We start from the raw sequence: 54,992 nt of genomic DNA, 5'->3' as shown, positions 1-54,992 counted from the left end.
AAGGGCTGTGGAACATGCTGCCGGCTGCCGGCTTTCTGTGGGCCGCTTTGCCGGCATTGGTGCTGGGTTCCGGCCGCTTCGGGCTCGACTATTTGCTGACGAAACCGGCGGTGCCGCGCCTCCGGCCTGGCTTGGTTGCGCTGGCCGTGGCGGCACTGTTGCTGCCCGGCTGCGTGCAGCCAGCCCACGACAAAACCGTGGTGTACCTGCTCGACGTGAGCGGCCACCCCAACGTGCAGCAAGTGGGCCTGCGCGGCCGCGACAAGCCCCTGAGCTGGGATTCCGACCTGCTGCTGACGCCCATCCGGAAAGACAGCCTCTACCGCGCTGTCGTCACCACGCACACCGGCTACAAGGTGACGGAGGTAAAATTCACCCTCAACGGCGACTTTGAGCTGAAAGAGAAAGCCAACCGCCGTATCCTTTTCGGCCCCGCCGATACCACCGTGTACCGGGCGCGGTTTGATGTGGTGCCCCGGTAAGAAAGCGCGTCAGCCCGGTTGGGCGGGGGTGTTGTTCAATCGGCCGAATCCCGCTTCACAAACGCCAGCCAGTTCGACTGCCGGGCCGTGTCGGTGCGGCGGTGGCCCAGCTTCACCACCTGGGGGCCGGTTTTGTACCAGCCTTCGTCCCAGCCGCCCATGTCCAGGTACAGGGTGTTGCGGGCGCCCAGCTCCAGCAGGTCGTCGGCAAACTGCTGCATGGTCATCGCATCCGAAGTACTTTCCACCACCACAAACCGGCGGCCCGCCAGCTCCACCAGGGCCCGACGCTGGAAAACGGCCCCGCCGGCGGCACGCAGGTTCCGGCCCTCAAATACCAGCAGCTCCTGTAGCAGCACCGTGCCCCGGTGGCTGCCCACGCGCTCCAGCTCCGCCAGGGGCGGCGACTGGCCCATGGGAATTCGGGCAATGGTGAGCGAGTCGCCGAGCAGGGTGAGCACGCCATCCAGAAAGCCCACCTGGGCCCGGGCCTGGCGCAGGCGGCCGTTGCTCACCAGCAGGTCGAGGGGCTGGCCGGTGTCCAAATCGGTGTAGGCGGCGGCCACGCTGAGCTGGTAGCGGCCGTCGGCCACGTCCGGCCGCACGGTCATCACCCGCACGGCCAGGCCCTGGGGATAAAACAGGGTGTATTGGTGACCATCGGCGGTGGTTTTGCCTTCCACCCGCACTTCCGAAGTAGCGTTTGGGGAGCAGGCGCCGAGGCCGGCCAGCAGCCAGCCCAGCACCGTATTGCGCAGCGTGTTCATCCGCATGATTACCGGAAGCAGAGGAGGTGAAAGGGGGAGGGCGCGGGCCGCGCACCGACAGGGGCTCGGACTACGAACCGGCCGCCGGCTCAATGCCCTGGCGGCTCTTTTTGAGCACCGGCTGCCGGGCTTTCCCCTTGGGGCGGCCTTTTTTGAACGTGATGCTCCAGATGCTGTCGTAGTCATCGTCGGGCCACTGCTGGGGTTCTTCGATGCCCAGGGCCTCGGCTATTTTCACAATGTTGTGGTGCTCCCACACCAGCAGCACGGTGCCGCGGAGGCGCCGCAGCTCTTTCGCGAGGCCCTTGATTTCGTCGGGTGCGTAGTCGCTGTTGATGGTCAGGTTGTGCTGCACGGCGTAGGGCAGCACGGTTTGCATCATCCGCACGCGGGTGGTTTCCTCTTTGTCGGTGCCGATGCACGGCACGTAGGTGAAATCCGGGGGCCGGGGCAGCAGCTCATTAAGCACGTCGGGCAGGGCCAGCGCCCGGGCCAGCCCTTCGGCCGAAAGGTTGTCGCCCTCGGTGGGCTTTTCGCCGTGCCGGATAATGACCACCCGCAGCAACGGCCCCTTGGGTACCGGCGGCGCTTTGGGATGCACGGGGTTCAGATGGTACAGCAGAAACAGCTTGGTCCTATCTAATTCGGTGAAATGGTCAATCATAAAGCAATGGCCGTGATAAGAGGCTGGAATCAGGCAAAGCACGCCCAACCCGGCAACGAGTTAGCTGCGGCATACTAGCCCGGCCGGCGCAGGGTTACAGCCGGGCTTTGGGAAAGCGCTTCTTACGCTCCTAAAGCATCCCACCGCTGCCGCAGCGGGCCGCGGCGTCGCGCAAAATTCCTGCCCCCACGCCAGGTCATGCATTGCCGCATAATCAGCTCATTCGAACCACGACTTTGCCCTTGGCCCGTCCGGTTTCAAGGTATTCCAACGCTTCTTTGGTGGCTTCAAACGGGAACACCCGGTCAACCACCGGGCGTACGATGCCGGCGTCCAGGAGCGCTCCAAGCTCGCGCAGCTGCGCGCCGCTCGGGTGCATCAGCAGGAAGGAATAACTGGCCTGGTTCTTTTTCGCGAGCCGGCGGACGCGGAAGCTGAGCAGCCGTATCACCTGCTGCAAAAACCAATTCATGCCCTGTTCTTTGGCAAACTGCGGGTCGGGCGGCCCGGCCACGGAAACGACTTTGCCGCCGGCTTTCAACACCTGGAAAGACTTATCCAGCGCTTCGCCGCCCAGCGTGTCCAACACGAGGTCGTACCCCGCCAGTACGTTTTCAAACGCCTCTTTTTTGTAGTCGATGACCAGGTCGGCCCCCAGCTTTTGCACCCACTCCACATTGGCCGTGCTCGTGGTAGTGGCCACAAAGGCCCCCCAGTGTTTCGCCAGCTGAATGGCCACCGTGCCCACACCGCCCGAACCGGCGTGAATGAACACCCGTTGCCCGGGTTGCAGCTTGCCCACGTCGCGCAGCGTTTGCCAAGCCGTGAGGGCCACTAGCGGCATGGCAGCGGCCTCTTCCATAGTGCTGCTCGTTGGTTTGGGGGCCACGGCCGCTTCGTTCACCGCCACATATTCGGCAAAAGCCCCCATTCGGTCCACGTCGACCCGGGCATATACCTCGTCGCCGGGCTTAAACTGCGTCACATTCGCCCCAATCCGTGCCACCACGCCGGCCGCATCGTTGCCCAAAATATGCGGGAAGCGCAGTGGCAACACCTGTTTGAGTTGCCCGTCCCTGATTTTGAAATCCACCGGATTGACGCTGGCCGCTTTCACCTGAATCAACACATCATCCGCTTTTACCAGCGGCTCCGGCATCTCGGCGGCCTGTATCTCTTTGTTGCTGCCATAACGCGTTAGTACAAATGCCTTCATGTTGCGAGGTGTTGAGGTAGTGCGCTCATCCAGCGGACGCGAGATGTAGCCCTCACAAGGTAGGATAAATGCCCCGCGTCCCCAAAGCCGCTGCCGAAGCGGGCCGCGTCGCGCCGCCGCGCCCGGCTCCAAGTGGTGAGTGATACGATTTGATACGATTCAAGACGATGTTGATACGATAGACCTGCCCGGCCCCAAACGCCCGCTCCCGTGCCCTTGGCGCCGCTTAGAGCCGCTTGGCAAGCTGGGCGTGTCTGGGAAGCTAAGTACAGTGAAACGAGAGAATGCCATTCCGTCTAATCGAAGTAGCTTTGCCGCACTGTGCGGTAGTCTCCCGCCAACCACGGTGCTCCATTTGGCTTCGGCTGAAACGAGCGAAGCCCGTGGTCGGCAAACCACGGGCTTCGAGAAGTGGGTGATTTGTCCCTCCCATTACATTGAAGACGATGGAGAACAAACCAAACAGCGACGGTGATTACGTGGTAATCGTCGTCAGGCTCCCGGTGAAGCTGCTTGCGCAGTTTGGCCGGTGGCTGGTGTTAGCCGCTGCCACTTACGTGGTGCTGCAACACTAACCGTAGCCAGCAGGAGGGACGCAAGTCCTTCCTGCCTTGGGCTGTAACTGCGCTCAGCCGCCGGAAGTTGCGCAAAGATGCAAAGATTCCGGGAAAACTGCCGCCGCTGCCGAAGCTTCGCGTACCTCCTGCGCGTGCCCCCGGCGCCGCTTAATTCCGCTGGGGAAGCGGTAAAACCGGTACCTAGAGTTAGTATTTTATTGAAAACTCCAGGTGCCCGCCCAGTCCATCGGCAATAATGCGCTGCAAGGTTGACAGCCGCACATCCTTCAAATCATTCTCCAACTTGGAGATATAGGCCTTATCCGTGCCGGAGCGCTCGGCCAGCTGCGCTTGCGTCAGCCCTTTAGCCTGACGCGCCTGTTGCAAAAGCACACCTAGCTTGAACGTTTCATAGCCGGCCTCAAATTCTTCGCGTTGCTTCGTGCCAATAGCGCCGTGTTCCTGCTCAATGAATTGGTCCAGGCTAGTAAGATTTTCGTTGACTTTCATGATATTCGGCTTTGACTTTGTGGGCTTTGTCCAACTCTGCTTGCGGCGTTTTCTGCGTTTTCTTGGCGAAGCCGTGGCCCACGACCACCAGATTGCCCGCATCGAAGAAGCAGAAGATGCGAAAGATGTCGCTTCCGACCTGCACCCTGATTTCATACAGGCCATCGGTGCCAGTCAGGTGCTTGAAGTACAGTTCAGGAATCTGGTCCAGGTCTTCCACCACCCGCAGCGTCCATAGAATCTTCTTCTTGACTTTCTCGCTCTGGCTGGCATAGAAGTCGCGGAAATAGTTTTTGAAGAAGAACAGTTCGCGCTTTTTGGCCATCGGGCAAAAGTAAGTCCGGTTGTCCAATCAGACAACCGGGCCGCTTTGTTGTTTGTTCCCACCGCCGCCCGCCCCCAGCGCCCGCCCGCCGTGCCCTTGGCGTCTCTCGAAGCCGCTGAAGAAGCTGGGACTGTCTCTGGGAATTGCGCTGGATAGGGGCGAGAGGTTGCCGTTTCAGCCAATCGAAGTAGCTTTGCCGCACTGTGCGGTAGTCTCCCGCCAACCACGGTGCTCCATTTGGCTTCGGCTAAAACGAGCGAAGCCCGTGGTCGGCAAACCACGGGCTTCGAGAAGTGGGTGATTTGTCCCTCCCATTACATTGAAGACGATGGAGAACAAACCAAACAGCGACGGTGATTACGTGGTAATCGTCGTCAGGCTCCCGGTGAAGCTGCTTGCGCAGTTTGGCCGGTGGCTGGTGTTAGCCGCTGCCACTTATGTGGTGCTGCAACACTAACCGTAGCCAGCAGGAGGGACGCAAGTCCTTCCTGCCTTGGACTGTAACTATGCCCAGCCGCCGGAAGTTGCGCAAAGATGCAAAGATTCCGGGAAATAGGCCATCCGCTGCCGAAGCTTGAGGTGCCCCCGCCCGGCCCAAACGCCCGCCCCCGTGCCCTGGGTGCCTCTCGACGCCGCTGAGGAAGCTTGAAGTGTCTGGGAACTGCCCGCTCCCAGCGCCCCCGCCGCCTCTTGAGTGGCTGAGGAGGCTGAAGAAGTGGCCATTGACGCGCGGAACATTGCGGAGCAGTTGGGCCGGTAAGTGTAGGAATTGTCCCGTTAAGTCAATACGGCTAGGATGAAAAGACAGGACGTTAAGTAGATGAATTACCGATAAGTAAATCAAATATGCTCATATAAATCGAGAAACTGGTAGAAGAAATCAATTCTCTTCGGCTTTGATAGAGTCGAAGCGCGCTAAAATTCTATTGGAATCTTCGAGCGGTAATTCATTTAATAACTGCGCTATTAATTTGTCAAGAAATTTACCACTTTCAATATGAAGCTGTTGTGGTATGACATTGCTGTAGTCAAAATCACGGACAAAAAATCCAGATTTAACAATAAAAGTATAGTTGGCTGAATCGTCCTCAATGGCAAAGGTCGTCTCTTTCCAAAAAGGTTTCCATACGAACGTTACGTTGTAAATTCTTTTGTCAGGGCATTTTGAATAAAGTGTTTTCAAGAATTTAACCATATAAGTACATCGAATAATTGTGTATTCCCAATTAATCCGTGTTTCAGGTGCGACAAATTTTACTTCAAGTACATTCTTATAATTACGTTTCCAATACGATATCATACTTTCTAAAGATTCGTATGATAATACCGCCCGATTTTTAGGCTGATAAATTTGTGGCGCTCCAAATGAGTTTAAATTTGTAAAATCCATACTGCTCTACTTTAGAAAAAAATATGCGTTTTTAAGGCTCACAGATGTTGATAATTTAGTAGAAGTTATTAACATCTGTGAGATAGTGAATTTCAGATTTGGTAACCCTACATATTCCGCCGGTACTGGCCGCCGACCTCAAACAGCGCGTTCGTAATCTGGCCGAGTGAGCAGAATTTCACTGTTTCCATCAGCTCCTCGAACAGGTTTTCGTTGCGCACGGCCACTTGTTGCAGGCGCTTGAGGCGGGTGTCGGTCTGGTCGGCGTTGCGGGCGTGCAGGATGTTGAGCATCTCGATTTGGTACTGCTTTTCCTCCTCCGTGGCCCGGATGACTTCGGCCGGCACCACCGTGGGCGAGCCCTTCGACGAAAGGAAGGTATTCACCCCGATGATGGGGTACTCGCCCGTGTGCTTCAGCATCTCGTAGTGCATGCTTTCCTCCTGGATTTTGCCGCGCTGGTACATGGTTTCCATGGCCCCGAGCACGCCGCCGCGCTCCGTGATGCGGTCAAATTCGAGCAGCACCGCCTCTTCCACCAGGTCGGTCAGCTCCTCGATGATGAAGGAGCCTTGCAGCGGGTTTTCGTTTTTGGCCAGGCCCAGCTCGCGGTTGATGATGAGCTGAATGGCCATGGCCCGGCGCACCGATTCCTCGGTGGGCGTGGTGATGGCCTCGTCGTAGGCATTGGTGTGCAGGGAGTTGCAGTTGTCGTAGATGGCATACAGCGCCTGCAACGTGGTGCGGATGTCGTTGAAGTCGATTTCCTGGGCGTGCAGGCTGCGGCCCGAGGTCTGGATGTGGTACTTCAGCATCTGGCTGCGGGCGTCGGCGCCGTACTTCAGCTTCATGGCCTTGGCCCAGATGCGGCGCGCCACCCGCCCAATCACGGCGTACTCCGGGTCGATGCCGTTGGAAAAGAAGAAGCTCAGGTTCGGCGCGAAGTCGTTCACGCTCATGCCCCGGCTCACGTAGTACTCCACGAACGTGAAGCCGTTGCTCAGCGTCAGGGCCAGCTGCGTAATGGGGTTGGCGCCCGCCTCGGCAATGTGGTAGCCCGAAATCGACACCGAGTAGAAATTCCGCACCGCGTGCCGGATGAAGTATTCCTGCACGTCGCCCATCAGGCGCAGCGCAAACTCGGTGCTGAAAATGCAGGTGTTCTGGGCCTGGTCTTCCTTCAGAATGTCGGCCTGCACGGTGCCGCGCACCTGCGTCAGCGTCTTGGCCTTGATGGCGGCGTACACGTCGGCGGGCAGCACGTCCTCGCCCGTCACGCCGAGCAGGAGCAGGCCGAGGCCGTCGTTGCCGGCCGGCAGCTCACCCTGGTAGCGGGGCCGGGGCTGACCCTTAGCCGCAAACAGCGCGTCGATTTTGGCATTGACTTCGTCCGTCAACTCATGCTCCTTAATGTACAGCTCGCACTGCTGGTCGATGGCCGCATTCATAAAAAATGCCGCCAGCGTAGCCGCCGGGCCGTTTATCGTCATCGAAACCGAGGTGCTGGGGTTGGCCAGGTTGAAGCCCGAGTAGAGCTTTTTGGCATCGTCGAGGCAGGCGATGCTCACGCCCGCGTTGCCAATTTTGCCGTAGATGTCGGGCCGCAAATCGGGGTCTTCGCCGTAAAGCGTCACCGAGTCGAAGGCCGTGCTCAGGCGCTTGGCGGGCAGGCCCATGCTCACGTAGTGGAAGCGGCGGTTGGTGCGCTCCGGTCCGCCCTCACCGGCAAACATGCGGGTCGGGTCCTCGCCTTCGCGCTTGAAGGGGAACACGCCGGCCGTGTAGGGGAATTCGCCGGGGAAATTCTCCTGCATGGCCCAGCGCAGGCGGTCGCCCCAGCCCGTGTAGCGCGGCACCGAAACCTTCGGAATCATATTTCCCGACAGCGACTTGGTGTGCGTCTGCACCCGGATTTCCTTGCCCCGCACCGAGTACACGTACTCCGGGTTGCGGTAGTTCTGCAAGGTGTTTTCCCAGTTTTCCAGAATAGCCTGGCTGTCGGCGTCGAGGCGGCGCAACTGGGTTTGCTTGTTCTTCTCGAACTCGCCCACCATACTGTCGCTGCTCTTTTTCTCGTCGCGGTAGTGCTGCTCCAGCTTCGCAAACGCTCCGGCTACCTCGGCAATATTTGCCTGCTCCTTCACGCGCTGGTCGTAAGCGCGGTTGCTCTCGGCAATCTCCGAGAGGTAGCGCGTGCGGTGCGGCGGGATGATGTAAATCTTCTCCGAATCCTCGGCGCTGGTTTCCAGGTGGGAGGCGAAGGTGGCCCCGGTTTTGGTTTCCAGCATCTTGAGCACCGCCCGGTACAGCCGGTTCATGCCCGGGTCGTTGAACTGGGATGCAATCGTACCGAACACCGGCATCTGGTCTGTGGGCGTGTCCCAGAGGCCGTGGTTGCGCTGGTACTGCTTGCGCACGTCGCGCAGCGCATCCAGGGCCCCGCGCTTGTCGAACTTGTTCAGCGCAATCACGTCGGCAAAATCGAGCATGTCGATTTTCTCCAGCTGCGTGGCCGCGCCGTACTCCGGCGTCATCACGTAGAGGCTGGCGTCGGAGTGCTCGATGATTTCGGTGTCGGACTGGCCGATGCCGGATGTTTCGAGGATAATCAAATTATAGTTGGCGGCGCGCACCACGTCCACGGCGTCCTGCACGTAGCGCGAGAGCGCGAGGTTGCTCTGGCGCGTGGCCAGGCTGCGCATGTACACCCTGGGCGAGTTGATGGCATTCATTCGAATCCGGTCGCCGAGCAGCGCCCCGCCGGTCTTGCGCTTGCTGGGGTCCACGGAAATAATGGCAATGGTCTTGTCCGGAAAGTCCATCAGAAACCGCCGCACCAGCTCATCCACCAAGCTTGATTTGCCTGCGCCGCCCGTACCTGTGATACCGAGAATAGGAGCGGAGGACTTGGAAGCCAGCATCTGGTTCTGGTCGGCCTCGTTCTCTTGGAAGTCGGCCACCAGCTGGCCTTTCACCCGCTCAAACTCCTCCGGGAAATTCTCCGCCGCCGAAATTAGACGGCCGATGCTGCGGGCATCCTTCTCTTTCACGTGGCCCGCCTCGCCGTTCAGGTTCTCACCCGTCGGGAAATCCGCACTTTCCAGCAAGTCGTTAATCATGCCCTGCAGGCCCATGGCCCGACCATCGTCTGGCGAGTAGATGCGGGTGATGCCGTAGCCCATCAACTCGGCAATCTCGGTGGGCAGAATCACGCCGCCGCCGCCGCCGAAGATTTTGATGTGGCCCGCGCCGCGCTCCTTCAGCAGGTCGTGCATGTACTTGAAGTACTCGTTGTGCCCGCCCTGGTAGCTGGTAATGGCAATGGCCTGCGCATCCTCCTGAATGGCGCAGTCCACGATTTCCTGCACCGAGCGGTTGTGCCCGAGGTGAATCACCTCCGCGCCGCTGCTCTGAATAATGCGGCGCATGATGTTGATAGCCGCGTCGTGGCCGTCGAACAGTGCGGCGGCGGTGACGATGCGAACGTGGTTTTGGGGCTTATAGGGCGCGGTGGGAGCGGGGTGCATAGTTGGGGAGTAGCGCGAACTTTCAGTCCGCATCCGTGAGGGTGGAAAACGTACACGAAGGTACGAAAAACGCCCCGGCGGGGTCGGCCGGGGCTTAGTGGCTATTGCTCCTTGAGCATCTGTAGCAGTAAACTGAGCTTGTCGCTTACCGGTTTAGGAATGTGCTTCGGTGACCGTATCAATTCCTTTACAAAAACATACTTGGTTGCTGGAATTTGTAACCGATTTGCTACTTGCTCAAGAAGGAGAAAGTATTGTTCGGTTATTTCTATTTCAAATTCATGCAACTGTACGACAATAATGTCAAAGCCAAGTTGGTACTCATCATAATCTAACATTTCCTGCGCGTTCTGAATATCTCTTTGGGGCAAACCCAAAGTAGCGGCTCCAGCTAGCACCATTTGTAGCAGTTCCTCACGACGTGGGACAGTCTTTTTCTCAAAGACTGTATTCAGCCAATTCCTAAGCCCATCAGTAAGATTCACAGTGAAGTCTATTAGGCAATAGGGCTAAGAAAAATTACCGCAGTTTCCGCAAATCCAGCCCAAACCCCACCAGTACGTCCTCGCCCGACAACTCCCGCTCAAACCCTTCCAGTGTCTCATAGCCTGGTTCTTCAGCCCGGAAAATATAGGCCGTTTCGTCGTCGCAGGACAGCAGCCAGCTCAGCGCGGTGCCGTTCTCGCGGTACTCTTCCATCTTGGCCAGCAGCACGCGTAGCGAGTCGGTTTTGGACCGCAACTCCACCACAAACGCCGGGCACACGTGCGCGAATTTCTCCTGCTGCTCCAAGCTCAGCGCGTTCCACTGTGCGGCCGGCACCCACGAGGCATCGGGCGAGCGCACCGCGCCGTTGGGCAGCGTGAAGCCGGCGTTAGAATCGAAGATTTCGCCGGTTTCGGGATGTTGGTTCCACCACATACCAAGTTGACCGATAAGGTGGGCGCCACGCCGGCTCCTGAGCAAGCCAACAGAAGCCGCGACTAGAATTTCTTGCTGGGCGTTGCGCTCGATGCGCCACTTGCGGTGCTGCTGGCAGAAGTCGAAAAACTCGGCCTCACTCATGCGGCTCATGTAGGGGTCGTCCAGCACCAGGGGTTCGTCGGCAAAGAGCGGGTTCATAGCGAATCGGATAATGGCGGGTTACTAAGGTACGAAAAACGCCCCGGCAAGATTGCTGGGGCGTTTCGAGAGCGAGTAATCGTTTCTACATAATTATGTCATATGGAATGCAGGAATCACCCAAACATTACCGGGGGGCTCAGCACCACACGCCAAACCAGCGCCACCACCACAGCCAAGACCACCAAGCCCCAAACAACGTGGGTGGCCTGCGCCCGCCTTACCGTCGATTCAAACGTTTCGTTGAGGCAGCCCAGCGCCAGGGGAATTAGCAATAAAACCATCATGAGCATGTGCAAGCCCTCCTGGACGGTTAAATAAGTCCCCTTCGTTGCGCTAATGAAAAGGCTGCCCACTACCCAAGGCGCTACCAGCGTACTCAACACCATCCATTGGCGGTTGGAGTAGCGCATCACCGTTTTTGAGTCATGCGCTTGCAGAAAGGCAACGGCGGCAAAGTAGCCCAGCGCCAGCTGCGTCATGCCGGCCAGTAGCGCGAGGATTACATCCACAGCATTTCCAAGGTTTATCAGCCAGTCGGGCACGTACCAGAAGCCGGAATGGGTAAACGTGTCGGCCAGCAGCGCCCCAAATACCGCGTTGCAAGCGTGCAGAGCAATCCAGAGGAGAAATAATTTAAACTGCCCGCGGCGGGCCCGTTCCTTTTTCCAATACCACCAAAAAGCCACTAGGCCGGCCGCCAAGCACACGGCCGGGCCCATGCCATACACGGCCACCACGGCGGTGCGCCACCATTCGTTATCCGCTATGGTGTAAGTAATCCGGCTGGGGTCCCACTTGCCCCGCAAATGATAAAAACTGGAAATGCCAAACTTCGCCGCCTCGTGCAGGCCCCACACCAGGTAATACGCCAGCACATACAGCCCTGTGCCGTTGAGGGCCGAAATGAGAAACTTACGCTTGTCGTTGAGTCGCGAGTCAATGGTTGTTGCAGTGGCTTCCGGTTGCATGGACAGGTTTAAGTACTCGTTCGAAATAGGGGAATCGACAAAACTAAGCAGCTATACCCATATTGTAGTTCTCGTTTGCCAACCGACGTCCTTTCCCTTCGTCTCTGGCTTTTGCGCCCGGTGGTTCGTACCTTCGCCCTCTGAAAAACCGCCCTCTGTGAAGAATATCCGCAACTTTTGCATCATTGCCCACATCGACCACGGCAAGAGTACCTTGGCCGACCGCCTGCTGGAGTTTACCAGCACCGTGGCCAAGCGCGACATGCAGGCCCAGCTGCTCGACAACATGGACCTGGAGCGCGAGCGCGGCATCACCATCAAGAGCCACGCCATCCAGATGCAGTACCCCTACAAAGGGGAAATCTACACGCTGAACCTGATTGACACCCCCGGCCACGTCGATTTTAGCTACGAAGTGAGCCGCAGCATCGCGGCCTGCGAAGGCGCCCTGCTCATCGTCGACGCCTCACAAGGCATCGAAGCCCAGACGATTTCCAACCTCTACCTCGCCATCGGGGCCGATTTGGAAATCATTCCCGTGCTCAACAAAATCGACCTCCCGCACGCCATGCCGGAGGAGGTGACCGACGAAATCGTGGACCTGATTGGGTGTAAACCCGAAGACATCATCCACGCTTCGGGCAAGGCCGGCATCGGCATCGAGGCCATCCTGAACGCTATCTGCGAGCGGGTGCCCGCTCCCTCCGGCGACCCGGAAGCCCCGCTGCAGGCTTTGATTTTCGACTCGGTCTTCAACTCCTACCGCGGCATTGAAGTCCTGTTCCGCATCAAGAACGGCGTGATGAAGAAGGGCGACAAGCTCCGCTTCATGGCCACCGGCAAGGAATACGGCGCCGACGAAATCGGCATTCTGGGTTTGAACCAGGAGCCGCGCCAGGTGATGGAGGCCGGCAACGTGGGCTACCTCATCTCGGGCATCAAGGAAGCCCGCGAGGTGAAGGTAGGCGACACCATCACCCACGTCAACCGCCCCACGCCCGAAGCCATCCAGGGCTTCGCCGATGTGAAACCGATGGTTTTCGCCGGCATTTACCCCGTCGATACCACCGAGTACGAAGAGCTGCGCTCCAGCATGGAAAAGCTGCAGCTCAACGACGCCTCGCTTGTCTGGGAGCCCGAAACGTCGGTGGCCCTGGGCTTCGGCTTCCGCTGCGGCTTCCTGGGCATGCTGCACATGGAAATCGTGCAGGAGCGCTTGGAGCGTGAGTTCAACATGACGGTCATCACCACGGTGCCCAGCGTGCAGTTTCACGCCACCGGCACCAAGGACCAGCTGCTGACCATCAACGCGCCGAGCGAAATGCCCGAGCCGAACCTGATTAAGTACATCGAGGAGCCGTACATCAAGGCCCAGATTATCACGGCTTCGGAGTACGTCGGCCCCATCATCACGCTGTGCATGGAAAAGCGCGGCATTATCAAAGGCCAGAGCTACCTGACGTCGGAGCGGGTGGAAATGAGCTTTGAGTTGCCGCTGTCCGAAATCGTGTTTGACTTTTTCGACAAGCTCAAATCCATCAGTCGCGGCTACGCCTCGCTCGACTACGAGCTGATTGGCTTCCGCGAATCCGACATGGTGAAGCTCGACGTGATGCTGAACGGGGAGAAAGTGGATGCCCTTTCGGCCATCGTGCACCGCTCCAAGAGCTACGAGTGGGGCAAGCGCCTCTGCGAGAAGCTGCGCGAACTGCTGCCCCGCCAGATGTTCGACATCGCCATTCAGGCGTCCATCGGCCAGAAAATCATCGCCCGCGAAACCGTGAAAGCCCTGCGCAAAAACGTAATTGCCAAGTGCTACGGCGGCGACATTAGCCGCAAGCGCAAACTGCTCGAAAAGCAGAAAGAAGGCAAGAAGCGGATGCGCTCGGTGGGCTCGGTCGAAATCCCGCAGGAAGCCTTCCTGGCGGTGCTTAAAATTGATTGATTTGATAAAGGCGGCTTTCGGGCCGCCTTTTTTATTTTGTCATCCTGAGCGCAGCGAAGGACCTTATCACGGCTGCATTCTCGGGATTCCATTTGATTGAGCGGCGCGGACGTGATAAGGTCCTTCGCTGCGCTCAGGATGACAAGTAAACAATGAACTCAACCACCACCACATCCAACCTCATCGACGGCAAACAAACCGCCGAAGACATCAAAGCCGAAATCGCCACCGAAGTAGCGGCCCTGAAAGCCGCTGGCCAAAAGGTGCCCCACCTCGCCGCCATTCTGGTGGGCCACGACGGCGGCTCCGAAACCTATGTGCGCAACAAGGTGCTGGCCTGCGAGCGGGTGGGCTTTGCCTCCACGCTGCTGCGCTACGAGGACGACATCACCGAGGCCGAGCTGCTGGCCAAAGTCGATGAGTTGAACCACAACCCCGAAATCGACGGCTTCATCGTGCAGCTGCCGCTGCCGAAGCACATCGACCCCGAAAAGGTCATCGAAGCCATCCGGCCCGAGAAAGACGTGGACGGCTTTCACCCCATGAACATCGGCCGGATGGTGGCTGGCCTGCCCGCCCTGCTGCCTGCCACGCCCTCAGGAATCGTTGAGCTGCTGGCTCGCCAGGGCATCAAAACCAGCGGCAAGCATGCCGTGGTCATTGGCCGCTCCAATATTGTTGGAACACCAGTTAGTATATTGCTGGCCAAAAACTTGGATACGGCTAATTGCACCGTTACTTTGTGCCATTCCCGCACCCAGAACCTGGCTGAAATCTGCCGTACGGCCGATATCGTGGTGGCGGCCATCGGTCGGCCCGAGTTCGTGACGGCCGATATGATACGGCCCGGCGCGGTGGTCATCGACGTGGGCACCACCCGCGTGGCCGATGCCAGCAAAAAAAGCGGCTACACGCTGAAAGGCGATGTGAACTTTACGGAGGTAGCGCCGCTGGCCTCAGCTATTACGCCGGTGCCCGGCGGTGTGGGCCCCATGACCATTGCCATGCTTTTGCTGAATACTTTACGGGCCGCCAAGGGCGAAATCTACCCGAAAGCGGCAAACTGATTTTTAGCAATATTTGGTTAAGCTGGGAGTTAGCTGTACTTTTAAAGTCCGGCCTTGGGAACGGTATGTCTCCTGGCTGGCGTTCAGGTTGCTTCGCTTTCTGACGCCTTTTAGTTATGATTTCCGTGACGTTACTTTCCCCCGACTTAATTGCACCTTCTCAGGAAAGTGCCCCTTCCGCTACCGGCGTGCAATTGCCCGTGATGGAGCAGTTTTACACCATTCAGGGCGAAGGCTATAATACGGGACGGGCGGCCTACTTTATCCGGCTGGGCGGCTGCGACGTGGGCTGCGTATGGTGCGACGTGAAAGAGTCGTGGGATGCCGATGCGCACCCCCGCCAAACGGTAGCGCAGCTGGTAGAAGCGGTGCTGGCCCACCCCGGCCGCGACGTGGTCGTGACTGGCGGCGAGCCGCTCATGCACAACCTGGGCCCCCTCACCGAGGCCCTGCACGCTGCTGGCTGCCGCACCTGGCTCGAAACCTCGGGCGCGCACCCGCTGTCGGGCACTTGGGACTGGGTGTGTTTGTCGCCTAAAAAATTCAAGGCCCCGTTGCCCGAAGTGCTGGCAGCAGCGCACGAGCTCAAGGTTGTCGTCTTCAACAGCCACGATTTTGCCTGGGCGGAGGAGCACGCGGCCTTGGTGCCCGCCACCACTCGCCTATACTTGCAGCCCGAATGGAGCCGCGCCGCCCGCATGACCCCCGAACTGGTGGAATACGTGAAGCAGCACCCCCGCTGGCAGGTATCGCTCCAGACTCACAAATACCTCGACATCCCGTAACCTCGTCTATGCGTCGCATTTCAGTGTTGGGGGCCGTGCGCCTCGGAATGGTGTGGCTGCTTGCGCTGGCCTCAGCCGAAACGGGCTGGGCCCAGCTTCCGCCCAAAGTGCAGACGCCCGCCAACACCAAGGCCCGCAGCCTGCTGGAAAAAGCCCAGCAGCAAACCAAGGACCGGGACTTCAGCAAAGCCGTTGAAACACTTACCCAACTCAACCAGAAGTTTCCGTCGTTCGGGGAGGCATTTCTGCTAAAGGGCTCCTTGCTCAAAGCCATGGGCGACAATAAGGGCGCGCTGGCTGCCTACCGCGACGGCCTGGCCAAAGTGCCTGCCGACCCCGTGCACGCCTCTGAATATCAGCTCTTGGGCGACCTGGCGTTGAGCTACGGCGAATACCAAACTGCGCTCGACGCCTATCGGCAACTGATGAAAGTGGCGCCCAAGACGCAGAAGAACATGACTAAGTCGCAGCGGAATCTGCTCACCTGCGAGTTTGCGCTCGATGCCATGAAACACCCCGTGGGCGACGCGCCGGTGCCGCTGCCGGCGCCGCTCAATGCCTTTAAGTTTCAGTATTTTCCGGCGCTAACGGCCGACAACCGCTTTCTGCTGTTTACCGGGCGCCCGGCGGCCAGCAGCGGCGAAGACCTGTATGTGAGCCGCCAAAACAAAGACGGCAGCCTGGGCGAACCCGTGCCCATTTCACCTGCCATCAACTCCAGCTACAACGAGGGGGCCGGCACGATTTCCGGCGATGGCAAAACGCTGGTGTTTGCCTCCTGCGACCGGCCCAAGGCCATCGGCAACTGCGACCTGTACATTTCGCGCCGCACCGGCAACAACTGGAGCCCGCCCATGAACCTGGGCCTGAACGTGAACTCTACGGAGTGGGACTCGCAGCCCTCGCTCTCGGCCGATGGCCGCACGCTGTACTTCACCTCCACCCGCCGCGGCGGACAGGGCCAGGAAGATATTTACGTAACCACGCTGCAGCCCGACGGCAACTGGAGCCCCGCCCAGAACCTGGGCACCCCCGTGAACACGCCCGGCAAGGACATGGCCCCGTTCATTCACGCCAGCGGCACCACCCTTTACTACGTCACCGATGGGTTGGTCGGCATGGGCGGCCTGGATGTGTTTCGTTGCGAGCGAAACCCGGCCGGCAACTGGAGCGAGCCGCGCAACCTCGGCTACCCGCTCAATACCTTCGAGAACGAGGCTTCCCTTTTCGTGACTTCCGATAACCAAAAAGGCTTTTGCTCGCGCAGCCGCGCCTCCGATGAGCCCGCCGCCGGCTACCGCCTGGCCCGGGAGCGGCCCGTTGAGTTATTTGGCTTCGCAGTGCCCCCGCCCGTGAAGGCCCGCGAAACCAGTACTTACACCCAAGGGCGTGTGTTTGATGCCACGACCAAAAAGCCGCTCAAGGCTGCGGTCAAGCTCTACGACCTCGACACCGATGCCCTCACGCAGTTCGTAACCTCCGACCCCGAGTATGGCGACTACATCGTGGTGCTCAACGAAGGCCACCACTATGCCATGTACGCCTCGGCCGACAAATACCTGCTCAAAAGCCTTAGCTTCGACTACACCAACCAGCACGCTTTCAACCCCACGGCGTTGGATATCTACCTAGAGCCGGTGCGCTCCGGCCGGAGCGTGGTGCTCAACAACCTGTTTTTCGATACCAATAAATACGACTTGAAGCCGCAGTCCCGCACCGAGCTCAACCGCCTGATTGAGTTCCTGCAGCAGTACCGCGACGTGCAGATTGAGGTATCTGGCTACACCGACAACGTGGGAACCCCCGAATCCAACATCCAGCTTTCGCAGCGCCGGGCCCAGTCGGTGGTCGAATACCTGTCTACCCACGGCATAGCGGTCAGTCGCCTGCGTTCAAAAGGCTACGGCGAAGGCCATCCCCTCGCTGCGAACGACACTGAGGCGCACCGCCAACTGAACCGGCGCATCGAATTGCACATTCTTTAACTTGGCTGGCGAGTGAGTGCAGCTTACCAGGATTAGAGTTTACCTAAAGCTATACTTTAGGTAAGTGAAAATTTAATAGCATTTGTGGGGTAAAAAAATATGGCTCGCCCGTTGGCGGGCTTTTTTTTTACCTCATGACAAGATTTTTTGTTAAATAGCAACACGTTATTAATGAGGATTTTATCGTATGGGAGAAGAATGTTCTAATTAAAAAAGTGCCATAAAAATGTTTTTTCATCCAATAAATATTTGTGACTACGTTTGAAATGACCAATGACAGCAGCGTTGGCCTTCAAGACATCATTTTTAACCATTATCCCTAAATTCCATGAAAAATCTCTTTCTGGCCATTTGCATTGCTTCGGGAGTAGGTGCGGCACCAGTAGCGGCCGCAGGTCCCGGCGAAGGCGCTTATTCGGCGGCCATGATAACCCGGGCCACGACGCTCACCCGGGCCTTGGCGCAATGCATCCACTTCAACGAGGCCCAGTACCTGGCCGTGAAGCAACTACACCTGCAGATGCTGACCGAGCGCCGCGACCTGGAAATTCTGCTCAACGGGGCAGGCGCAGAAGAGCGGGACACCCAGCTCGCCATTGCCCAGCAGCGCTACGAAAACGAGTTGGCCAACCTGCTACAGCCCCAGCAACTGGTCGCTTATCAAGCCCTTCGCAGCAATTTTACCGCGCACCGCATCAAATAGGGGAGGTGCTCCCCGGCCGGACACGAAAAAGCCCGCTTCGAAGAGCGGGCTTTTTGTTTTGCCATTCTAGTTGTTAGTTGCTCGTTGTCAGTTGTTAGCTTCTAATGACAATACCAGCACGAGCTAACAACTGACAACGAGCAACTAAAACGCTAGCGGGCACCGATTTCGGTGTAGTCGCGCTCCAGCTCGCCGGTGTAAATCTGGCGCGGGCGGCCGATGGGCTCTTTGTTTTCGCGCATCTCTTTCCACTGGGCAATCCAGCCGGGGAGGCGGCCCAGGGCGAACATGACCGTGAACATCTCGGTGGGGATGCCCAGGGCTTTGTAGATGATGCCCGAGTAAAAGTCCACGTTCGGGTACAGCTTGCGGTCGATGAAGTACTGGTCCGTCAGGGCGGCTTGCTCCAGCTCCTGCGCGATTTTCAGCAGGGGGCTGTCCTGCATGCCGAGGGCTTGCAGCACTTCGTCGGCAGCCTTTTTGATAATTTTGGCGCGCGGGTCGAAGTTCTTGTATACGCGGTGGCCGAAGCCCATGAGGCGGAACGAGTCGTTCTTGTCCTTAGCTTTGGCGATGAACTTGCTGGTGTCGCCGCCATCAGCCTCAATGGCTTCCAGCATTTCAATCACTTCCTGGTTGGCACCGCCGTGCAGCGGGCCCCACAAGGCGTTGATGCCGGCCGAAACCGAGCCATACAGGCTGGCGTTGGCTGAGCCCACGAGGCGTACGGTGCTGGTAGAGCAGTTTTGCTCGTGGTCGGCGTGCAGAATCAGGAGCTTGTTGAGGGCACTTACCACTACCGGGTTGATTTCGTACTTCTCGGTGGGGAAGCTGAACATCATGTAGAGGAAGTTCGCGCAATAGTCCATGTCGTTGCGCGGGTAGTTCAACGGATGGCCCATGTTGTTTTTATAGGTCCAGGCCGCAATGGTCGGCATTTTCGCCATCAGGCGAATCACGTTCAGGTCCAGTTCCTCGGGGCTGAGGTCGGGCGACACGCTCTGCGGATAGAAGCCGGTGAGGGCGCAGATGAGCGACGACAGGATGGCCATGGGGTGCGTGGCCGAGGGGAAGCCGTCGAAAATCTTGCGCATGTCCTCGTGCACCAGCGTGTGCTTGGTGATTTGGCCGCTAAAGTTATCCAACTCGGCAGTGGTCGGCAGGGCGCCGTAAATCAGCAGGTAAGCTACTTCCAGGAAGCTCGACTTTTCGGCCAGCTGCTCAATGGGATAGCCACGGTAGCGCAGGATGCCTTCTTCGCCGTCGAGGAAGGTGATAGCGCTTTTGGTGGCGCCGGTGTTTTTGTAGCCCGAATCGAGGGTAACGTAACCGGTTTGGTCGCGCAGCTTGCCGATGTCAAACGCTTTTTCGTGTTCGGTGCCTTCAATAACGGGCAAGGTGATGGACTTGCCGTCGAGGATGAGTTCAGCAGTTTCTGCCATGGGCGGGAGGAGTATTAGGGGAATAGAGTGCGAAACTAACGCATACACTGTAAGCCGGGAAATTTTCTTAGATTAAGGGCCACATTCAGGATAAAAGAGGCGGCAGGCGGTGGGGGTAAATAGGCTCATATACAAGGAGTGAGCTTGCTTGGCAACGTTTGCGTCGATTGTGAGCAGAGGCAGGCAAATGCTTGTCCAGCTACGCTCACTTGCCAATGCAAAACTGTGTGAATATGCTGGTGAGCAAATCTTCAGAAGATATCTCGCCCGTGATTTCGCCCAAAGCCGCCAGAGCGTGGCGCAGGTCGGCCGCCAGCAGCTCCGTGCCTCGTCCGGTATCGAGGCCCGCCTGGACGGCGGCGAGGTGACTGGCGGCCATTTCCAACGCCCTGGCGTGGCGTACGTTGGTGACGATGGTGGCAGAGGCCGTGTTTTCCAGCGCCGCGCCGCGCACCTGGGCCACCAGGGTCGTTTGCAGCGCCTCCAAGCCCTGGTTTTGGCCGGCGGCTACCAACACCACGGGCACAGTTAGCGGCGAGCCCGTTGGGGTATCCGTGTCAAAGGAAGCCAGGGTGTCTGGCGTGGCCAGGTCGGTTTTGTTGCCGATGGCTAAAACCGGCAAGTCCAGGCCGGTGGTAAGCTCATTGATTTCGGCTTGCACCTCGGCGGGCGTCATTTCGGTCAAATCGAACAGATACAGCAGCAAGGCCGCCTGCCGCACCCGCTGGCGCGTGCGCTGCACGCCAATGGCTTCCACTTCATCGGCCGGGTTGTCGCGCAGGCCGGCCGTGTCCACAAAGCGGAAACGCAGGCCGTCGAGACTCACTTCGTCTTCAATAAAGTCGCGGGTGGTGCCCGGAATGGCCGACACAATGGCGCGTTCCTCGCGCAGCAAAGCATTGAGCAGGGTCGACTTGCCGGCGTTGGGCCGCCCGGCAATGACGGCGGTAATGCCGTTTTTGATGACGTTGCCAAGCTCAAAAGAGCGCAGCAGGCCCAGCACCACGCCACGCACCTCGGCCAGCAGTTGGGCCAGGCCGCTGCGGTCGGCAAATTCGACGTCTTCTTCGCCGAAATCCAACTCCAGCTCCAGCAGCGCCGCAAACTTGATGAGCCGGGCCCGCAGCTCGCGCAATTCCTGCGAGAAGCCGCCCCGCAATTGGTTAAGCGCCACGCGGTGGCTGAGTGCAGAGTCGGCGGCGATGAGGTCGGCGACGGCTTCGGCCTGCGCCAGGTCCAAGGCACCGTTGAGGAAGGCGCGCTTCGTGAACTCGCCGGCTTCGGCCAGCCGGGCACCCTGGCGCAGGAGCAGGGCCAACACCTGCCGCACCACGTAGTCGGAGCCGTGGCAGCTGATTTCAATCACGTCTTCGCGAGTAAAAGAGCGGGGGGCTCGAAACAGACTCATCACTACTTCGTCGAGGGTTTCGCCCGTGGTGGGGTCGCGCAGCGTGCCGTAGTGCAAGGTGTTGCCGGGAGCGTCAGCCAAGGCCTTTTTCGAGAACACAGCGGCCGTGATGGGTACAGCAGCGGGCCCCGAAAGGCGGATAATGGCCAGCGCGCCCGCGCCCGGCGGTGTGGAAAGCGCTACAATGGTATCGGTGAAAAGCGGCGTCATTCCGTTACTAACAAATTGCAGCTGACTTCGGCTGAAATTAATGCGGTGCGTTTACGATTAATGCAGATTTCAAACGAGTTATCAAACGCTACTTTGTCCAGCACTTCAACCAGTGCGCCGAGTTGCAAGCCTACCTTGTCCAGGTATTGCAGGAAGGGAGCCGAGGTGTTTTTGACGGCGGCCAGCGTGCCGTGCTCGCCCGCGCACAGGTCGGCCAGCAGGCGGGTAGCGGGACGGCGCACGGCGCCGTCTTCGGCCGGAATGGGGTCGCCGTGGGGGTCGAGGGCGGGGTGACCCAGAAAGGCATCGAGTCGGCGCATGAGCAGCGGCGACTGCACGTGTTCAAGCTCCTCGGCCACTTCGTGCACCTCGTCCCAGCTAAAGCCCAGCTGCTGCACCAAGAACACTTCCCACAGCCGATGCTTGCGGATGGTGAGCAAAGCCAGACGCTGGCCTTCGGTCGTGAGCTGCACGCCCCGGTATTTCTCGTAGTTGAGGAGGCCTTTCTCAGCCAGCCGGCGCAGCATATCGGTGACGGAGGCCGCCCGGGTCGTTAGAGCGGCCGCAATGCGATTGGTGCTCACGCCGGCGGTTTCCGGCTCAGCTTCCGCCAGCTTGTAAATGGCTTTTAGGTAGTTTTCCTCGGTAATGGTCATTCTTGCTAGCTGTTAGCTTTTAGCCATCAGCTGCTAGCTGCTGGCTTTTTATTGAACATAATCTAATAGCTAACCGCTATTGGCTAACAGCTCAAAAATCTACCATTTAATCAGGGCCGAGGCCCAGGTGAAGCCGGAGCCAAACGCGGCGAGACACACTAGGTCGCCGCGCTTGATTTTGCCTTCCTGCACCGCCTCGCTCAGGGCAATGGGCACGGAAGCGGCGGTGGTGTTGCCGTAGCGCTGAATGTTGCTGAACACCTTGTCGTCGGTCAGGCCCATTTTCTGCTGCACGTATTGGGTGATGCGCAGGTTGGCCTGGTGAGGGATGAGCATATCGACATCGGTGGACTGGTAGCCGTTCTGGTCGAGGGCCTCCTTGATGACCTGCGGAAAGCGCACCACGGCGTGCTTGAACACGTTCTGGCCGTTCATGTAGGGGTAGAGGTCCTCCTTCTTTTCCATCATGCGCTGGTTGCGGTTGTCGCGGTTCGAGCTGGGCTCTTTCACAATTAGCTCCTCGGCGTACTCGCCCTGGGCGTGCAGGTGGGTGCTGAGAATGCCCTGACCTTCGGTGGTGCTGGGCCGCAGCACCACAGCTCCGGCGCCATCACCAAAAATAACGGATACGCCGCGGCCTTCGGGCGTCTTGTCGAGGCCGGAGGAATGAATTTCGGAGCCCACCACCAGCACCGTGTCGTACATGCCGGTACGGACGAACTGGTCGGCCACCGACAGGCCGTAGATAAAACCTGAGCACTGGTTGCGCACGTCGAGGGCGGGGCAGTTGTTGGTCATGCCCAGTTCGCGCTGCAGGAGCACGCCGGAGCCGGGGAAAAAGTAGTCGGGCGAGAGGGTGGCGAATACGATGAGCTGCACGTCGTTGGGCTCAAGGCCCGCCATTTCCAGGGCTTTGCGGGCAGCGTTGGCGCCCATGTTGGCGGTGGTGTCGGTGCCTTCGGCAAACCAGCGCCGCTCCCGAATGCCGGTGCGCTCCTGAATCCAGGCGTCGGAGGTGTTAAGCATCGGTTCCAGCTCGGCGTTGGTAACAACCCGGCTGGGGACGTAATGGCCGACTCCGGCAAGGTAAGCGTGACGTAAAGTAGCCATGATGGAGAGAAGAGATGGGTGGGAATTCGGGGTGAGAAAAGGCGAAAATTGGCGGTTGTAGTGCGCCCGGCACTAGAGCGGAAGACGCAAAATGGGGGCAAAGGTGGCAGGTTAAACGACAGTATCCAGCAAATGCCACAATTTTTTGCCCTCTTCTGCCCAGAGCACACTGGCCGGGACGCCATTGCGGTAAAAATGCCGGCCGGCCAGTTTGGTGCGGGCCATTAGCTCCTTGAGCAGCGCGGCAACGGCGTTGGAGGGAGAAGGAGCATTTAGGTCAAATGTGAGGCCGGCATCGTGCTGCTGAATGAGCGTTTGCCAAAGCGGATTGGCGGGCACCAGCACCGGCAGGCCGTGCGCGAGGTACTCAAACAGCTTGGTGGGCCGGCACCGTTCCGTGCTGGGGTGCGGCCGGTAGAGGGCCAATCCCAGGTGGCTACGTCCAATCTCGGCCACAATTTCGGTATGCGGAACCAGGGCTGCCCCTCCAATCAACCGGATAAAACCCAGTTCGGAAATGCGCTCCTGCAGCTCCCGCAGCAACTCTGGCTGCTGGCAAAACCCAACGATGGTAAGCACCACCCCGCCAGGCCAGCCGCAGCCGTGGTGGAGGGCTTCTGCCACCTCCACGGCTTCCCATAGGCCATTGAGCTTCGAGATAGTGCCCGAAAACAAGAGCCGCAAGGGCTCATGTGGTGAGGGAAGCGTGTGCGGCTCGCGGGGCAGGATTTCGGCGGAGGTCGGCTGGTATTTGTTTTCCAGAACCACCACGCGGCCTGCCGGCAGGTCGGATAGAAACGGCAACTCCGCGGCGTAGCTTTCCTCGGCCAGAATAATACCTGCTGCCCGCCGCGCCGCCTGTGCTTCTACCCAGCGCAGCCCGGCTGCCAGCCCGCGGCGCAACAGGCCGGTGTACACTCCTTGGGTTGAAACATTCAGCGCGTAGTTTTCGCGGATGTCGTACAGAAAATGCCGACCTGCGGCTAACCGCTGCCACATAAGTGTCAAGGGCAGCAGCTCCGGAGCATGCACGATAACCAGAGCTGGGCGTAGGCGCCGTAGCAATTGCCAGTAGCGCCACTGGGCTGTCAGGCGGGCCAAGCTCAGGCGGGAGCCTTGGAAAATGGAGTGTTGGGCAACGCGAAGTTTCGCTGATGAGCCTTGGCCGGAGTCCGGAACTGCTGGCGCCCGGCCCGCAATGTGAACCTGCGTATGGGGCCGTTCAAGCAGGGTTTCGGCGAATTTCCCCCGCATCCGGGTATCATCCGTCGGTTTCAGGACCGATGCCAAAAGCACCACAAAAGGGGAAGTAGCCGAGCCAAGCACAAGCCAAAGATGCCGGTTTTTGGGTTGCCAGTCGCCAATGCTGGGGCTCACGTGGTAGTTTTGCGGCTTTCCGACCGCCATGGACGTCCCCGGCGAAACATTGTGAATTCTGTATCCTCATGTCCGACCTGCAAACCCAAATTGAAGCCGCCTGGGCCGACCGCACCTTGCTGCAAACCCCCGAAACCAAAGCCGCCATCGAGCACGTCATCGAAGAGCTGGACAAAGGCCGCCTGCGCGTGGCCACCCCGCCCACCGAAGACGGCGGCGAGTGGACCATCAACGAATGGGTGAAGAAGGCCGTGATTCTCTACTTCCCCATCCGCCAGATGAGCACGCAGGAAGTCGGCCCATTCGAGTACCACGACAAAATGCTGCTCAAAACCGACTACGCCGGCCAGCAGGTGCGCGTGGTGCCGCCCGCCGTGGCCCGCTACGGCGCGTTTCTGGCCCCCGGCGTCATCCTCATGCCCAGCTACACCAACATCGGCGCCTACGTGGGCGAGGGCACGATGGTGGACACCTGGGCCACCGTGGGCAGCTGCGCCCAGGTGGGTAAAGGCGTGCACCTAAGCGGCGGCGTGGGCCTCGGCGGCGTGCTGGAGCCCGTGCAGGCGGCCCCTGTCATCATCGAAGACGGGGCCTTCATCGGTTCGCGCAGCATCCTCGTGGAGGGCTGCCGCATCGGCAAGGAGGCCGTAATTGGCGCGGGCGTCACCATCACCGGCAGCACCAAAATCATCGACGTAACCGGCCCCGAGCCCAAAGAATACCGCGGCTACGTGCCGCCGCGTTCGGTGGTCATTCCGGGCTCCATTGCCAAGCAGTTTCCGGCCGGCGAATACCAGGTGCCGTGCGCCCTCATCATCGGCCAGCGTAAGCCGAGTACGGACTTGAAAACGTCGTTGAACGATGCGCTGCGTGACTTTGGGGTGAGTGTATAATGTAGGGGCCGGGTCGTACCCGGAGGGTTTGCCCCCGCCCGGACGTTTGTACCGGCTGAACGATTCCGTTCAACGACGGGCGGGGACAAGCCCTCCGGGTACGACCCCGCCCCTACAAAAAAGGCTGCTTCTTACGAAGCGGCCTTTTTCATTTCTCAGATTCCTCGCTGCGCTCGGAATGACAGTTATACTCCAGCCTTCAGTTTCTCGCCAAACAGCGCCTTCACCTTATCCACTTTGGGGCGGGCCACAAACTGGCAGTAGGGCTCGTGGCCGTGCAGGTTAAAATAGTTCTGGTGGTAGTTTTCGGCGGGGTAGAAGGTGGGGGCGGGCAGAATCTCCGTCACCACGGGGTTGGGGAAGGCGTGGTTGTCGTTGAGCCTCTTTTTATACTCCTCGGCCAGCTGCTTCTGCTCCTCGTTGTGGTAGTAGATGCCCGAGCGGTACTGCGTGCCCACGTCGTTGCCCTGGCGGTTGAGGGTGGTGGGGTCGTGGGTTTTCCAGAAGATTTCGAGCAGCTCCTTGTAGCTGATAACGGCCGGGTCGAAGGTGATGTCGATAACCTCATTGTGCCCCGTGAGGCCGCTGCACACTTCCTTATACGTCGGGTTGGCGATGCGGCCGCCGGCGTAGCCGGAAACCACTTTTTCAACGCCTTTCAAATTCTGAAATACGGCCTCGACGCACCAGAAGCAGCCGGCGCCAAATGTTGCTTTTTGCATGGGTAGGAAATTGATTCGTTGTGTTTGATAACAACGCGGTAGACGTGGCGCAGGTTATTTCCTTACATAGCGCGGAGTTTCGGGGAGGGAGCAAAGTTTCGCAGAAAGTATCCTCTCTGCGAAACTTTGCTCCCTCCCCAAAACTCCGCGCTTTACTTCCGGAACCGCGCCGCCACCACCAACTCCTTCGAGCCAGCTATATACTGATAGAAACCTTCGCCCGATTTCACGCCCAGGCGGCCGGCCATCACCATGTTTACCAGCAGTGGGCAGGGAGCGTATTTGGGATTCCCCAAACCTTCGTGCAGCACCCGCAGAATGGCCAGGCACACATCCAGCCCAATAAAATCGGCCAGTTGCAAGGGACCCATCGGGTGGGCCATGCCGAGCTTCATCACGGTATCTATTTCCTCCACGCCGGCCACGCCCTCAAACAGCGTGATGATGGCCTCGTTTATCATCGGCATCAGAATGCGGTTGGCCACGAAACCGGGGTAGTCGTTCACCTCGGTCGGCGTTTTGCCCAGCTGGCGCGACAGGTCCATCACCTGCTGCGTCACGGCATCGGAAGTTGCGTAGCCGCGAATTACTTCCACCAGCTTCATTACCGGCACCGGGTTCATAAAATGCATACCAATTACCAGCTCCGGGCGCTTGGTGACAGCCGCAATTTTGGTGATGGAAATCGACGAGGTGTTCGAGGCCAGGATGGCGTCTTTCGGCGCATATTGGTCCAGGTCGCGGAAAATTTGCAGCTTCAGGTCCACGTTTTCGGTGGCGGCTTCTACCACCAGGCCCACCCCGGCCACGCCCGCTTCCAGCGAGGTATAGGTTTTCAGGCGGCCCAGGGTGGCGGCTTTATCGTCTTCACTCAGGGTGGCTTTGGCCACCTGGCGGTCCAGGTTTTTGGTGATGGTGCCCAGGGCGCGGTCCAGCGCCGGTTGGTGGATGTCGATGAGGGCCACGGAAAAACCGTGCTGGGCAAACACGTGGGCAATGCCATTGCCCATGGTGCCGGAGCCAATTACGGCGACGTTCATAACTATCGGGAAAAGAGAGGGTGGGAAATCACTTACCGGGGTGCAAATACCCCGCAACAAAGCTACGCCTCCACTCGGGAAGCGCCTTTTTGTTTGCGGTTTGAGAAATATTTTTCATTAATGATATCCTTATTTCAGATACCCCCGTACAATGCCTCAGAGACACTTCTCAACCACTTTTTCACCTTCTCTTCATTCTCTTTTTTCCTCCAAAGCCATGGGCAACCTCCTGTATATCATCGCCGTCATTCTTGTCATCATTTGGGCAGTAAGCTTCTTCGGCGGCTTCTTCACGGGCGGCATCATTCACGTCCTGCTGGTAATTGCCATTATTGCCGTTTTGCTCCGCGTTATCAGCGGGCGAAGCGCGGTGTAATTACAGGCCTGCGTTAACTTAAAAACACAAAAAAGCCGCGCTGGAAACAGCGTGGCTTTTTTGTGTTTGAGAAAAATGGTCGTTTTACTTTCCAATGTTATATAAAAAGCAAAAGCGAAGATTTAAGCCCGGATAAAGCGAAAAAGCGGAGCTGCCAAAATTATAAAGTCCCAAAATGTCAAGAGCTGCTTTCTCGCCAAAATAGGAGCGGTAACCGATGCCTGCTAACGGAGAATTGACTGTGCGATTAATTTTGACCAAGTAGTTGTAGCTGTCGTAACCAACTAATTGAGCATTGGTTACTTCGTATTCGCCGTGAAAGAAAAACTCTTTGTAAAAGATGTATTGCGCAAAGACTTTAAAGCCTAAACTGCTGCTTGAAATGTCATTCGCTCCACTTGCGGTAAGCGTACCTGTAGGAGATGGATAGGGGCGACCATAAGTTCTAATAAACGTTTCTGGCGAAAGCGAATAGTTATTGTACGAATATGAAATACCTGGACCAATAGCAAACTTATCAGTCAGCCGATACCCAAGGGCCGGTGCCAGGCTGACAGTAAAATTACCGATACCATCTATTGAAGAATATCCTAGTCCTAAGTTCGTATAAATAAACTTTTTCGTTGGCGGCTTGTCTTCCGCACCACCTGCTTTGGTAGCGTTGCGGTTTGGAAAATTGAGGCCCGACGGCGCATCCGGCGTGGGCTGGGGCGCGGGGGCCGAAGGTGCGTAAACGGGCTCCGGCGCAGGGGGGGCAGGCGCTGGCGTGGCGGGCACTGGCTCCACAGGGCGCGGCTGCGCTGCGGGAGGGCTGGGCGGTGCCGTATTCAGCACGGGCTTGTCCTGAGCAAACGCCTGGCGAGTTGGCAAAAAAGCCGCCCCGGCTAGCAGCAACGGAAACAAATAACGTTTCATGAATGAAATGAAAAGGAACAGGTAAATAGCTGGAATGAAGAATTAATGGCCCATGAGTAAAAAGAATTTCTCATTCTTCGTTCCCAATTCTTCAAACGCTTTATGCCAAATGATACATTTTCTGGCGCTGCGCTTTTAGTGTTTCGTCGGCCAGGTATTCTTCGTAATTCATGCGCCGGTCGATGATGCCGTCCGGCGTCAATTCAATAATACGGTTGGCCACCGTCTCAATGAATTGTAAGTCATGGGAGGCAAACAACAGGGAGCCCGGATAGTCGCGCAGGGCGTTGTTCAGAGCCGTAATGCTTTCCAGGTCCAAGTGGTTCGTGGGGTCGTCGAGCACGAGCACGTTGCCGCCTTCCAGCATCATTTTCGAGAGCATGCAGCGCACTTTTTCGCCCCCGCTCAGCACGTTGGATTTCTTCTGCGACTCCTCGCCCGAAAACAGCATCCGGCCCAGCCAGCCGCGCACAAAGCTTTCGTCTTTTTCCACGGAATATTGACGCAGCCAATCCACCAGGTTTAATTCACCCGACTGGAAATAGTTGTTGTTTTCCTTCGGGAAATAGCTCGGCGTGATGGTGGTGCCCCATTTGTATTCGCCGGTCAGGGTTTTGGCCTCACCGAACAAAATGTCAAAGAGGAGGGAAGCGGCCCGGTCGTCGCGGCCCACAATGGCCACCTTGTCCTTTTTATCCAGCGTGAAGCTGACATTCTTGAAAATGGTCTGCCCGTCTACTTTAGCACTCAGGTTTTCCACGCTCAGCAGCTGGTTGCCGGGCTCGCGCTCCGATTTGAAGGCGATGTACGGGTAGCGCCGCGAGCTGGGCTTGATGTCTTCCAGGGTCAGCTTTTGCAGTAGCTTCTGGCGGCTGGTGGCCTGTTTCGATTTCGACGCATTGGCCGAGAAGCGGCGCACGAATTCTTCCAGCTCTTTGCGGCGGTCTTCGGTCTTTTTGTTGGCGTCTTGGCGCTGACGCAGGGCCAACTGGCTGCTTTCGTACCAGAAGGTGTAGTTGCCGGGGTACATCGTGATTTTGCCGAAGTCCAAATCGGCCATGTAGTTGCACACGGCGTCGAGGAAGTGGCGGTCGTGGCTCACCACAATGACCGTGTTCTGAAACGAGTCGAGGAAGTTTTCGAGCCAGAGCACGCTCTCGGCGTCGAGGTTGTTGGTGGGTTCGTCGAGCAGCAGCACGTCGGGGTTGCCAAACAGGGCCTGGGCCAGCAGTACGCGTACTTTTTCGCTGGCCCCCAGGTCAGCCATCAACGCGTGGTGCTTGCTTTCCACAATGCCCAAGCCCGACAGCAGCTCGGCGGCCTCGTATTCGGCATTCCAGCCTTCAAGGTCGGCAAACTCGCCTTCGAGCACGGCGGCGCGCTCGCCGTCGGCATCCGAAAAATCGGCTTTGGCGTAGAGGGCGTCCTTTTCCTGCATCACCGCATACAGGCGCTGGTGGCCCTGAATCACGGTTTGCAGCACGGGCTGGTCGTCGTAAGCGAACTGGTTCTGCTTCAGGACTGCCAGGCGCTGGCCCGCCGGCATTTCCACGGAGCCGGTATTGGGCTCCATCTCGCCCGATAGGATTTTCAGGAACGTGGATTTGCCCGCCCCGTTGGCGCCGATGAGGCCGTAGCAGTTGCCGGGTAGGAATTTGGCGGTAACGTCTTCAAACAGGATGCGCTTGCCATAGCGCAGGCTCACATTGGTGGTCGAAATCATTCAGTCAGAAAATAGTAGCTTACGGTGGCGGCGCAACGGCGCGCCGCCGTACAAAATTACGCAACAGCACCCCCGCAGAAATCCGGGCGGGAAAAACTGTGGCCCGGCCACCGAAAATAACGGACCTGCGTGGCAAAAAGTGCCGCTTATTCGGCATGGCCCTCTTTCCGGCACGAAAAACCGACCAAGCACAACATCTGGCCTCCGAAGCAAGTATATAACGGGCAGAACACAGAACACCGGCGTGGCCGGCCTTTTCTTTCACCTTTAATCCCTTTTGGTCATGGCTGAAACTGAATTGACCTCAGAAAAAAACGGCGTGCACATGGGCCTGCTCACGGCCGTTGTGCTGATAGTGTACACGGGCATTGCCGCAATGGCGGGGTTTCTCGACAATATTGAGGCGGGTACCCTGGACGTTGTGATTCTGGCTGCGGGCGTTGTGCTGGCCATCAAGCGGCTCAAGCGGGCGCGGGGCTACCACATGGGCTACCTGCAGGGCTTTGGCACGGGCATCATCACGGCTTTGGTGGCTTCGGTGCTGCTTGGCGCGTTTTTCTGGTTGCTGGGCGGCATTAGCCAACGCGCCGTTCAGCAGATTCAGGCGCGCGATTTGTTCGGGGCCGACCTGGGCGTGCTCATTGGTGGGCTAGGCATCATTCTGCTGGGCACCATGGCCGGCGTCATTACCTCCCTCATTGCCATGCAGTACTTCAAAAGCGCTGAGCACCAGCCCATCGCCAGTTTGGATTAGCCTCTGGCCTTCGCTTTTACTTCTTAGAAAAATCTAAAAACGGCCCTGTACTGGGCCGTTTTTTATTGGCCATCCTGGCGCTCCCGTCCTGGATTTTATAAAAAAAGTTAGACTGAACAGAAACTAAACGTTAACTTGCGTGCGTTCACAGCAAAGCAAAGCCCCAGCACCTTTCCTGACAAACAACGTTTTTTATGTTCAAGCCGTCCTATCTCCTGTTTACGCTCTGCCTGGCTTTTGCTTCTTTTTCGGCAAAAGCACAGATGGCCGACCGCCTCTCGGAGCATCCTACCATGGGCAAACAATCGGCTGATAAAGCTGTGACTGTTACCCGTGAAATGACCAACCGCCTGCACCTCAACGAAGGGCAGTTTTTGAAGTTGCTACCGCTCAACCGCACCCGCCTGGCGGGCATGAACAGCATCGAACAGGAGTACCGCAACGATGCGGCCACTCGTGCTGCCAAAGCCGCCGAACTCGAAGCCCAGTTCGAACAGGAGTGCAGCCGCATCCTCACGCCGTCGCAGCTTAGCCAGTTGCAACAGGAAAACGAACAGCCCGCTGCCGCCCCTGCCAACACCGGTAACGGATTGGGATAATCACCCTACTACACTCGCAAAACCGCCCGCCAGCTACCTGGCGGGCGGTTTTGTTTCTACCGGGCGGAAGTGGTTAGGGGGTCAGTCAGCACCTCGGTGACGGTGCCCAGCGGCCCAAACCGCAGGCTGATGCAGGCAGCTCCTGAGCGGCGATGCGTCGGCGCACATTGGGTACCGGGCTCGAGGTAATAATAATATACCTTTTCGGTGCCGGCGCGCAACTCTTCCTCGTCGGGCGGGCCCAGCAGGGCCGTAACGTCATCGGCGCGGGCCTCGTATAGTTTTTCTTTTTCCCGGGTGAGGACCGGCACGGCAGTGCGGCGTTGGTCGCGGCAGGCGTACGGGTCGGCGCGCCATGCCACGGCATCAAAGCCGGGTAGCTGCGGCAGCGAGTGGCCGCAACTCGCCAGGCCAGTGGCTATGGCCAAGGCCCCGGCCCGGCAAGCTTGCCGATGGGAAGGCAACGAGAATAGATTTGACATCAGAGTAAAAAAGGCGCTGGAATGGCCAGATTTCTGACGAAACTAAGCATTAAATTTGGCGAAGGGTTGTTGAGAGCCCATCTTGGAATTGTTAAAATATGATTATTACCGCTATTGATTGATATGAAAAAACGGATGAAGGCCTTGCTGGCTGGCCTACTTGCCGGAGCGTTGTGGCTCCCGGTGCACCAAGTGGTGGCGCAGCAGGTACCCAATGCGGCACTGGCGGCTTTGCCGGCCTCGGCCCGGCGGGCCTATTTCCAGACCGCTTTTGAGCGACAGGCCGCTACGTTATACAACCGGCTTGGGCTGGGGGAGCAGGGGCTGCCGCTGGCGGTGTTTCGGGAGGGCTTGGTGGGCTACTACAACCTGCGGCCGACAAGCCCGAAGCCTTACCGCAACTCATCGGTGCTGACCCTCATCGATTTTAGCCGCCCGAGCCAGCAAAAACGCCTGTGGGTGATTGACGTGGACAAAGCCAAAGTGCTGTTCCACACGCTGGTGGCCCACGGCAAAGCGAGTGGAGCCGACGTTCCTATGGCATTTTCCAACAAGGACGGCTCGGAGATGAGCAGCCTGGGCTTCTACCGCACAGCCCCAACCACCTACATGGGCAAGCACGGCCTTTCTCTCAAGCTAACTGGCCTCGACCCCGGCTACAATACCAACGCCGAGAGCCGGGCCGTGGTGGTGCACGGCGCCGAATACGTATGCGATGATTTTGTGAAAGCCCACGGCCGCCTGGGCCGTAGCCAGGGCTGCCCGGCCCTGCCCGTGGCCGAAACAGCCGCCATTGTGAAGGCCATCAAAGGCGGGAGCGTGCTGTATTTGCACGGGCCGGCGGGGGCGGAATTCCGCTCACGGTGGCTGAATATGGACACCGCTGTGGCCGCATACGCAGGCCTGCGCTAAGCCAATGGCTCATTCGGAATAACCCGAACGCAAAGGGTGCGTTAAAAGCGAACCGGGCTAACCCCGACAGTCGAGGGCAAGCGCTGCGGCTGCAACTTCTCACTTTTTATGTCCCTTTTCTATGCGACTGAATCTCCGCTTCATCATTGCCATCATTGTGGCGGCGGTGTCCTTGTTTAGCTATTTTTTCCACACTTCTAAGAATGAAGTGACCGGCGAGACGCAGCACGTCAACATGAGCGCCGACCAGGAAATAGCCCTGGGCTTGCAAGCTGCTCCCGAGATGGCGGCCCAATACGGCGGCGAAAGCCCCGATGCCCGTGCCACTGCCGAAGTGCAGCAGGTGGGCCAAAAAATTGTGGCCAGCACCGCGGCCAGCAAAACGCCTTACCGGTTTCAGTTTCACCTGCTGGCCGATGACCAGACCATCAATGCCTTTGCGCTGCCCGGTGGGCAGGTTTTTATCACGCAGGGCTTGATGAAAAACCTGACGTCGGAAGCCCAACTGGCGGGGGTGTTGGCCCACGAAATTGGCCATGTGGTGGGCCGGCACTCAGCCGCGCAGGTGGCTAAGTCGAACCTGACCCAGGGCCTGGCCGGTGCGGCCACCATTGCTTCTTACGACCCCAACAGCCCCGGCAGCTCGGTGGCCAAAGCGGCGGTGGCCGCGGCCATTGCCAAGGTCATCAGCCTGCGCTTTGGTCGTAACGACGAACTCGAAGCCGACAAGCTGGCGGTCGATTTTACGCCCAAGGCCGGCTACGACCCGCGTGCCATGATTCAGGTGATGAAAATGCTGGAGGAACAAGGGGGCCGCAGCTCTACTCCCGAATTCCTGAGCACGCACCCCGACCCCGGCAACCGCATTGGCGAGCTGCAAAAAGAAATTACTGCGGAGTTCCCGCAGGGGGTGCCGGCCGGGCTGCGGAATTAAGCTTGGCTGACTCCTAAAAAAGGCCTGTACTACATAGTATAGGCCTTTTTTTGTGGTGAATGGGTACTGTAAAAATAAAGCAGGCTGACTTTTGCTATACATGACGGGCTGAAACTGCTATGTGGCAGCAACAACGTATCAAAAGTGATTGGGCCCCGGTCCGCCGCCCTAAGCATCCGACCAATTGTCCGTCAACGGTCGCATGCACTTCGCAGATAGCGTCATCTGCAATGCGCTGCAATTAAAAATTGGGCGGGGTGAGGTTTTTGAAATGTCCATTCAAACGAACCCGCTCTTTGAGCCGCTCGGTTTCAAGGACGACCGGCAGAATGGTATCGAGGTGGTCGCGCACCATTTCCTGGCGCTCCTGCTCGCTGGTGGTGGCCAGAAGCTGGTATTCCTGCTCGGTGCTGAAGCCGATGTGGTGGGCCACGTCGAAGATGCAATAGTCGGGGGCCAGCTCCAGCAGCAGCTTGCGCAAGCCCAGGGCTTCGTAGAGCTGCCGTACTTGTTTGGTGATGATGGTGCGCAGCAGCGGGTCGGCCACTTCGTCCTGCGTCACGGTTTCGATGAGGCCGCCGGCGTAGAGCTTGCCGGGAGTCTGACGGTAAAACTTGTTGATGCGAAACACGCCCACGCCCTTGGTTCGAATGTCGAGCTCGCCGCTGGAATAGGTTTGCTCCACGCTGATGAGGCGCATTTCGGTGCCCAGCTCACTCAGGGAATTGTCGAGGTAGGGTGGAATGCCGAAGGTGGTATTTTGCTCAATGCACTCGTGCACAAGCTGGCGGTAGCGGGGCTCAAAAATGTGCAGGTTAAGCTTTTCACCCGGAAAAACGACGAGGTTGAGCGGAAAAAGCGGAAGCAGGCGGGCCATAAAAGCAGAACTATAGACAGGGAACGAACCGATATACGCAGTAAGTGCAGCGCACCGGTTTGGGGTGGCACCGCCGCCCGGAGCGGGCTGGGCAGAAAGCAGCCGACAAGGTAGGCGGGAAAGCCGAAACCCCGCGAACGGACCTACTTTTGCCCCAATGTCCGCTACTAAGCTTATTCCTGACGTTTCGGTTTTACTGAAGAAGGCCAGCCGCCTCCTGCTACAAGTAGTGGCCGCGCTGTTTCTGACCTCGGTGGCCTGGGTGCTGCTCTACCGTTGGGTGCCGCCGCCCGCCACCTGGCTCATGCTCGACCGCCGGGCGCACGCGCCGGTGGGGTTGGGCTACTACGGCATTCAGGAAGAGCCCCGGCACATCCGCTACCAGTTCCGCACCCTCGATGAGGTAGCGCCCACCGTGCCCCTGGCCCTGGTAGCTGCCGAAGACCAACGCTTCCTCCTTCACCACGGTTTCGACTTTGATGCCCTGGCCAAAGCTGCTAAACGCAACTGGAACGGCGACGGCACCCACATCGTGGGCGGCAGCACCATCTCGCAGCAAGTGGCCAAAAACGTGTTTCTCTGGCAGGGCCGTAGCTACGTGCGAAAGGCCGCCGAGGCCTATTTCACGGTATTGATTGAGTTTTTGTGGAACAAGCGACGCATCATGGAAATGTACCTGAGCGTGGCCGAAATGGGCGACTGCACTTTTGGCGTGGAAGCGGCCAGCCAGCGCTACTTTGGCAAGTCGGCCAGCGAGGTATCCGCCGCCGAGGCAGCGCTACTGGCCGGTGTGCTGCCCAACCCACTCCGCTTCCGGGCCAGCAACCCCGGCCCGGTGGCGCGGGCCAAGCAGCTGCGGGTGATGCGCAACATGCGCCGCCTGGGAGGCACTACCTATGTGGCCGGCATGCTGAAGTAAACCCTGGATTTCGCGGGTGAAGCCAGCGGCATACTCACGCGAAAAAGTCTTCCGGGTCGGCTTGGCTAAGGTACTTGCGCAGGCTGGGCAGGGCCCCGAAGTAGGGGAGGACACAGGCCAGAAACTGGTCGACGGCCGCCTGCCCGGTGGCGTAGGCCACAAACGTGTGGCCGCCTTCGGCAAATTCCAGCTCATCGAGCAGGCCCGGCTCGTGCTCTTCGATAATGGTCTGGATGTGCTCGACCCAGGACTCGGCCGTGCCCCCAAAGCCAAAGTGCTGAAAAAGTGTGTAGTAGTCCTCCAAACCACCCACGTCGGCGAAAATGACCAGTGGAAAATCGGCGGATAGCGCGGCCGGCGCGGCCGTAACCTGGAAGGGAAAAGGGGAAGACATGGCGTGAAAGTACGGCTAGCGGCGGCGCCTGCGGGCCAGGGCCAATCCGGCGCAAGCCACGGCCAGGGCCGCAATGAGGGCATCGCGCACAAACCGGCCTTGCTTGGCTTCGCTCACTTCCGCTTGCAGGTCGCGCTGGCGGGCCAGCTGTTGCTTGTCGCGCTGGCGCAGGTTTTGGGCTTCGTTTTCCAGCTCCGCAAGGCGTTGGGCGGTAAGGTTGCGGTCGTCGCGGCTGCTGGTTTCGAGGTGAGTAGCCGTGGCCGCCAGCCGCACGGAAGTGGTTTCGGCCTGGCGCGCCGTTTCGTTGAGGACATCCACAATTTGCTGGTCCTTGTCTACGATGCCCTGAAGGGCGTCTACTACCTCTTGCAGGTCCTTCTTGGAGGGCTTGTTGCCAAACAGGCTGTGGCGCTGGGCGCTGGCTTCGGCGTAGCGGCGGGTGAGGATGGCCCGCTCCTGTAACAGGCCGGGCAAACGGCTGTCGGGCGTCACAACCTGGGCCTGCGCGGGCAAGAAGGCCGTTGCCAGGCTCAAAAAGCTAAACAATGCCCAGCCCGACAGGTTGGAAAACAACGGAACAGGAGCGGCACTCTGCCTGCTGGTACCTTGTGGAACGAATCGTGTGCGCATCAACGAAACAAAAAAAATGAAAAAAGTGACTGGCTGCTGTTGTTGGCTCTTGGCCTGTGGGGCTGTGAAACCACCCGCATGAAAACCCCGCCCACGTACGGCGGCGCCGTGTCGGAAGGCCTGCACGAGCGGGCCGGCGGTACGGTACTGCCTTTTGTGGTGCAGCACGTCAGCCAGGACGAGACCTACGGCTTTACGGCAAATAACCCGGTGCGGGTAGGCGGGGGCCGGTAAGCCGGGTTGCGCAATTAGCAGCGCTACCGCAATGCGCTGCTGGGCCCGCGCGGCGAAACGCTTGATATTGAGTGCCAGGGAAGCTGCTGTGCCTTCATGCTAGCCAATGGCGGCATCGACAACGAAGGCCAGCTCGATGTGTATGCCGTGAGGAGGGAAGGCCGGAAGGAGCCCATGATATTCTACCTCAACACGTACGAAGAAGGCGCCTTGCTGGCCCCCAAAGGGCTTGCCAGCGTGCGCTAGCGGCAAGAAAGGCGGTTCAATTATTGGGCCGGAATCCCTTACTTTTATAAGTCCGGCCTCCGTTTTCTACCTTCCGATGCCTACCCATTACTATTCGACCCTTGCCGCCTTGGCCAACGCGCCCGCTGCCGCGCCCGCCGACCAACTGCCCAAGCTGCGCAAATTGCTCGAAACCATTCTCCGCGACGCCTGCAAGCAGCGCGAAACCCCGTTTATTGACCTGAATCAGGCCATTGGGCAGGTGGCGTACGCCCACGAGTTGCCCACCGGGCTGCGCCAGCAATTGCAAGCCCTGCGCCTCGTGGCCAACCTGGTGTTGCACGAAAGCTACGCGGGCACTGCGGCCGAGGTAGCCAGCGGCTTTGCGGCCGTGGCGGCGTTGGTGTTGCACCTCACGGGCAGCGCCTACCAGGGGCCCACGCTGCGGGAGGCCCGCGCCGTCGCTGGCGAGCCGGTGGTGGAAAAGCCGTTCGTGCCCCTTGCGGCGGCACGGCCTGGCACCGCCTGGCGCGTGCATGTGCTGCACGTCAATCTGGCGGCCGCTGAGTTGACCGCCGAGGTTGCTGCCCCCGCAGAAGGTCTGCCTACCGGACCGTTTCGGCTAGTGCTGCCGCCGGCTTACAACAATGTGCTGCCCCTGGCCGATGCGCTGCATCCCACGCTGCACCTCATCGGCCCCGTGCTGCTGGCCGATGGCAGCGCTCGGGTGCGGCGCGTAGTGCTCGAGCCCGACTATCTGGTGAGCGTGACGACCATTGCTGAGTGTGCCCAGAAAGACGGCACCATTCCCGAATGGGCGTTGCTAAATGCGTTTTCGCCCGACGAAATCTCGCGGCCCCTGGTGCTGGGAAACCTCGTAAACCTGCTGCTGGACGAAGAAGTGAGCCACGCCGCCCGGCAGGCCGAACAAGCTGCCCTGGCAAAATCCTTGGTATCCAGCGGTGCCGATGAACCTGAGCCAGCTGCCACCGATGCCGAAGCTGCTGAGTTCAACGTAGAGAAGTTTTTCCGTGGGAAGCTGTTTCGTTCGGCGCCATTGGCCATCAGCACGCTGCCGGAGTTTCAGACCCGTACCGGCGTGCCCGAGTTGCTGAACGACCTACGCCGCCACCACTGCACCCTGCGCGATACCCGGGCCCAGGGCTTTGTGGCCCAGAGCCGCACGGGCTATCAGCAGGAGCCCCTGCGGCTGGCCGACTGCTTTCTGGAACCCACTTTTCTGTCGGCCACTTACGGCTTGCAGGGCCGACTCGACCTGCTTCACGAAAGTAGCACCGGCTACGATTTGGTGGAGTTGAAAAGCTCCACCAAGGTGCCGCACGCCGAGCCGTGGAGTAACCACGCCGCCCAGGCCCAGCTCTACCGCTTGCTGCTCGAATCGGTGTTCGGGGCCGATGGCGAAACGGCCGGGCGGGGCCGCACCAGCATTCTGTATTCCAACGCGGCCAGTGGCCAGCCCGCCGTGCGCCGCGTCGACCAGGACCAGGACTTGATTGACCGGCTGCTCTCGGCTCGCAACCATCTGGTAGGACTAGAGTTGCAGCTGGCCCGGGCTACCGGGCCCCTCCAAACCGCCCAGCTGCTGGCTCCCGTGCTACACCCCAACCTGACGGCACTGCCGCCCTTCGGCAAAGCCAAGGCCGAAAAAGTGGCCAACGCCTGGGCTGCCGCCGACCCCGTGGAACGCGCCTATTGCCTGGAGCTGGCCCGCTTTACGGCGCGCGAAATGCGCCTGACCCTGCTCGGCGACGAAGCCCGGCCCGGCGATGCCGGCGGGCAGGCGGGCCTCTGGCTGTTGCCCCAGGCCCGCAAGTACCAGAACTTTAGCTTGCTCGACGACCTGGAGCTGGTAGAGGACCACAGCGATGCCCCCGACGATGCCCGCGACGGACTCGGGCCTCACCTCATTTTTCAGCGCCCTGCCAATGGCCGCGAGGTGAACTTCCGGGCAGGTGATACCTTAATTCTCTACCCCCGCCGACGCCGGCCGCGCGACCTTGACGCAACTGGCAAAGGCACCGAAGCGCCGGAAATTGACGGTGTGGAAGCCGGCTCCCGGCTGGAGCAAAACAGCAAGCGTTTGTCTGTCCTGGATGCCCAGGTAGTGAAAGCAGTGCTGGCTGAAGACTTGGGTGCCGACGGCCGAGTGGTGCTAAGCGTGCGCAACCGCCGCATGGCCCCGCGCTACCTGCACGGCCATTCGCATTGGGCACTGGAGCCGGATACCTACGACACGTTTCGGCGGGAGTGGGCCGGTTTGTCGGCGTTTTTATCCCTTGCCGCGGACCGCCGCAAGCGGCTGCTGGCCCGCACCGGCCCCCGCGAGCCGGAAGGCTGGAACGCCGCGGCGGCCCCGGCCACCACGGCTACCGAAGTGGTGGCCCGTGCATTGGCAGCGCCCGATTGGTTTGTGCTCTGCGGCCCGCCGGGCACCGGCAAAACCCGCTCGGTGCTGCGCGAGCTGGCCGTGAGCCTGTACAAAGAGGACAAGCAAGTGCTGCTGGCTGCCTACACCAACCGCGCCGTGGACGAAATCTGCGAGCAGCTGGTGCAGGCCGGGCTGCCGTTTATTCGGGTGGGCTCGCGCCTGGGCACGGCGCCCATGTACCGGCCATATTTGCTCGACAACATGCTGCGCGACTGCACCAGCCGCCAAATGGTGCGGGGCCGCCTTACTACGTGCCCGTTCTACGTGGGCACGGTGGCCAGCCTGCTGGGCAAGCCCGAGCTGTTTATGCTAAAGCAGTTCGACCTGGCCGTGGTGGACGAGGCCAGCCAGGTGCTGGAGGCGCCCATGCTGGCCCTGCTGGCCAAAGTGCGCAAGTTCATTCTCATCGGCGACCACCGCCAGCTGCCCGCCGTGGTGGCCCAGGAAATGGAAAGCAGCGCCGTGGCTCCTGAATGCGCCGAGCTGCTGCACCACGAGCTGGGCCTGACCAACCTGCGCAACTCGTATTTCGAGCGCCTGTTCCGCCGCGCCGAAACCCATTGGCCCCACGCCCACGGCACGCTGGCCGACCAATACCGCATGCACCAGGAGCTGGCCACCCTCGTCAATCAGGACTTTTACAACGGCCAGTTGCGCTGCCCACTGCCCTGGCAAAGTGCCCCGCTGGACCGGGACGCCTGGCCGGCACCTACTACTAACCTTGCGGGCCAAATGAGCCGCCAGCGCGTGGTGTTTGTGCCCACGCGCCGGGTGCCGGAGGACCTGTCCATGAAAGAATCGGCCCAGGAAGTGGAGCTGGCGGGGCAGGCGGCGGCTTACGTGGCCCAGGGCTTCGGCGCGGCTTTCAATCCGGAAACCACGCTGGGCATTATCGCCAGCTACCGCAACCAAGCGGCCCGCATTCGGGCCCGGCTCGCGCAACTGGCGGTGGAACTCGGTTTGCCGGCCCTGGCGCGGGTCAGCGTCGACACCGTGGAGCGCTACCAGGGGAGCCAGCGCGAGGTGATTATCGTGAGTTTCTGCTGCCACCACGAGCACCAGCTGGAACTAATGGTGTCGCCGGACGAAACCGGACAGGTCGACCGCAAACTCAACGTGGCCCTCACACGGGCGCGGCAGCAACTGGTGTTGCTGGGCAATGAGGAAGTTCTGAGCCGGGCCCCCCACCACGCCGCCCTGCTGAAGCGGGTGCGGTGAGCCGGAAAGGCGGTAAAGCACAAAGGAGCGGAGCTGCTGCTCCGCTCCTTTGTGACCTTTTATTTCACATCGACCAGCTCGACCTGGAACCGCAGTACCGCATCGCCCGGAATAGAAGGCGGAGCACCCGCTGAGCCGTAGCCGAGGGCCGAAGGAATGAGCAACTGGGCTTTGTCGCCCTTGTGCATCAGGGCGATGCCTTCGTCCCAGCCCGCGATTACTTTGCCGCGTCCGAGTACAAAACTGATGGGCACGTTGCCGTGCTGCGCCGAGGCATCGAATACGGTGCCATCCATCAGCATGCCGGTGTAGAGCACCGAAACCGTTTTGCCCGCCACAGCCTGAACTTGGGTGGCATCGGTGAGGGTAGGCACGTAGTATAGACCGGAGCTTTGTCGTTGGGCATTCGTTATCTTGTTGGTATCCAGGTATTCTTTGATGATTTCCTCGTCCGATTTCGTCGTCTTCTTGCAGGCCGTCGTGAGTAAGCCGGCTGTAAGAGGTAACAGGAACAAGGCCGTGCGAATGAGGCTGGCGGAAAACAGGTTTTTCATAATTGGTTTTGGGGCAAAGCAGTGCTGAAGTCAGGATGAAAAAATTTTCGCTCGGAGTTGGGCACTGTGGTCTGTTACGGCCGCGCAACTGCCGGCAAAGCCGGCCCCTGCAGTGTAAGCCAGCAGGTCGGCCCACTCAAACTGGCTGCCTAGAGCAGATTCGGGGTCGGTGTACCGTAGCGCGAACTTTGCAGTTCGTGCCCCCGCGCCAGTCGTTTCGATAAGATGGTGCTGGGACGCGAACTACACAGTTCGCGCTACTTCCAGCGCCTGTATACCGACTCCGAAACCGCTGTAAGACCACGCGAGCCAGTTGAGAATGCTGCCAGCCCACGTAGTGCAGCGGATGAACAGACTGCGAGAGTTCAACGGCATATGCCAGTAATAACGTCAGGACTTCCGGTTTGAAAACGGGCCACGCCCAAACGCTGCGCAGAAGGCAAAAGAGAAAAATAGCGGCCAGAAAGTCGCCGCCGTGTGGCCGAACAAAGCTGTCATGCACAAATAATAATAGCGCAATGGACGCTTCGACCAGCAGCAAAAGCGCCGCTCCGAGGTAATAAGGACGCTGTAGAGTCATCAAGGACATGGCACGCTCAGAAGTTTCCTTAAAAGCATTTGAGGCCTGTGGCAATGAAATTGAGCCGGGCGCGGGCCCGCTTCATTGCCCAAACCAGCTTGCTCCGCAGTGCTACTTCACATCCACCAGCTCCACTTCGAAGCGCAGCACGGCATTGGGGCCGATTTTGGTGGATGAACCCTGCGGCCCGTAGGCCAGCGCCGAGGGCAGCAGCAGCTCGGCCCGGTCGCCTTTGTGCATCAGGGCAATGCCTTCTTCGAAGCCCGGAATTACCTGGCCACGGCCTAAAATGAAGGTTATCGGGGTGTTGTTGTTCAGCGACGAGGCATCGAATACGGTGCTGGCCGCATCGAGCAAATGGCCGGTATAGAGCACCGAAACCGTATTGCCGGTGGCGGCGTGTACGGCCCCCGCGTTGGTTGTTACGGGCAGAAAGTAAAGACCGGAAATCTGTTTCTGGGCGGTGGTGATGTTGTTGGTGGTCAAGTAGTTTTTGATTAAATTGTCGTCGATAACCTGGTAGTCGACCACTTCTACTTCAAAGCGCAGCACCGAATTGGCCGGGATGGCGCCGCCGGCGGTAGACGACCCATAAGCCAGCGCGGAGGGTATCAGCAGCTCGGCTTTGTCGCCGATGTGCATCAGGGAAATGCCTTCTTCGAAGCCCGGCAGCAGCTGGCCGCCGCCCGAGACGAAGGTGATGGGGACGTTGTTGTGGCGGGACGAGGCATCGAACACCGTGCCAGCGGCGTCGACCAAATGAGCCGTATAGAACACCGAAACGATGGTGCCCGGGGTTATCTTGGTGGCGTTGGCATTGGTTGAAACGGGCAGGAAGTAGAGCCCGGAAAGCTGTTGCTGAGCCGTGGTGATGTTGTGGCTGGAGAGGTATTGCTTGATGATGCCATCGTCAATTGCACTGTAATCGGTGACCTCAGGCGCATCTTTCGTGCAGGCCGTTGCGAAGAGTCCGGCCGCCGCCAGCAGCGTCAATACGAAGTATCGGGTAATAACCGCGGAAAAAGCTGATTTCATAAAGTGGGTTGTTTGTAGTAAAAATAGCGCATTTTGCCCGCATTCCCGTTCTGGCAACGCAGCGGGGCGCTGTTTCGACGGCGTTTTGTTCATCGCACTGCCGCAGTGAATCAGTGCTGTCGCTGGGCTTTGTGGTAGGGACAAACCTGGCGACTGCCAGCTGGCATTGCGGCCGGGGCCGCGTCGAGGGCTTTGATGCGGGCCCGGTATGCGGGGGGAAGCATGGAATTTTTGGCCCATTGGCTGATGTCCAAGCGCTTGGTGCGTTGGTAGGCAAGCAGGGCCGGCCGCAGCCAAGCGCCGGTGCCCAAGCCCAGCATCCGGCGAACCGAAGGTGGCGCCACCATCCCCTGTACTGCTCGCAGCAGCACGTAGCGTGGGCTGCCCAGGTGCTTGCGATATTGCACGTAAAGGTCCGCGCTGTAATTGCTTAGGGCCAAGTTTTGGGTAAGATGCTGCTCGCGGGTGACGGTCCAGGCCTGATAAGAACCGGGCAATGCCGGGATGCCCATGCGCCGTCCCAGGCGAATGAACACATCGGTTATTTCTTCCCGCTCGGGCAAAGTCAGGGGCCGTTCCAGCAATTCGAAAGCCCGGATGGAATAGGCAATGAGCAGGAACAGCACGTCGCGGTAAGCCCAGTCGGGAATGGCCTGCCCGCGCCGCGCCTCAACGGCCCGGTGAATGGCCGCAATGCTGTCGATGGCCTGCTCGGCCCCGGCGCGGTCGGCAAAAACAATGCGCCGGGCGTAGTCAACGGTCGAAAATAAACGCTCCAGCGGGTCGGCCGGCAGGCGCCCGGTGAAGTACAGCCAGTCCACCGCTTTGTTGAGCGCAAACTCGGCGGCCGCTCCGGCAAAGATGAACAGCACCGTATCAGCAGTCCCCCAAATGCGGCGGACGATGGAATGAGGAGCTACGAAGTATTCCGGTTTCATAAAAAGAACTTTGAAATACAAAGTTAACAAACGATTCTGTGAATTCATGCTCACGTGCTCTTTAAGCAGTCGAGCGAAAATAACCGTAGTAAAAAAGCCCGTCATGCTTCGACTGCGCTCAGCAGGACGGACTAAATTCAATACGCTTCCTTCTGGACCACCACTTAGAATGTTTCCTGTAGGCCAACGGCTGCTAGCCGAGAGGAAATTCCAGCAGGGAATGAATGCCGTTATTGTTCCAGTTGTAAGGCCTGCGGCTGTTTCTCGCGCTGCCCTTTGGGCCGCTTGTAGAAATACAGAATCAGCAGGGGCAGCAGCGTGAGCTCGGCCACCACGCCGAACAGCAGCGTGAGGCCGATGAGCAGGCCCACGTAAAACGTGCCGTCAAACTTGGAGAACAGCAGCGTTGAAAAGCCGCCCACCAGAATTAGGGACGTGGAAATGACGGCTTTGCCGGCCAGGAGATACGTACGCCGCACGGCCCGAAAAATATCCGGTTCCTTGCCCAGCGTGAGGCGCAGCTTGCTGATAAAGTGGATGGTGTCGTCGACGGCAATGCCGAAGGCGATGGTGAAAATGATGCTCGTGCTCACCTTCATGTTCACGCCGGCCAGGCCCATCACGCCGGCCACGATGACGATGGGCAGCAGGTTGGGAATGAGCACCACCAGCGTCATGCGGAAGGAGCGGAAAAGGGCCAGCACGATGAGCGTGACCATGGCCACATCAATGGCCATGCCCTGAATCATGTTCAGGGTCAGGTTTTCGTTGTTTTTATCGATGAGGTTGGACGAGCCCGTGAGGCGGGTGCGCAGCACGGTGCTGTCGATGCGGGTGTGCAGGTAGTGGCGCAGGGCGTCGTTCAGCGCATCGGCCCGGATGCTGCCCACGTCGGCCATGCGCCCGGTGAGGCGGCCGGCCGTGCCATCGGGCAGGGCCAGGGCGCTGAATTCGGGCCGCTTGCGGAATTGCCGGAGCTTGCCGCGCAGGCTCTGCAGCTCCGTGGTGTCGGCGGGCAGGCGGTATTCGGCCAGGCCGCCGCCGTGCAAGGCCTTGCGCACCGACTTCACCAGCGTGACCGGCGAAGCGGCAAAGCGCAAGCCGTAGGTGTGCTGCAGGTAGCCTTCGATTTGCTCGGTCTGGCGCAGCACGGCCAGGTCGTAGATGTCGCGGCCACCGGCGGGTTTCAGCTCCAGCTCAAATGGGCGCACGCCGGCAAACTGCCGCTCGAAAAAGGCGAAATCCTGCCGCACGGGGTCGCTTTTCGACAAATCGTCAAGCAGCGAGGAATTGATGCGCACCCGTGTGCTCAGGCCAATGGCCGCCGCCAGCACCAGCCCGCTAAGCGTAAAAATCAGCCGGCGGCGCAACAGCACGGTGCGAAACAGGCGGCTGAGCACGCCGTCCCAGTCGTGGCCGTGGCGGCGCGGCGCGCGCAGCTGGGGCTTGCCCAGCAGCACCAGCATGGCCGGCAACAGCGTGAAACTGAGGATGAACGCCAGTATAACGGCAATGCCCGTGAACAGTCCGAAGTTGTGAATGGGCCGGATAGTGCTGGTCATCAGCGTGAAAAAGCCCAGGCTGGTGGTCAGCGCCGAGAGCCCCGACCCGAACCCCGATTCCTTGATGGTGACGCGCAAGGCATCTTTTTTGCTGGCGCCGTAGCCCAGCTCGCTCACGTAGCGGCTGATGATGTGAATAGTGTCGCTCATGCCTACCACGAACAGCATGAGCGGGAGCAGGGCCGTCATCAAATCGATGGTGACGCCAAAGGCCGACATCACGCCCAGGCCCCAAGTAATGGCGCCCAGCACCACAATCAGCGGCAGTACCACGCCCCACCACGTTCGGAACGTGAGCCACAGCAGCCCCGTGACCAGCAACACCGACAGCGACATGAACACGACCAATTCCCACTTCAGCCGGTCCACAAACACCGACTGCGCCACGATGCGGCCCGCAAAATGCACCCGCGCCTCCGGGATGCCCAGCTGCGTGAGGCCGCCACGCAACGCCGTGAAGAGTGAGTCGCTCGGCGGCTTTTTGAGGTCGGGGGTGAGCTGAAACACCAGCGTGAGGGCGCGGGCATTGGGGCTGAACACGTTGCCTACCAGGCCGGGCGTGCGGTAGATGAGGGTGGAATCGGCGGCGCGGCGGGCGGGGTCGGCGGCGTAGGCCTCGGGGTGCAGGTAGGGAATGCTGAACACGCCCAATCCCTCGACCACGGTGTTGGCCAGCGTGGTGGGGGAGGTGACGTGTAGCACGTTGGGCTCGCGCCGCGCCAAGCGGGTAAGCGAATTGACCTGAGCGAGAAAGGCCGGGTCAAACACCGTTTTGCCGGCCGGCGCTTCCACGCCCAGCAGCAGGTAGTCGTTGTCGTTGCCGAAGCGCTGGGTGTAGCCCTGGTAGTAGTCCAAGTCGGGGTCGCCGGCGGGGTAGAAGTCGTTGAAATTGTAATTGAACCGCAGCTGGGCCACAAAGTAGCCGCTCAACACCGTGAGCAGGCCCAGCACGAGCAGGGTGAGGTGAGCGTATCGGCGAAGGGACATGAGACGGCCACCCGTGCCGGCCCGGCCGTGGCCGGTGCCGCGCGGGCAGCAATTGGTGAGCGAAAAGAAACCGGTGCGACTGATGCGGCCATGTGCAAACTTGTGCCGCCGCTACGTATCTTAGAGCCTGAAAACCCTGAGTTTTCACCTTTTGTTTCCCATCATCCCACTTCGTTTCCCATGAAAAAATCCCTGCTTGCCCTCGCTCTGTTTGCCGTAACCGGCACCACCGCTTTCGCTCACACCGGCCCCGGCAAAGACGCCAAAGCCACCAAAAAGGAATGCACCAAAGGCGGCGACGCCTGCTGCATGAAAAAAGGCACCAAAACCGCCGCTGTGAAGCCGGCTGAAAAAGCGCCCACTACCGCTAAAATGTAGTTTCGGCTGGCTTCGGCCGCCGCTTGAGAATTAAAAAGCCGCTTCAGCAATGAGGCGGCTTTTTGGCTATGAAGCTCTTTAGAGCGGTTTCGGAGTCGATGGAAGTAGCGCGAACTTTGTAGTTCGCGTGCCCGCGCCGTTTCAACGTTTACAATCTGTGCAGAGACGCGAACTACACAGTTCGCGCTACTTCCATCGACTGTATACCGACCCCAAAACCGCTCTAGGAAGTTCCTCGCTTGCTGGTCCGACGGTGTAGGCGTCCGACCGGTCGTCGGTCACCGGCCGTTGGCGCCTCGTTCGGGCGGCAACCGGTCGGACGCCTACGGCGTCGGACCGAGCGGAACCGACGGCCTAAATAACTGCTGAATGAAAGAGGTCCCCTGATTCAGTATTTTTGGGAGACATTTACCTCCACCCCATGCGCCAATACCTGGACCTCCTCCGCCAAATTCTTGACACCGGCACCGTGAAAACTGACCGCACGGGTACCGGTACTCTGTCCATCTTCGGCCCGCAGATGCGGTTTAATCTGGCCGATGGGTTCCCGTTGGTGACCACCAAAAAAGTGCATTTGAAGAGCATCATTCACGAGCTGCTGTGGTTTTTGCGGGGCGACACCAACATTGCCTATCTCAAGGAGCACGGCGTGAAAATCTGGGACGAGTGGGCTGATGAAAATGGCGACCTCGGCCCCGTGTACGGCCACCAGTGGCGCTCCTGGCCCGATGGCCACGGCGGCCACATCGACCAAATCAGCCAGATTATCCAGCAGCTCAGGACCCAGCCCGACTCGCGCCGCATCCTCGTTTCGGCCTGGAACGTGGCCGAGCTGCCCGAGATGAAATTGCAGCCCTGCCACGCCCTGTTTCAGTTTTACGTGGCCGACGGCAAGCTCTCCTGCCAGCTCTACCAGCGCTCGGCCGACGTGTTTCTGGGCGTGCCCTTCAACATTGCCAGCTACGCGCTGCTCACCCTGATGGTGGCCCAGGTGACGGGCCTGCAGCCCGGCGAATTCATCTGGACGGGCGGCGACACCCACCTCTACAGCAACCACCTGGAGCAGGCGCGCCTGCAGCTGGAGCGCGAGCCCCGCTCGCTCCCGCAGATGCGCATCAACCCGGAGGTAACGGATATTTTCGGGTTCACGTACGAGGATTTCAAGCTGGAACACTACGAGCCCTGGCCCGCGATAAAAGCGCCGGTGGCGGTGTAGCGCCAACAGCCATTCCTCACCGGCCGGGCCGGCTTGATGGCCAAGGCCCTTTTAAGGAAGAATAAGTGATGTGGCGTCGGGTTTTTTATTTGATTTTGGTTGTGCTGGGGGTGGTAGCGACTGGCGAGGCTAGCGCACAAAGGGCCGTCAAGGCCGGGCCCAGGGGCAACCGAGCAAAAACAGCCCGGGACGGGCAGCAGGCGGGGCCAGCTGCGCCCACGGGCGTGCTGCCCTTGCTGCCACGCTTCTGGCAACTAGCCGATTCGGCCGAGCGGATGGACGCCACGGAGGTGTTCAGTCAGTACTTCCGTCATTTCATTCAGTACCCCGCTCTGGCCCTTCAAGCAGGGGTGGGAGGCACCCTCTACGCCTTGCTCACCGTGCTGCCCGATGGCCGCGTGGGCGGCATTTCCATCACGCGGCGCGACTTGGGGGCCGGCGCGCCGCCCGTAAAAGCGGTGATGGCGCTTGACGCCGAGCTGCAGCGGGTAGCATGGCAGCTGCGCTTCAAGCCCGCCCTTCCGCGCACCGACACCGATAGCACCGCCATCCCCGCAAGCACAGACATCGCCGCCGAGATTACCGACATCACCGACCAAACCGAAAGCGTGGAAAGCAACGACGGCATCGAGGTAACGGATGTCACCGATGCCGGCACCCGCAGCGCCGTCGATACCGTGACCATTTTCTACCGGTTTGGGCCGTAGCAAGAAAATGCAGGGTGATGCTGACTGCCCCTTTACCCCAACCACCCGGCAGCGACGGACATTTCTGGCAATAATATAGCCGCATTTTGAGTTAGAAAATTCCCGGAGCTTTAGCCGGCAATTACAACGTTTGTGCCCGTTTGTCTCAACCATATGAAATCCTTAACGGTTGTTTTGACTGCGTTTCTCGCTGGTTCAGGTGCTCCGTTTGGCGTTGCGGCCCAGCCGCGCGGCGAAGTGTACGCGGCGCCGGGGATGCCGGTGCGGGTACAGGGACCGGTTGCGGCGACTTTGCCGCGGCCGGCGCGAAAAGCAGTTTCGCCAACCATGAAGAAACCGGCCGCTAGCCCCGCCGTGCTGCCGATTGATTCGCCGGTTTTTCCTCGTTTCTGACATGCGGCAGAGCCGGCGCGCTCGCAGGTCCGCGGCGACTATTACCGGTTTCAGCAGCAGCACACCAGTTACCCTGTCACGTCTTTGCGGGCCGGCGTAGGGGGCCACGTGTGGGCATTGCTGACGGTGTTGGCCGATGGGCACCGTGGGAGCTGTGCGCATCACCCGCCGGGTGCTCGACGAAGCGGCCGCGTCGATTGATGCGCCTTCGCCTGCAGCCGAAGCGGCTTTGGAGGAAGAAGTAATCCGGGTGGTCTCCCAAATGCGCTTTGCGCCTTCAGCCATTGCTTCGGACACGGTGACGGTTACGCAGGGGTTTGCGCTGCAATAAATGCGGGAATGCGGGCCTGAAACTTCGTGCTGCCGACGGCCAGCACCGGCCGCACCGAAGCTACGTTGGCCGTGAAAACCGCCTCGGCCGCCAACAACTCTTTTTGTTCGAACAGCCCTTCCCGGCATGCTACGCCCGCCGCCCGTGCGGCCCGCAGCACCTGCGCCCGGCGTACCCCCGCCACGCAGCCGCTGGGCAGTGACGGAGTAAAAAGTACCTTGTTTTTAACCCAAAAAATAGCAGCGGCCCCAGCCTCGGCCACGTGCCCCACCGCATCGCAGAGGACGATTTCATCGAGCCTGCGCTGCTGCCGCTCATGGGCGGCCCGCACGTATATCCACGCCTGCGGTCCCTTGCAAAAGCTCACCGGGGAGTGAACGGAATGGGTTTGCCGTGCAAAATCGGCGTTTTCAATGGGCGAATTATCAGCAACGAAGGGCTCGGCTGTGGCCAGCCATTCAACGGCATCGGTGAGGGGGGTGTAGCGGCCGCCTCCGGCTCGCCAAAGCTGCAGGCGCAGGCGGGCGGCGGAGAAGCCGTTGGCGCGGGCCAGTCCAGCTAGGGTTGTTTCCAAGGCTGCGGGCGTGGCCAGGGCGGCGGGAAGCGTGAGGTAACAGGCGGCGGCGGCCTGCCGCATGCGGGCGTGGTGGTCGGCCACGAGACGCAGGCGGCCGGCCGTGAAAACCAGGGTTTCAAAAAAGCCGTCGCCGAAGGCCAGGCCGCGGTTGGGCAGGGAAAGGCGAATGCTTTCATCCGCAAGCATCTCCCCGTTGTACAGTAGCCTTGCCATGCTGATACCGTCCGGTTTCAAAATCCAGTTAATTCGACCATTCCGTGGGTCAGATAAGTGCAAACTTCTTCCCCGGCAGCGCCCGCACCACGCCCCGGAACTCCAGCCCCAGCAGCAGCGAGGCCACGGCGTAAATGGCAATCTGGGCTTTCCAGGCAAGGTCGTCCATGTGCAGCTCGCGGCCGGGCGCGGCAGCCAGCACGGTTATCAGTGCAAATTCGTCGGCCGTGAAATCATCGGCCGCATAGGAGGGAACGGGCTTGAATTTGCCCGACTGGTGCAGGGCCGCGTCCCAGTTGAGCAGCTGCTCCAAATCCAGCGGCTCGGTGTACATGGCGGCCTTGTTGCTCTTGATAAGGGCATTGCAGCCTTCGGAGGCCGGCGAGCCCAGGTTGCCGGGCACGGCCAGCACGTCGCGGTCGTAGCTCAGGGCCAGCTCGGCCGTAATGAGGGCGCCGCCTTTTATCGCGGCTTCCACCACCACGGTGCCATCCGAAAGGCCGGCGATGATGCGGTTGCGGGCCGGGAAGTTGTAGCGGTCGGGCGGCGTGCCGAAGGGAAACTCGGTGAGCAGGCCGCCCTGCTCGCGCATTTTTTCGGCCGTTTTCTGGTGGGTGTGGGGGTAAATTCTATCCAGGCCCGTAGCCATCACGCCCACGGTTTCCAGGCCTTCCTGCAGGGCCGCGCGGTGCGCGATGATGTCGATGCCGTAGGCCAGGCCACTCACCACCAGCGGCCGGTGCGGCACCAGGCCTTGCACGATGCGCTCGGTTTGCTCGCGGCCGTAATCGGTGTTTTTGCGCGTGCCCACCAGGGCCACGGTTTTGAGCGCATTCAGGTCGGCGGTGCCTTTATAATAGAGCATTACGGGCGCATCGGGAATCAGCTTGAGGCGGCTGGGGAAGCGTTTGCTGGTGTAGAAAATGATTTCCACGCCGTCCTTTTCCGCTTTTTTTAAATCTGCCTCGGCCTTGCGAAACGCGCTTTCCCGGTCCTGGCCGCTGATGACTTTGACGGTGGCTTCGCCCACACCCGGAATGCGGCGCAGCTTGCCGGGCGGCATCATCAGCACGTTTTTGGCCGAGCCGCCGTAGCTCATCAGCTGCCGCGTTAGCTGGGGGCCGATGCCGGGTAGAAGCGTGAGGGCGAGCTCGTGGAAGAGGGTATCGTTCATTGGGTAACCTCACCCCCGGTCCCTCTCCAAAAGAGCGGGGAGCCACGGCGGCGCGTGTAAAATTTGCATTCAAAAATCGTCTGGCTCTCCCCTCCACGGGAGCGGGGCCGGCCACTTATTCCGGGTCCGCCTTCCCCGCCGCCTCCACCTCCTTCTTCAAGCTTACCAGAAACGCGCGGACTTTCTCCAGGCTCTGCACCACGTCAATTTTTTCCTTGAGCTGCGGGCCCTTTTGCTTGAGCATGTCGCGGGCACCGGGGATGGTGTAGCCGCGCTCCTTCACCAGGTGGTAAATGGTGCGAAACACCTCAATGTCCTGCGGGGTGTAGAGGCGGTTGCCTTTCTTGCTGCGGCGCGGGCGCAACTCCTCAAACTCGGTTTCCCAGAAGCGCACCAGCGACTCGGCCACCTTGAACTGGGCGGCCACTTCGCCAATGGTGAAGTATTGTTTTTCGATGCTGCGCTCTTTATAGGGCATGGGGCTACCTTTGCAAATACTCCGAAAAGTAGCCTAAAATTCGCAGCTATGCGCAGTGGCGGGCTTATTTGGTGGAGAATATCCAACGGTTTCTCATCATTCGCCAACTCCGGGTTGGCGCCTCGCTTCATGTCACTCCCCACCGCTTCCGCTGTCCGCCAGCAATTCCTCGATTTCTTCGCTTCTAAAGGCCACCACATCGTGCCCTCGGCCCCGATTGTGGTGAAGGACGACCCTACGCTGCTGTTCATCAACTCGGGCATGGCCCCGTTTAAGGACTATTTTCTGGGCAACAAGCCCGCGCCCTACAAGCGCATTGCCGATACCCAGAAGTGCCTGCGCGTGAGCGGCAAGCACAACGACCTGGAGGAAGTAGGCTACGACACCTACCACCACACCATGTTCGAGATGCTGGGCAACTGGTCGTTCGGCGACTATTTCAAAACCGACGCCATTGCCTGGGCCTGGGAGCTGCTGACCGAGGTGTTTAAGCTGGAAAAAGACCGGCTCTATGTCACCTACTTCGAGGGCGACCAAAAGGATGGCACCGCCGCCGACACCGAAACCCAGAACCTGTGGCGTAAATACACCACCGACGACCGGATTTTGCCCGGCAATAAGAAGGACAACTTCTGGGAGATGGGCGACACCGGCCCCTGCGGCCCCTGCACCGAAATCCACATCGACCTGCGCTCCGAGGAGGAGCGCGCCGCCAAACCGGGCCGCGAGCTGGTGAACGCCGACCACCCGCAGGTGGTGGAAATTTGGAACAACGTGTTCATGGAATTCCAGCGCCTGGCCGACAAGTCCCTCATCAAGCTGCCCGAGCAGAGCGTAGACACCGGCATGGGCTTCGAACGCCTGATGATGGCTGTGTCGGGCGTGAAGTCGAACTACGATACCGATGTGTTCCAGCCGCTCATTCAGTTCATTGCCAAGGAAGTGGGCAAGGAGTACCACGGCACCGCGCCCGCTAAAGTGACCGACCAGCCCACCACGGAAAACGAGAAAACGGACATCGCCATCCGCGTGATTGCCGACCACATCCGCACCATCGCCTTCACCATTGCCGACGGCCAGCTGCCGAGCAACGTGAAGGCCGGCTACGTCATCCGCCGCATCCTGCGCCGCGCCGTGCGCTACGCTTTCTCGTCGCTCAATCAGAAGCAGCCCTTCCTCTATAAGCTGGTGCCGGTGCTGGCCGAGCAGATGGCCGGCATCTTCCCCGAGTTAAAAGCCCAGACGGCCTTCGTGCAGCGCGTGATTGAGGAAGAGGAAATTGCCTTCCTGAAAACGCTGGAAACCGGCCTGCGCCGCCTCGACGCCCTGGAGGAAACCACCCGCGCCAACGGCGGCATCATCGACGGCAAAACCGCGTTTGAGCTGTCCGATACCTTCGGCTTCCCGCTCGACCTCACCGCTCTTATCGCCCGCGAAAAGGGCCTGAGCGTGGACGAGGAAGGCTTCAAAAAGGAGCTGGAGCAACAGAAGAGCCGCAGCCGCAACGCCCAGGACACCGAGCAAAGCGACTGGGTGACCGTGAATGAAACGGATGCCCCGAACGTGTTTGTGGGCTACGACCAGGACGAAGCCACGGCCCGCCTGCTGCGCTACCGCAAAGTCGACAAAAAGGGCAAAGCCGAGTACCAGCTGGTGTTCGACCAAACCCCGTTCTACGCCGAAAGCGGGGGCCAGATTGGCGACACCGGCTACCTGGAGTCGCCCCTGAGCAAGGTGCGCGTGATTGACACCAAGAAGGAAAACGACCTCATCATCCACACCACGCTGGATTTGCCGCAGGATTTGGAAGCTGAGTTCCTGGCCCGGCCCGATGCTGCCCGCCGTGCCCTTATTAAGAACAATCACACGGCCACGCACTTGCTGCAAGCCGCCCTGCGCCAGGTGCTGGGCGCCCACGTGCAGCAAAAAGGCTCGCTGGTGAACGACAAGCTGCTGCGCTTCGACTTCTCGCACTTCACCAAAGTGACCGATGAGCAGTTGCGCGAGATTGAGCAGCTGGTGAACGAGCGTATCCGCCAGCAAATTCCGCTCGACGAGCGCCGCAACGTGCCCATTGCCGAGGCTAAGAACCTGGGCGCCATGGCCTTGTTCGGCGAGAAGTACGGCGACTTCGTGCGCGTCATCACCTTCGATAAGGACTACTCGGTGGAGCTGTGCGGCGGCTTGCACGTGCAGAACACGGGCAGCATCGGCTACCTCAAAATCACGGCCGAAAGCGCCGTGGGCGCGGGCGTGCGCCGCATCGAAGCCGTGACGGCCGGCGCGGCCGAAGCCTACGTTGACCAGCAGCTCGACCTGCTGGCCCAGGTGCGCGAGACGCTGGGCAACCCCCAGCACCTCATCACCAGCATTGAAAAGCAAAACGAGGAAATTGCCAACCTGCGCAAGCAAATCGAGCAGTTCGCCCAGCAAAGCATCAACCAGCAGAAAGACCAACTCATCGGCCAGGTGAAGGACCTGAACGGCGTGCGCTTCCTGGCCGCCCAGGTGCAGGCCAGCAGCGCCGACGCGCTAAAAACCCTGGCCTTCAACCTGCGCCAAGCCGTGCCGAATCTGGTAGCTGTGCTGGGCGCCGAAATCGACGGCAAGCCGCAGCTGGCCGTGATGCTGGACGACGAAATTGCCAAAGCTGGCAAGCTCAACGCCAGCACGCTGGTGCGCGAACTGGCCAAGGAAATCCAGGGTGGCGGCGGCGGGCAGCCGTTTTTTGCCACGGCCGGCGGCAAGAACGTGGCCGGGCTGGCGGCGGCCATTGCGAAGGCGGAGGGGTTGGTATCATTGTTATAGAATGGAGCTATGGTGTCATTTTGTCGGGTGAAGGGGTGCGTTTTGGTCGGGGCGGTCCTGTTGGTGCCGCGGTTGAGTGCAGCCCAGCGGGACACGCTGACTGCTGGCTCTTTCCCAAGAATTAGCGGCCTTTCGGCAGCAATGCTGGCGTCGGAACGCATCATTAATGAGCCGCACAAAGTGAACATCTATCTCGATAATGAAGGAGAACAAGTTCCCGAGGGGCAAGCTTATTTTCGACGCATTGAGGTCTCGTTTCGAGACAGCGTCAGCGGTTCAGTTCGGATATACTACCATTCGGGTAAACTATACTCCAACACGCTTTACGCCCACATCCGCAGCGGGCTGCGGCACGGGGTAGAAACACTATGGAGTGAAAGCGGGAAAATGATTGGGCGTACCGAATTTGTCGGAGGCATAGCACAGGAAGTGTTTTATTATTGAAGCTGTTTAGAAAGTCTGATTTGCCTACACGTCTGTCATCCTGAGCGCAGCGAAGGACCTTATCACGTCAGAATAGGCGTTGTTCTGACGGGATAAGGTCCT

General features: G+C 59.6%; 55 protein-coding genes (1 of these 55 running past the window's edge). 24 read left to right on the top strand and 31 right to left on the bottom strand.

The window, feature by feature from the left end; translation table 11 throughout:
- A protein-coding gene (locus JKL48_RS10640) for a DoxX family protein (RefSeq protein ID WP_201982220.1) crosses the window boundary here: on the top strand, positions 1-482 show its 3' portion. Its footprint begins 358 nt before the window's first position; only the last 482 of its 840 coding nucleotides appear in the window; its start codon lies beyond the left edge, outside the window; the stop codon is at positions 480-482.
- Positions 483-517: 35 nt separating this feature from the next.
- Here JKL48_RS10640 and JKL48_RS10635 read toward each other — a convergent pair whose 3' ends face one another.
- From JKL48_RS10635 to JKL48_RS10625, 3 genes are all read right to left on the bottom strand, one after another.
- On the bottom strand, positions 518-1,249 hold the full coding sequence (locus JKL48_RS10635; protein ID WP_201982218.1) for a hypothetical protein: 732 nt from the start codon (positions 1,247-1,249) through the stop codon (positions 518-520).
- A gap of 70 nt (positions 1,250-1,319) precedes the next feature.
- The gene (locus tag JKL48_RS10630; RefSeq protein WP_201982215.1) at positions 1,320-1,913 is read right to left on the bottom strand and encodes a histidine phosphatase family protein; all 594 of its coding nucleotides are present in this window, start codon (positions 1,911-1,913) and stop codon (positions 1,320-1,322) included.
- Positions 1,914-2,127: 214 nt separating this feature from the next.
- A complete protein-coding gene (locus JKL48_RS10625) occupies positions 2,128-3,129 on the bottom strand; it encodes an NADP-dependent oxidoreductase (protein ID WP_201982213.1) in 1,002 nt (333 codons plus the stop codon).
- A gap of 446 nt (positions 3,130-3,575) precedes the next feature.
- Here JKL48_RS10625 and JKL48_RS23405 point away from each other — a divergent pair, with 446 nt between their 5' ends.
- Positions 3,576-3,704 (top strand): hypothetical protein, encoded by a 129-nt coding sequence (locus JKL48_RS23405; protein ID WP_262895992.1) that lies wholly within the window; start codon positions 3,576-3,578, stop codon positions 3,702-3,704.
- 189 nt (positions 3,705-3,893) lie between these two features.
- Here the strand turns inward: JKL48_RS23405 and JKL48_RS10620 are convergent, their stop codons facing one another.
- Positions 3,894-4,196 (bottom strand): helix-turn-helix domain-containing protein, encoded by a 303-nt coding sequence (locus JKL48_RS10620; RefSeq protein WP_201982210.1) that lies wholly within the window; start codon positions 4,194-4,196, stop codon positions 3,894-3,896.
- Positions 4,171-4,521: a type II toxin-antitoxin system RelE/ParE family toxin gene (locus tag JKL48_RS10615; RefSeq protein WP_201982208.1), complete on the bottom strand. Its 351-nt coding sequence runs from the start codon at positions 4,519-4,521 to the stop codon at positions 4,171-4,173. The genes JKL48_RS10620 and JKL48_RS10615 overlap by 26 nt, the downstream gene beginning before the upstream one ends.
- A gap of 328 nt (positions 4,522-4,849) precedes the next feature.
- Here JKL48_RS10615 and JKL48_RS23400 point away from each other — a divergent pair, with 328 nt between their 5' ends.
- Entirely contained in the window at positions 4,850-4,978 is a 129-nt protein-coding gene (locus JKL48_RS23400; RefSeq protein WP_262895992.1) for a hypothetical protein, read from the top strand.
- A gap of 423 nt (positions 4,979-5,401) precedes the next feature.
- Here JKL48_RS23400 and JKL48_RS10610 read toward each other — a convergent pair whose 3' ends face one another.
- From JKL48_RS10610 to JKL48_RS10590, 5 genes are all read right to left on the bottom strand, one after another.
- Positions 5,402-5,911 carry a hypothetical protein gene (locus tag JKL48_RS10610; RefSeq protein WP_201982207.1) on the bottom strand — a complete coding sequence of 170 codons (510 nt, stop codon included), beginning with the start codon at positions 5,909-5,911 and terminating at the stop codon, positions 5,402-5,404.
- 107 nt (positions 5,912-6,018) lie between these two features.
- The gene (locus JKL48_RS10605) at positions 6,019-9,438 is read right to left on the bottom strand and encodes a methylmalonyl-CoA mutase family protein (protein WP_201982206.1); all 3,420 of its coding nucleotides are present in this window, start codon (positions 9,436-9,438) and stop codon (positions 6,019-6,021) included.
- A 101-nt stretch (positions 9,439-9,539) separates the two neighbouring features.
- On the bottom strand, positions 9,540-9,923 hold the full coding sequence (locus JKL48_RS23095) for a MafI family immunity protein (RefSeq protein ID WP_201982205.1): 384 nt from the start codon (positions 9,921-9,923) through the stop codon (positions 9,540-9,542).
- Between the two features lie 34 nt (positions 9,924-9,957).
- Positions 9,958-10,560, bottom strand: a complete 603-nt coding sequence (locus tag JKL48_RS10595; protein ID WP_201982203.1) for a Uma2 family endonuclease — start codon at positions 10,558-10,560, stop codon at positions 9,958-9,960.
- Positions 10,561-10,676: 116 nt separating this feature from the next.
- Entirely contained in the window at positions 10,677-11,531 is an 855-nt protein-coding gene (locus JKL48_RS10590) for a hypothetical protein (protein WP_201982201.1), read from the bottom strand.
- Positions 11,532-11,688: 157 nt separating this feature from the next.
- Here JKL48_RS10590 and lepA point away from each other — a divergent pair, with 157 nt between their 5' ends.
- The 5 genes from lepA (at position 11,689) to JKL48_RS10565 (ending at position 18,016) form a co-directional block, all read left to right on the top strand.
- Entirely contained in the window at positions 11,689-13,476 is a 1,788-nt protein-coding gene (lepA, locus tag JKL48_RS10585; protein ID WP_201982199.1) for a translation elongation factor 4, read from the top strand.
- A 152-nt stretch (positions 13,477-13,628) separates the two neighbouring features.
- The gene (folD, locus tag JKL48_RS10580; protein ID WP_201982197.1) at positions 13,629-14,543 is read left to right on the top strand and encodes a bifunctional methylenetetrahydrofolate dehydrogenase/methenyltetrahydrofolate cyclohydrolase FolD; all 915 of its coding nucleotides are present in this window, start codon (positions 13,629-13,631) and stop codon (positions 14,541-14,543) included.
- Between the two features lie 203 nt (positions 14,544-14,746).
- Complete coding sequence (locus JKL48_RS10575; RefSeq protein WP_201982351.1) at positions 14,747-15,328, top strand: 7-carboxy-7-deazaguanine synthase QueE; 582 nt, start codon at positions 14,747-14,749, stop codon at positions 15,326-15,328.
- An 8-nt stretch (positions 15,329-15,336) separates the two neighbouring features.
- Positions 15,337-17,313: an OmpA family protein gene (locus tag JKL48_RS10570; protein ID WP_236668721.1), complete on the top strand. Its 1,977-nt coding sequence runs from the start codon at positions 15,337-15,339 to the stop codon at positions 17,311-17,313.
- A 328-nt stretch (positions 17,314-17,641) separates the two neighbouring features.
- Positions 17,642-18,016, top strand: a complete 375-nt coding sequence (locus tag JKL48_RS10565; protein ID WP_201982196.1) for a hypothetical protein — start codon at positions 17,642-17,644, stop codon at positions 18,014-18,016.
- A 152-nt stretch (positions 18,017-18,168) separates the two neighbouring features.
- On the opposite strand, the gene JKL48_RS10560 is transcribed toward JKL48_RS10565, so the two are convergent.
- The 5 genes from JKL48_RS10560 to JKL48_RS10540 form a co-directional block, all read right to left on the bottom strand.
- Entirely contained in the window at positions 18,169-19,458 is a 1,290-nt protein-coding gene (locus JKL48_RS10560; protein WP_201982195.1) for a citrate synthase, read from the bottom strand.
- A gap of 205 nt (positions 19,459-19,663) precedes the next feature.
- Positions 19,664-21,076, bottom strand: coding sequence for a tRNA uridine-5-carboxymethylaminomethyl(34) synthesis GTPase MnmE (gene mnmE, locus JKL48_RS10555; RefSeq protein ID WP_201982188.1), 1,413 nt, complete (start codon positions 21,074-21,076; stop codon positions 19,664-19,666).
- Positions 21,073-21,732 (bottom strand): metal-dependent transcriptional regulator, encoded by a 660-nt coding sequence (locus JKL48_RS10550; protein WP_201982187.1) that lies wholly within the window; start codon positions 21,730-21,732, stop codon positions 21,073-21,075. Before JKL48_RS10550 ends, mnmE begins: the two co-directional genes overlap by 4 nt.
- A 99-nt stretch (positions 21,733-21,831) precedes the next feature.
- Entirely contained in the window at positions 21,832-22,842 is a 1,011-nt protein-coding gene (locus tag JKL48_RS10545; protein ID WP_201982185.1) for a 3-oxoacyl-ACP synthase III family protein, read from the bottom strand.
- A 111-nt stretch (positions 22,843-22,953) separates the two neighbouring features.
- Complete coding sequence (locus JKL48_RS10540; protein WP_394368853.1) at positions 22,954-24,096, bottom strand: glycosyltransferase; 1,143 nt, start codon at positions 24,094-24,096, stop codon at positions 22,954-22,956.
- Between the two features lie 191 nt (positions 24,097-24,287).
- Here JKL48_RS10540 and JKL48_RS10535 point away from each other — a divergent pair, with 191 nt between their 5' ends.
- Positions 24,288-25,112 (top strand): 2,3,4,5-tetrahydropyridine-2,6-dicarboxylate N-succinyltransferase, encoded by an 825-nt coding sequence (locus JKL48_RS10535; RefSeq protein ID WP_201982183.1) that lies wholly within the window; start codon positions 24,288-24,290, stop codon positions 25,110-25,112.
- A 185-nt stretch (positions 25,113-25,297) separates the two neighbouring features.
- Here JKL48_RS10535 and msrA read toward each other — a convergent pair whose 3' ends face one another.
- Both msrA and JKL48_RS10525 read right to left on the bottom strand, forming a co-directional pair.
- The gene (gene msrA / locus JKL48_RS10530; RefSeq protein WP_201982182.1) at positions 25,298-25,834 is read right to left on the bottom strand and encodes a peptide-methionine (S)-S-oxide reductase MsrA; all 537 of its coding nucleotides are present in this window, start codon (positions 25,832-25,834) and stop codon (positions 25,298-25,300) included.
- 152 nt (positions 25,835-25,986) lie between these two features.
- The gene (locus JKL48_RS10525; RefSeq protein WP_201982179.1) at positions 25,987-26,874 is read right to left on the bottom strand and encodes a 3-hydroxybutyryl-CoA dehydrogenase; all 888 of its coding nucleotides are present in this window, start codon (positions 26,872-26,874) and stop codon (positions 25,987-25,989) included.
- A 217-nt stretch (positions 26,875-27,091) separates the two neighbouring features.
- Here JKL48_RS10525 and JKL48_RS10520 point away from each other — a divergent pair, with 217 nt between their 5' ends.
- A complete protein-coding gene (locus tag JKL48_RS10520) occupies positions 27,092-27,250 on the top strand; it encodes a lmo0937 family membrane protein (protein ID WP_201982178.1) in 159 nt (52 codons plus the stop codon).
- 84 nt (positions 27,251-27,334) lie between these two features.
- Here the strand turns inward: JKL48_RS10520 and JKL48_RS10515 are convergent, their stop codons facing one another.
- Both JKL48_RS10515 and JKL48_RS10510 read right to left on the bottom strand, forming a co-directional pair.
- Positions 27,335-28,165 (bottom strand): hypothetical protein, encoded by an 831-nt coding sequence (locus tag JKL48_RS10515; protein ID WP_201982175.1) that lies wholly within the window; start codon positions 28,163-28,165, stop codon positions 27,335-27,337.
- 100 nt (positions 28,166-28,265) lie between these two features.
- Positions 28,266-29,888 (bottom strand): ABC-F family ATP-binding cassette domain-containing protein, encoded by a 1,623-nt coding sequence (locus tag JKL48_RS10510; RefSeq protein ID WP_201982172.1) that lies wholly within the window; start codon positions 29,886-29,888, stop codon positions 28,266-28,268.
- A 283-nt stretch (positions 29,889-30,171) separates the two neighbouring features.
- Here JKL48_RS10510 and JKL48_RS10505 point away from each other — a divergent pair, with 283 nt between their 5' ends.
- Together JKL48_RS10505 and JKL48_RS10500 are read left to right on the top strand one after the other, a co-directional pair.
- Entirely contained in the window at positions 30,172-30,642 is a 471-nt protein-coding gene (locus JKL48_RS10505) for a DUF4199 domain-containing protein (RefSeq protein WP_201982161.1), read from the top strand.
- Positions 30,643-30,905: 263 nt separating this feature from the next.
- Positions 30,906-31,241, top strand: coding sequence for a hypothetical protein (locus JKL48_RS10500; protein ID WP_201982159.1), 336 nt, complete (start codon positions 30,906-30,908; stop codon positions 31,239-31,241).
- A gap of 56 nt (positions 31,242-31,297) precedes the next feature.
- Here JKL48_RS10500 and JKL48_RS10495 read toward each other — a convergent pair whose 3' ends face one another.
- Positions 31,298-31,723: a hypothetical protein gene (locus JKL48_RS10495; protein ID WP_201982157.1), complete on the bottom strand. Its 426-nt coding sequence runs from the start codon at positions 31,721-31,723 to the stop codon at positions 31,298-31,300.
- Between the two features lie 123 nt (positions 31,724-31,846).
- On the opposite strand from JKL48_RS10495, the gene JKL48_RS10490 reads away from it, so the two are divergent.
- Positions 31,847-32,635 carry a murein L,D-transpeptidase catalytic domain family protein gene (locus JKL48_RS10490; protein WP_201982155.1) on the top strand — a complete coding sequence of 263 codons (789 nt, stop codon included), beginning with the start codon at positions 31,847-31,849 and terminating at the stop codon, positions 32,633-32,635.
- 121 nt (positions 32,636-32,756) lie between these two features.
- On the top strand, positions 32,757-33,569 hold the full coding sequence (locus tag JKL48_RS10485; RefSeq protein ID WP_201982151.1) for a M48 family metalloprotease: 813 nt from the start codon (positions 32,757-32,759) through the stop codon (positions 33,567-33,569).
- Between the two features lie 241 nt (positions 33,570-33,810).
- Here JKL48_RS10485 and JKL48_RS10480 read toward each other — a convergent pair whose 3' ends face one another.
- Positions 33,811-34,446: an LON peptidase substrate-binding domain-containing protein gene (locus JKL48_RS10480; RefSeq protein WP_201982149.1), complete on the bottom strand. Its 636-nt coding sequence runs from the start codon at positions 34,444-34,446 to the stop codon at positions 33,811-33,813.
- Between the two features lie 157 nt (positions 34,447-34,603).
- On the opposite strand from JKL48_RS10480, the gene mtgA reads away from it, so the two are divergent.
- Positions 34,604-35,365, top strand: coding sequence for a monofunctional biosynthetic peptidoglycan transglycosylase (gene mtgA, locus JKL48_RS10475; protein ID WP_201982147.1), 762 nt, complete (start codon positions 34,604-34,606; stop codon positions 35,363-35,365).
- A 34-nt stretch (positions 35,366-35,399) separates the two neighbouring features.
- Here mtgA and JKL48_RS10470 read toward each other — a convergent pair whose 3' ends face one another.
- On the bottom strand, positions 35,400-35,759 hold the full coding sequence (locus tag JKL48_RS10470) for a hypothetical protein (protein ID WP_201982145.1): 360 nt from the start codon (positions 35,757-35,759) through the stop codon (positions 35,400-35,402).
- A gap of 15 nt (positions 35,760-35,774) precedes the next feature.
- Positions 35,775-36,293, bottom strand: a complete 519-nt coding sequence (locus tag JKL48_RS10465; RefSeq protein ID WP_201982143.1) for a hypothetical protein — start codon at positions 36,291-36,293, stop codon at positions 35,775-35,777.
- Positions 36,294-36,467: 174 nt separating this feature from the next.
- On the opposite strand from JKL48_RS10465, the gene JKL48_RS10460 reads away from it, so the two are divergent.
- The 3 genes from JKL48_RS10460 to JKL48_RS10450 all read left to right on the top strand — a co-directional run bounded on the left by JKL48_RS10460 (position 36,468) and on the right by JKL48_RS10450 (position 40,515).
- Complete coding sequence (locus JKL48_RS10460; RefSeq protein ID WP_201982141.1) at positions 36,468-36,623, top strand: hypothetical protein; 156 nt, start codon at positions 36,468-36,470, stop codon at positions 36,621-36,623.
- 96 nt (positions 36,624-36,719) lie between these two features.
- Entirely contained in the window at positions 36,720-36,869 is a 150-nt protein-coding gene (locus tag JKL48_RS10455) for a hypothetical protein (protein WP_201982138.1), read from the top strand.
- Positions 36,870-36,945: 76 nt separating this feature from the next.
- Positions 36,946-40,515, top strand: coding sequence for a DEAD/DEAH box helicase (locus tag JKL48_RS10450; RefSeq protein ID WP_201982137.1), 3,570 nt, complete (start codon positions 36,946-36,948; stop codon positions 40,513-40,515).
- A gap of 59 nt (positions 40,516-40,574) precedes the next feature.
- Here JKL48_RS10450 and JKL48_RS10445 read toward each other — a convergent pair whose 3' ends face one another.
- The 5 genes from JKL48_RS10445 to JKL48_RS10425 all read right to left on the bottom strand — a co-directional run bounded on the left by JKL48_RS10445 (position 40,575) and on the right by JKL48_RS10425 (position 46,171).
- Positions 40,575-41,069 (bottom strand): FKBP-type peptidyl-prolyl cis-trans isomerase, encoded by a 495-nt coding sequence (locus JKL48_RS10445; protein ID WP_201982133.1) that lies wholly within the window; start codon positions 41,067-41,069, stop codon positions 40,575-40,577.
- A 136-nt stretch (positions 41,070-41,205) separates the two neighbouring features.
- The gene (locus JKL48_RS23755) at positions 41,206-41,649 is read right to left on the bottom strand and encodes a ribosomal maturation YjgA family protein (RefSeq protein ID WP_394368852.1); all 444 of its coding nucleotides are present in this window, start codon (positions 41,647-41,649) and stop codon (positions 41,206-41,208) included.
- A 111-nt stretch (positions 41,650-41,760) separates the two neighbouring features.
- A complete protein-coding gene (locus JKL48_RS10435; protein WP_201982129.1) occupies positions 41,761-42,684 on the bottom strand; it encodes an FKBP-type peptidyl-prolyl cis-trans isomerase in 924 nt (307 codons plus the stop codon).
- Positions 42,685-42,794: 110 nt separating this feature from the next.
- Positions 42,795-43,622 (bottom strand): oxygenase MpaB family protein, encoded by an 828-nt coding sequence (locus JKL48_RS10430; RefSeq protein WP_201982128.1) that lies wholly within the window; start codon positions 43,620-43,622, stop codon positions 42,795-42,797.
- Positions 43,623-43,852: 230 nt separating this feature from the next.
- Entirely contained in the window at positions 43,853-46,171 is a 2,319-nt protein-coding gene (locus JKL48_RS10425; protein ID WP_201982127.1) for an efflux RND transporter permease subunit, read from the bottom strand.
- Positions 46,172-46,351: 180 nt separating this feature from the next.
- Between JKL48_RS10425 and JKL48_RS10420 the strand changes: the two genes are divergently transcribed.
- From JKL48_RS10420 to JKL48_RS10405, 4 genes are all read left to right on the top strand, one after another.
- Positions 46,352-46,549: a hypothetical protein gene (locus JKL48_RS10420; RefSeq protein WP_201982126.1), complete on the top strand. Its 198-nt coding sequence runs from the start codon at positions 46,352-46,354 to the stop codon at positions 46,547-46,549.
- A gap of 421 nt (positions 46,550-46,970) precedes the next feature.
- Complete coding sequence (locus JKL48_RS10415) at positions 46,971-47,765, top strand: thymidylate synthase (RefSeq protein ID WP_201982125.1); 795 nt, start codon at positions 46,971-46,973, stop codon at positions 47,763-47,765.
- A gap of 224 nt (positions 47,766-47,989) precedes the next feature.
- On the top strand, positions 47,990-48,472 hold the full coding sequence (locus JKL48_RS10410; protein ID WP_201982123.1) for an energy transducer TonB: 483 nt from the start codon (positions 47,990-47,992) through the stop codon (positions 48,470-48,472).
- Between the two features lie 529 nt (positions 48,473-49,001).
- The gene (locus JKL48_RS10405) at positions 49,002-49,196 is read left to right on the top strand and encodes a hypothetical protein (RefSeq protein WP_201982121.1); all 195 of its coding nucleotides are present in this window, start codon (positions 49,002-49,004) and stop codon (positions 49,194-49,196) included.
- Here JKL48_RS10405 and JKL48_RS10400 read toward each other — a convergent pair.
- The 3 genes from JKL48_RS10400 to JKL48_RS10390 form a co-directional block, all read right to left on the bottom strand.
- Positions 49,171-49,986 carry an aminotransferase class IV gene (locus tag JKL48_RS10400; RefSeq protein WP_201982119.1) on the bottom strand — a complete coding sequence of 272 codons (816 nt, stop codon included), beginning with the start codon at positions 49,984-49,986 and terminating at the stop codon, positions 49,171-49,173. The two genes, JKL48_RS10405 and JKL48_RS10400, sit on opposite strands and share 26 nt — an antisense overlap.
- A 49-nt stretch (positions 49,987-50,035) precedes the next feature.
- Positions 50,036-51,160 carry a DNA-processing protein DprA gene (gene dprA / locus JKL48_RS10395; protein WP_201982114.1) on the bottom strand — a complete coding sequence of 375 codons (1,125 nt, stop codon included), beginning with the start codon at positions 51,158-51,160 and terminating at the stop codon, positions 50,036-50,038.
- Positions 51,161-51,275: 115 nt separating this feature from the next.
- Positions 51,276-51,638: a MerR family transcriptional regulator gene (locus tag JKL48_RS10390; protein ID WP_201982112.1), complete on the bottom strand. Its 363-nt coding sequence runs from the start codon at positions 51,636-51,638 to the stop codon at positions 51,276-51,278.
- Between the two features lie 129 nt (positions 51,639-51,767).
- Here JKL48_RS10390 and alaS point away from each other — a divergent pair, with 129 nt between their 5' ends.
- Both alaS and JKL48_RS10380 read left to right on the top strand, forming a co-directional pair.
- Positions 51,768-54,446, top strand: coding sequence for an alanine--tRNA ligase (gene alaS / locus JKL48_RS10385; protein WP_201982110.1), 2,679 nt, complete (start codon positions 51,768-51,770; stop codon positions 54,444-54,446).
- A gap of 72 nt (positions 54,447-54,518) precedes the next feature.
- A complete protein-coding gene (locus JKL48_RS10380; RefSeq protein ID WP_201982108.1) occupies positions 54,519-54,890 on the top strand; it encodes a toxin-antitoxin system YwqK family antitoxin in 372 nt (123 codons plus the stop codon).
- Positions 54,891-54,992: the final 102 nt, after the last annotated feature.

The sequence above is a fragment of the Hymenobacter rubidus genome, from assembly GCF_016734815.1.
Classification (GTDB): domain Bacteria; phylum Bacteroidota; class Bacteroidia; order Cytophagales; family Hymenobacteraceae; genus Hymenobacter; species Hymenobacter rubidus.
Note: the sequence above shows the minus strand (reverse complement) of the source record. Positions and strands in the feature narration are given on the sequence as shown.

What these genes read in the sequence shown, in the direction of transcription:
- JKL48_RS10635 (WP_201982218.1), bottom strand. Translation starts at nt 1,249, where the DNA reads ATGAACACGCTGCGCAATACGGTGCTGGGCTGGCTGCTGGCCGGCCTC.
- JKL48_RS10630 (WP_201982215.1), bottom strand. Translation starts at nt 1,913, where the DNA reads ATGATTGACCATTTCACCGAATTAGATAGGACCAAGCTGTTTCTGCTG.
- JKL48_RS10625 (WP_201982213.1), bottom strand. Translation starts at nt 3,129, where the DNA reads ATGAAGGCATTTGTACTAACGCGTTATGGCAGCAACAAAGAGATACAG.
- JKL48_RS23405 (WP_262895992.1), top strand. Translation starts at nt 3,576, where the DNA reads ATGGAGAACAAACCAAACAGCGACGGTGATTACGTGGTAATCGTCGTC.
- JKL48_RS10620 (WP_201982210.1), bottom strand. Translation starts at nt 4,196, where the DNA reads ATGAAAGTCAACGAAAATCTTACTAGCCTGGACCAATTCATTGAGCAG.
- JKL48_RS10615 (WP_201982208.1), bottom strand. Translation starts at nt 4,521, where the DNA reads ATGGCCAAAAAGCGCGAACTGTTCTTCTTCAAAAACTATTTCCGCGAC.
- JKL48_RS23400 (WP_262895992.1), top strand. Translation starts at nt 4,850, where the DNA reads ATGGAGAACAAACCAAACAGCGACGGTGATTACGTGGTAATCGTCGTC.
- JKL48_RS10610 (WP_201982207.1), bottom strand. Translation starts at nt 5,911, where the DNA reads ATGGATTTTACAAATTTAAACTCATTTGGAGCGCCACAAATTTATCAG.
- JKL48_RS10605 (WP_201982206.1), bottom strand. Translation starts at nt 9,438, where the DNA reads ATGCACCCCGCTCCCACCGCGCCCTATAAGCCCCAAAACCACGTTCGC.
- JKL48_RS10595 (WP_201982203.1), bottom strand. Translation starts at nt 10,560, where the DNA reads ATGAACCCGCTCTTTGCCGACGAACCCCTGGTGCTGGACGACCCCTAC.
- JKL48_RS10590 (WP_201982201.1), bottom strand. Translation starts at nt 11,531, where the DNA reads ATGCAACCGGAAGCCACTGCAACAACCATTGACTCGCGACTCAACGAC.
- folD (WP_201982197.1), top strand. Translation starts at nt 13,629, where the DNA reads ATGAACTCAACCACCACCACATCCAACCTCATCGACGGCAAACAAACC.
- JKL48_RS10575 (WP_201982351.1), top strand. Translation starts at nt 14,747, where the DNA reads ATGGAGCAGTTTTACACCATTCAGGGCGAAGGCTATAATACGGGACGG.
- JKL48_RS10570 (WP_236668721.1), top strand. Translation starts at nt 15,337, where the DNA reads ATGCGTCGCATTTCAGTGTTGGGGGCCGTGCGCCTCGGAATGGTGTGG.
- JKL48_RS10565 (WP_201982196.1), top strand. Translation starts at nt 17,642, where the DNA reads ATGAAAAATCTCTTTCTGGCCATTTGCATTGCTTCGGGAGTAGGTGCG.
- JKL48_RS10560 (WP_201982195.1), bottom strand. Translation starts at nt 19,458, where the DNA reads ATGGCAGAAACTGCTGAACTCATCCTCGACGGCAAGTCCATCACCTTG.
- mnmE (WP_201982188.1), bottom strand. Translation starts at nt 21,076, where the DNA reads ATGACGCCGCTTTTCACCGATACCATTGTAGCGCTTTCCACACCGCCG.
- JKL48_RS10550 (WP_201982187.1), bottom strand. Translation starts at nt 21,732, where the DNA reads ATGACCATTACCGAGGAAAACTACCTAAAAGCCATTTACAAGCTGGCG.
- JKL48_RS10545 (WP_201982185.1), bottom strand. Translation starts at nt 22,842, where the DNA reads ATGGCTACTTTACGTCACGCTTACCTTGCCGGAGTCGGCCATTACGTC.
- JKL48_RS10540 (WP_394368853.1), bottom strand. Translation starts at nt 24,096, where the DNA reads ATGCGGGGGAAATTCGCCGAAACCCTGCTTGAACGGCCCCATACGCAG.
- JKL48_RS10535 (WP_201982183.1), top strand. Translation starts at nt 24,288, where the DNA reads ATGTCCGACCTGCAAACCCAAATTGAAGCCGCCTGGGCCGACCGCACC.
- msrA (WP_201982182.1), bottom strand. Translation starts at nt 25,834, where the DNA reads ATGCAAAAAGCAACATTTGGCGCCGGCTGCTTCTGGTGCGTCGAGGCC.
- JKL48_RS10525 (WP_201982179.1), bottom strand. Translation starts at nt 26,874, where the DNA reads ATGAACGTCGCCGTAATTGGCTCCGGCACCATGGGCAATGGCATTGCC.
- JKL48_RS10520 (WP_201982178.1), top strand. Translation starts at nt 27,092, where the DNA reads ATGGGCAACCTCCTGTATATCATCGCCGTCATTCTTGTCATCATTTGG.
- JKL48_RS10515 (WP_201982175.1), bottom strand. Translation starts at nt 28,165, where the DNA reads ATGAAACGTTATTTGTTTCCGTTGCTGCTAGCCGGGGCGGCTTTTTTG.
- JKL48_RS10510 (WP_201982172.1), bottom strand. Translation starts at nt 29,888, where the DNA reads ATGATTTCGACCACCAATGTGAGCCTGCGCTATGGCAAGCGCATCCTG.
- JKL48_RS10505 (WP_201982161.1), top strand. Translation starts at nt 30,172, where the DNA reads ATGGCTGAAACTGAATTGACCTCAGAAAAAAACGGCGTGCACATGGGC.
- JKL48_RS10500 (WP_201982159.1), top strand. Translation starts at nt 30,906, where the DNA reads ATGGCCGACCGCCTCTCGGAGCATCCTACCATGGGCAAACAATCGGCT.
- JKL48_RS10495 (WP_201982157.1), bottom strand. Translation starts at nt 31,723, where the DNA reads ATGTCAAATCTATTCTCGTTGCCTTCCCATCGGCAAGCTTGCCGGGCC.
- JKL48_RS10490 (WP_201982155.1), top strand. Translation starts at nt 31,847, where the DNA reads ATGAAAAAACGGATGAAGGCCTTGCTGGCTGGCCTACTTGCCGGAGCG.
- JKL48_RS10485 (WP_201982151.1), top strand. Translation starts at nt 32,757, where the DNA reads ATGCGACTGAATCTCCGCTTCATCATTGCCATCATTGTGGCGGCGGTG.
- JKL48_RS10480 (WP_201982149.1), bottom strand. Translation starts at nt 34,446, where the DNA reads ATGGCCCGCCTGCTTCCGCTTTTTCCGCTCAACCTCGTCGTTTTTCCG.
- mtgA (WP_201982147.1), top strand. Translation starts at nt 34,604, where the DNA reads ATGTCCGCTACTAAGCTTATTCCTGACGTTTCGGTTTTACTGAAGAAG.
- JKL48_RS10470 (WP_201982145.1), bottom strand. Translation starts at nt 35,759, where the DNA reads ATGTCTTCCCCTTTTCCCTTCCAGGTTACGGCCGCGCCGGCCGCGCTA.
- JKL48_RS10460 (WP_201982141.1), top strand. Translation starts at nt 36,468, where the DNA reads ATGAAAACCCCGCCCACGTACGGCGGCGCCGTGTCGGAAGGCCTGCAC.
- JKL48_RS10455 (WP_201982138.1), top strand. Translation starts at nt 36,720, where the DNA reads ATGCTAGCCAATGGCGGCATCGACAACGAAGGCCAGCTCGATGTGTAT.
- JKL48_RS10450 (WP_201982137.1), top strand. Translation starts at nt 36,946, where the DNA reads ATGCCTACCCATTACTATTCGACCCTTGCCGCCTTGGCCAACGCGCCC.
- JKL48_RS10445 (WP_201982133.1), bottom strand. Translation starts at nt 41,069, where the DNA reads ATGAAAAACCTGTTTTCCGCCAGCCTCATTCGCACGGCCTTGTTCCTG.
- JKL48_RS23755 (WP_394368852.1), bottom strand. Translation starts at nt 41,649, where the DNA reads ATGACTCTACAGCGTCCTTATTACCTCGGAGCGGCGCTTTTGCTGCTG.
- JKL48_RS10435 (WP_201982129.1), bottom strand. Translation starts at nt 42,684, where the DNA reads ATGAAATCAGCTTTTTCCGCGGTTATTACCCGATACTTCGTATTGACG.
- JKL48_RS10430 (WP_201982128.1), bottom strand. Translation starts at nt 43,622, where the DNA reads ATGAAACCGGAATACTTCGTAGCTCCTCATTCCATCGTCCGCCGCATT.
- JKL48_RS10425 (WP_201982127.1), bottom strand. Translation starts at nt 46,171, where the DNA reads ATGTCCCTTCGCCGATACGCTCACCTCACCCTGCTCGTGCTGGGCCTG.
- JKL48_RS10420 (WP_201982126.1), top strand. Translation starts at nt 46,352, where the DNA reads ATGAAAAAATCCCTGCTTGCCCTCGCTCTGTTTGCCGTAACCGGCACC.
- JKL48_RS10415 (WP_201982125.1), top strand. Translation starts at nt 46,971, where the DNA reads ATGCGCCAATACCTGGACCTCCTCCGCCAAATTCTTGACACCGGCACC.
- JKL48_RS10405 (WP_201982121.1), top strand. Translation starts at nt 49,002, where the DNA reads ATGGGCACCGTGGGAGCTGTGCGCATCACCCGCCGGGTGCTCGACGAA.
- JKL48_RS10400 (WP_201982119.1), bottom strand. Translation starts at nt 49,986, where the DNA reads ATGGCAAGGCTACTGTACAACGGGGAGATGCTTGCGGATGAAAGCATT.
- dprA (WP_201982114.1), bottom strand. Translation starts at nt 51,160, where the DNA reads ATGAACGATACCCTCTTCCACGAGCTCGCCCTCACGCTTCTACCCGGC.
- JKL48_RS10390 (WP_201982112.1), bottom strand. Translation starts at nt 51,638, where the DNA reads ATGCCCTATAAAGAGCGCAGCATCGAAAAACAATACTTCACCATTGGC.
- alaS (WP_201982110.1), top strand. Translation starts at nt 51,768, where the DNA reads ATGTCACTCCCCACCGCTTCCGCTGTCCGCCAGCAATTCCTCGATTTC.